The sequence below is a fragment of the Desulfovibrio sp. 6_1_46AFAA genome, assembly GCF_000224635.1.
GTDB classification, from domain to species: Bacteria; Desulfobacterota; Desulfovibrionia; order Desulfovibrionales; family Desulfovibrionaceae; genus Desulfovibrio; species Desulfovibrio fairfieldensis.
Genome location: NZ_JH114304.1, coordinates 466,066 through 506,472, shown reverse-complemented (window position 1 = coordinate 506,472; position 40,407 = coordinate 466,066). Strand labels below are relative to the sequence as shown.

34 protein-coding genes, 1 rRNA gene, 1 other RNA gene and 1 pseudogene are annotated in these 40,407 nt (G+C 62.8%); 15 read left to right on the top strand and 22 right to left on the bottom strand.

Annotation, left to right across the window (positions count from 1 at the left end; genetic code table 11):
* The 10 genes and pseudogenes from HMPREF1022_RS14845 to HMPREF1022_RS18985 form a co-directional block, all read right to left on the bottom strand.
* Nucleotides 1-164: ribosomal RNA gene (locus HMPREF1022_RS14845) — 16S ribosomal RNA — on the bottom strand; the annotation flags it as partial.
* Nucleotides 165-280: 116 nt separating this feature from the next.
* Nucleotides 281-418: a hypothetical protein gene (locus HMPREF1022_RS18325; protein ID WP_156803007.1), complete on the bottom strand. Its 138-nt coding sequence runs from the start codon at nt 416-418 to the stop codon at nt 281-283.
* A gap of 101 nt (nt 419-519) precedes the next feature.
* On the bottom strand, nt 520-1,152 hold the full coding sequence (locus HMPREF1022_RS14840) for a TRIC cation channel family protein (RefSeq protein WP_009303780.1): 633 nt from the start codon (nt 1,150-1,152) through the stop codon (nt 520-522).
* A 404-nt stretch (nt 1,153-1,556) separates the two neighbouring features.
* A complete protein-coding gene (gene rny, locus HMPREF1022_RS14835; RefSeq protein ID WP_008685525.1) occupies nt 1,557-3,116 on the bottom strand; it encodes a ribonuclease Y in 1,560 nt (519 codons plus the stop codon).
* A gap of 206 nt (nt 3,117-3,322) precedes the next feature.
* Nucleotides 3,323-3,505, bottom strand: a non-coding RNA gene (gene ssrS, locus HMPREF1022_RS17705) — 6S RNA.
* 12 nt (nt 3,506-3,517) lie between these two features.
* Nucleotides 3,518-3,790: a cell division protein ZapA gene (zapA, locus tag HMPREF1022_RS14830; RefSeq protein WP_008685524.1), complete on the bottom strand. Its 273-nt coding sequence runs from the start codon at nt 3,788-3,790 to the stop codon at nt 3,518-3,520.
* A 6-nt stretch (nt 3,791-3,796) separates the two neighbouring features.
* Nucleotides 3,797-4,042, bottom strand: coding sequence for a cell division protein ZapB (gene zapB / locus HMPREF1022_RS14825; protein ID WP_008685523.1), 246 nt, complete (start codon nt 4,040-4,042; stop codon nt 3,797-3,799).
* Between the two features lie 308 nt (nt 4,043-4,350).
* Entirely contained in the window at nt 4,351-5,703 is a 1,353-nt protein-coding gene (gene glmU / locus HMPREF1022_RS14820) for a bifunctional UDP-N-acetylglucosamine diphosphorylase/glucosamine-1-phosphate N-acetyltransferase GlmU (RefSeq protein ID WP_009303779.1), read from the bottom strand.
* Nucleotides 5,704-5,937: 234 nt separating this feature from the next.
* Complete coding sequence (locus tag HMPREF1022_RS18990) at nt 5,938-6,135, bottom strand: hypothetical protein (protein ID WP_232221622.1); 198 nt, start codon at nt 6,133-6,135, stop codon at nt 5,938-5,940.
* Between the two features lie 117 nt (nt 6,136-6,252).
* A pseudogene (locus tag HMPREF1022_RS18985) lies at nt 6,253-6,417 on the bottom strand (helix-turn-helix domain-containing protein); the annotation flags it as partial.
* An 838-nt stretch (nt 6,418-7,255) separates the two neighbouring features.
* Between HMPREF1022_RS18985 and HMPREF1022_RS14805 the strand changes: the two are divergent.
* Complete coding sequence (locus HMPREF1022_RS14805) at nt 7,256-10,117, top strand: response regulator (RefSeq protein WP_009303777.1); 2,862 nt, start codon at nt 7,256-7,258, stop codon at nt 10,115-10,117.
* Between the two features lie 123 nt (nt 10,118-10,240).
* On the opposite strand, the gene clpB is transcribed toward HMPREF1022_RS14805, so the two are convergent.
* The 7 genes from clpB to HMPREF1022_RS14770 form a co-directional block, all read right to left on the bottom strand.
* Entirely contained in the window at nt 10,241-12,844 is a 2,604-nt protein-coding gene (gene clpB, locus HMPREF1022_RS14800) for an ATP-dependent chaperone ClpB (protein WP_009303775.1), read from the bottom strand.
* 152 nt (nt 12,845-12,996) lie between these two features.
* Complete coding sequence (locus HMPREF1022_RS14795) at nt 12,997-13,311, bottom strand: chaperone modulator CbpM (RefSeq protein WP_008685517.1); 315 nt, start codon at nt 13,309-13,311, stop codon at nt 12,997-12,999.
* Between the two features lie 17 nt (nt 13,312-13,328).
* On the bottom strand, nt 13,329-14,267 hold the full coding sequence (locus tag HMPREF1022_RS14790) for a DnaJ C-terminal domain-containing protein (RefSeq protein WP_008685516.1): 939 nt from the start codon (nt 14,265-14,267) through the stop codon (nt 13,329-13,331).
* A 419-nt stretch (nt 14,268-14,686) separates the two neighbouring features.
* Nucleotides 14,687-15,787, bottom strand: coding sequence for a protein translocase subunit SecF (gene secF / locus HMPREF1022_RS14785; RefSeq protein WP_008685515.1), 1,101 nt, complete (start codon nt 15,785-15,787; stop codon nt 14,687-14,689).
* A 101-nt stretch (nt 15,788-15,888) separates the two neighbouring features.
* On the bottom strand, nt 15,889-17,469 hold the full coding sequence (gene secD, locus HMPREF1022_RS14780) for a protein translocase subunit SecD (RefSeq protein WP_008685514.1): 1,581 nt from the start codon (nt 17,467-17,469) through the stop codon (nt 15,889-15,891).
* Between the two features lie 184 nt (nt 17,470-17,653).
* Nucleotides 17,654-18,010 (bottom strand): preprotein translocase subunit YajC, encoded by a 357-nt coding sequence (gene yajC, locus HMPREF1022_RS14775; RefSeq protein ID WP_009303771.1) that lies wholly within the window; start codon nt 18,008-18,010, stop codon nt 17,654-17,656.
* Nucleotides 18,011-18,086: 76 nt separating this feature from the next.
* A complete protein-coding gene (locus HMPREF1022_RS14770) occupies nt 18,087-18,875 on the bottom strand; it encodes an alpha/beta hydrolase (RefSeq protein WP_009303769.1) in 789 nt (262 codons plus the stop codon).
* Between the two features lie 101 nt (nt 18,876-18,976).
* On the opposite strand from HMPREF1022_RS14770, the gene HMPREF1022_RS14765 reads away from it, so the two are divergent.
* The 12 genes from HMPREF1022_RS14765 (at nt 18,977) to dapA (ending at nt 33,156) form a co-directional block, all read left to right on the top strand.
* Nucleotides 18,977-20,302: an amidohydrolase family protein gene (locus HMPREF1022_RS14765; RefSeq protein WP_035062021.1), complete on the top strand. Its 1,326-nt coding sequence runs from the start codon at nt 18,977-18,979 to the stop codon at nt 20,300-20,302.
* 519 nt (nt 20,303-20,821) lie between these two features.
* The gene (locus HMPREF1022_RS14760; protein WP_008685503.1) at nt 20,822-21,085 is read left to right on the top strand and encodes a PxxKW family cysteine-rich protein; all 264 of its coding nucleotides are present in this window, start codon (nt 20,822-20,824) and stop codon (nt 21,083-21,085) included.
* 498 nt (nt 21,086-21,583) lie between these two features.
* Complete coding sequence (locus HMPREF1022_RS14755) at nt 21,584-22,828, top strand: M20 family metallo-hydrolase (RefSeq protein WP_009303767.1); 1,245 nt, start codon at nt 21,584-21,586, stop codon at nt 22,826-22,828.
* Nucleotides 22,815-24,761 (top strand): tRNA uridine-5-carboxymethylaminomethyl(34) synthesis enzyme MnmG, encoded by a 1,947-nt coding sequence (mnmG, locus tag HMPREF1022_RS14750; protein ID WP_442852269.1) that lies wholly within the window; start codon nt 22,815-22,817, stop codon nt 24,759-24,761. Before HMPREF1022_RS14755 ends, mnmG begins: the two co-directional genes overlap by 14 nt.
* A gap of 68 nt (nt 24,762-24,829) precedes the next feature.
* Nucleotides 24,830-25,765: a PilZ domain-containing protein gene (locus tag HMPREF1022_RS14745; RefSeq protein WP_009303765.1), complete on the top strand. Its 936-nt coding sequence runs from the start codon at nt 24,830-24,832 to the stop codon at nt 25,763-25,765.
* Between the two features lie 331 nt (nt 25,766-26,096).
* A complete protein-coding gene (locus tag HMPREF1022_RS14740; protein WP_009303764.1) occupies nt 26,097-26,963 on the top strand; it encodes a hemolysin family protein in 867 nt (288 codons plus the stop codon).
* On the top strand, nt 26,960-28,588 hold the full coding sequence (gene lnt / locus HMPREF1022_RS14735) for an apolipoprotein N-acyltransferase (RefSeq protein WP_009303763.1): 1,629 nt from the start codon (nt 26,960-26,962) through the stop codon (nt 28,586-28,588). The genes HMPREF1022_RS14740 and lnt overlap by 4 nt, the downstream gene beginning before the upstream one ends.
* 164 nt (nt 28,589-28,752) lie before the next feature.
* Nucleotides 28,753-29,866, top strand: a protein-coding gene (prfB, locus tag HMPREF1022_RS14730; protein ID WP_223299959.1) for a peptide chain release factor 2 whose coding sequence is annotated in 2 segments (ribosomal slippage) — nt 28,753-28,827 and nt 28,829-29,866 — 1,113 coding nt in all. Because the reading frame shifts where the segments join, the coding sequence is not laid out codon by codon here.
* The gene (locus HMPREF1022_RS14725; protein ID WP_008685495.1) at nt 29,850-30,692 is read left to right on the top strand and encodes a GGDEF domain-containing protein; all 843 of its coding nucleotides are present in this window, start codon (nt 29,850-29,852) and stop codon (nt 30,690-30,692) included. The genes prfB and HMPREF1022_RS14725 overlap by 17 nt, the downstream gene beginning before the upstream one ends.
* 3 nt (nt 30,693-30,695) lie before the next feature.
* Nucleotides 30,696-31,505, top strand: coding sequence for a MinD/ParA family protein (locus HMPREF1022_RS14720; protein ID WP_008685494.1), 810 nt, complete (start codon nt 30,696-30,698; stop codon nt 31,503-31,505).
* A 301-nt stretch (nt 31,506-31,806) separates the two neighbouring features.
* Nucleotides 31,807-32,082, top strand: coding sequence for an HU family DNA-binding protein (locus HMPREF1022_RS14715; protein WP_008685493.1), 276 nt, complete (start codon nt 31,807-31,809; stop codon nt 32,080-32,082).
* Nucleotides 32,083-32,277: 195 nt separating this feature from the next.
* The gene (dapA, locus tag HMPREF1022_RS14710) at nt 32,278-33,156 is read left to right on the top strand and encodes a 4-hydroxy-tetrahydrodipicolinate synthase (protein ID WP_008685491.1); all 879 of its coding nucleotides are present in this window, start codon (nt 32,278-32,280) and stop codon (nt 33,154-33,156) included.
* 234 nt (nt 33,157-33,390) lie between these two features.
* Here dapA and phoU read toward each other — a convergent pair whose 3' ends face one another.
* The 4 genes from phoU to HMPREF1022_RS14690 all read right to left on the bottom strand — a co-directional run bounded on the left by phoU (nt 33,391) and on the right by HMPREF1022_RS14690 (nt 37,622).
* Entirely contained in the window at nt 33,391-34,119 is a 729-nt protein-coding gene (phoU, locus tag HMPREF1022_RS14705; protein WP_009303761.1) for a phosphate signaling complex protein PhoU, read from the bottom strand.
* 122 nt (nt 34,120-34,241) lie between these two features.
* Complete coding sequence (gene pstB, locus HMPREF1022_RS14700) at nt 34,242-34,997, bottom strand: phosphate ABC transporter ATP-binding protein PstB (RefSeq protein ID WP_008685487.1); 756 nt, start codon at nt 34,995-34,997, stop codon at nt 34,242-34,244.
* Nucleotides 34,994-36,880, bottom strand: coding sequence for a sensor histidine kinase (locus HMPREF1022_RS14695; RefSeq protein ID WP_009303760.1), 1,887 nt, complete (start codon nt 36,878-36,880; stop codon nt 34,994-34,996). Before HMPREF1022_RS14695 ends, pstB begins: the two co-directional genes overlap by 4 nt.
* Nucleotides 36,881-36,941: 61 nt before the next feature.
* Entirely contained in the window at nt 36,942-37,622 is a 681-nt protein-coding gene (locus tag HMPREF1022_RS14690; RefSeq protein WP_008685484.1) for a response regulator, read from the bottom strand.
* 253 nt (nt 37,623-37,875) lie between these two features.
* On the opposite strand from HMPREF1022_RS14690, the gene HMPREF1022_RS14685 reads away from it, so the two are divergent.
* Together HMPREF1022_RS14685 and pstC are read left to right on the top strand one after the other, a co-directional pair.
* A complete protein-coding gene (locus tag HMPREF1022_RS14685) occupies nt 37,876-38,694 on the top strand; it encodes a phosphate ABC transporter substrate-binding protein (RefSeq protein ID WP_008685482.1) in 819 nt (272 codons plus the stop codon).
* Between the two features lie 186 nt (nt 38,695-38,880).
* Complete coding sequence (pstC, locus tag HMPREF1022_RS14680) at nt 38,881-39,771, top strand: phosphate ABC transporter permease subunit PstC (protein ID WP_009303759.1); 891 nt, start codon at nt 38,881-38,883, stop codon at nt 39,769-39,771.
* Between the two features lie 151 nt (nt 39,772-39,922).
* Here the strand turns inward: pstC and HMPREF1022_RS14675 are convergent.
* The coding region (locus HMPREF1022_RS14675; RefSeq protein ID WP_009303758.1) for an IS5 family transposase at nt 39,923-40,407 on the bottom strand (485 nt) is incomplete at its 5' end.

Below are 40,407 nucleotides of genomic sequence, written 5' to 3'. Positions count from 1 at the left end.
AGCAGCCGTTTCCAACTGTTATCCCGATTATGAGGGCAGATTATCCACGCGTTACTCACCCGTGCGCCACTCTACTCGAGACCGAAGCCTCTTTCGCGTTCGACTTGCATGTGTTAAGCACGCCGCCAGCGTTCAATCTGAGCCAGAATCAAACTCTCCAGTTCAAATCTGTATCAAGATTCCTGCTTGGCAGAAATCAGAATCTCAAAGACTCTTTCTTCCCACTCGCTATTCACTTGTCAATGAACCACCCGAGGGCCTCCGCCCCCTGCCGCTCTTCTCAGCGGCGCGGTGCAGATTTATGCACCATCCCCTTGGCTGTGTCAACAACTTTTTTCGTTCCGGCAAAGTTTTTTTCGCCGTGCCTCGAAAGGCCCAAAAACGTGTTGTTCAGTCGCGGGAAGTGGAAGATATCCATCCGCCCCTCATCTGTCAACGCTTTTTTGTAAAAAAAGTTGCCAGGCTGCCCGGAATATCACCGCAAAGCCCCGCACGGCAACGACTTGCGGAAAACTATACTTAGTCCGGATTACGCCGCCCGCGCCAGAAGCGTAAGGCCGTCGCCAGCAGAACGCCGCACGCAATGCAGGCATATTCCCATTGCGCGCCGGACAGCGCCCAGCCCGCGGGCCGCCAAGGCAACCGCGCAAGGCCGATGGTCAGCATGCCCCCCAGAGCGGCGGCCGTGGCGTACCAGGACTCTTCCACGGCGCGGGCGGTGTCGCCCAAGGCCATATCGCGCAGCAGGCCGGGAGCCAGACCGGCCAGCAGCCCCAGCACCAGCGCGCCGGCCGCGCCCAGTCCCAGCGTCAGGCCGCGCATGGCCCCCAGGCAAGCGGCAAGCGCCAGGCCCAGGCTGTCCAGCCAGAAAAACAGGCCCGCTCCCTGACGCCGCAACCCGGCCAGCACGGCCCCGGCCAGGGCACCCGCCACCACCGCGCCCACGAAAGCGCCCGAGGCGAGCAATTCCGCACCGGAGCCGCCGCCCAGGCACTCCCGCAACAGGGGACCGGCCAGGCCGCACAAGCAGCCAAGCACCGCCGCTCCACTTACGTGACCGCCGAAAAGGCGGCCGCGGCAGGAAGCGGCGGCAGCCAGCAGGAAAGAGGCCGCCAGATCAAAAGAACCGAACCAGAAGAAAAATCCGCTCATCTCAACGCACTTCACCGTTCATGTTACGCGCCGCTGCGTCCAGAGCATTTACACATTTTCAAAAAGTGAAATTAGTCTAACGGAAGCACTAAGTAATGAAGATTTTTCTTCTCTGCCAAGGGCGCAAGCCGTTGCCGCGACAGCGGCTTGCTTGAGCCGTTCACGGCGAAGCCGTGTTACGGATTAAGCTCCTGCGCCGCAGCGGCTAAAGCAAGGCGAACTGCGGGCGGAGGGAGTATATTCAAACCCGGCCTTCGCACGGAGTGAGCCTGACGCGGGCGGAGGGCAAAAAGACCATTACTCAGTGCTTCCCTAAAAAGGCCGCCGGTACGGCATACGCGCAAGCGACTGCGCATATGCCGCACCGGCGGGCGATTACGGACGAATACAAAGAGACACTTATCCTATTTGGCGAAGCCCACCGCCCGCCGCTCGCGGATGACCGTGACGCGGATCTGGCCGGGATAGGTCAGATTCTTTTCGATCTTTTCCGCAATATCCTTGCAGAGAATGTAGGTGGTGTCGTCGTCCACGTTTTCGGAATTGACCATGACCCGGATTTCGCGCCCGGCCTGGATGGCGTACGCCTTGGTCACGCCGTCGAAACTGGTGGCGATGCCTTCCAGATCTTCCAGGCGTTTGACGTAATTCTCCAGCAATTCCTTGCGTGCGCCGGGCCGCGCCCCGGAAATGGAGTCCGCGGCCTGCACCAGCACGGCGAGGGCCGTGGAGGGTCGCTGATCCTCGTGGTGGGCGGCGATGGCGTGGATGATTTCCTGGCTCTCGTTATACTTTTTGGCCAGATCCGCGCCGATCAGGGCGTGCGGCCCCTCCACCTCGTGGTCCACGGCCTTGCCGATGTCATGCAACAGGCCGGCGCGCTTGGCTTTTTTGACGTCCATGCCCAGCTCTGCGGCCATCATGCCGCAGAGCGCGGAGACTTCCAGCGAGTGCTGGAGCACGTTCTGGGTAAAGGAAGTGCGGTAACGCAATTGCCCGAGCAGGCGCACGATTTCAGGATGAATGCCGTGCACTCCGGCGTCGAAAGTGGCCTGCTCGCCCACTTCGCGCACTTGGGTGTCCAGCTCCTGCTCGCACTTCTGGACGATATCCTCAATGCGGGCCGGGTGAATGCGGCCGTCCTGGATCAGGCGCTCCAGAGCCATCTTGGCGACCTGGCGGCGCAGGGGACTATAGGCGGAAAGGATGACGGTCTCCGGCGTGTCGTCAATGATCAGGTCCACGCCGGTGGCGGCCTCCAGAGCACGGATATTGCGGCCCTCGCGGCCGATGATCCGGCCCTTCATGTCCTCGCTGGGCAGGGGCACGGCGGTGACCGTCTGCTCGTTCACATAGTCGCCGGCATACCGCTGGATGACGTTGCAGAGGATTTCCTTGGCCTTGCGGTCGGCGGTTTCGCGGGCTTCCATTTCGATCTGGCGGATCATCCGTGCCGATTCGTGGCGGGTTTTCGCCTCAATTTCCGAGAAAAGGCGCGTCTTGGCCTCCTCGGCGGTGAAGCCCGCGATCTGGGCCAGCCTCTGCTCCTGCTCCTCAATGCGGGCCTGCAAAAATTCCTCGGATTCGGCCAACTGGCGTTCCTTGCGGGCCAGATCCTTTTCCGTGCCCAGGAGCTCATGCTCCTTCTCGGTGGCCTTTTCCAATTTTTCCTCAAGGCGGCCGCCCAGCTCGTCCAGCTTGCGCTCCCGGATTTTGACGTCGCGTTCCCGCTCCTTGAATTCGTTTTCCAGCTCGCGTTTCTGATTGAACAAGTCATCCTGGCCCTGGAGCAAAATCTCCTTTTTCTGGGCCTGGGCCTCCTTACGGGCCTCTTCCACAATGCGCTTGGCCAACTCATCGGCGTCGCCGATGCGCTTGGTGGTCACCCGGCGGTGAACCAGCGCGCCGGCCGACACCCCCACCAGGACGGCCGCCGCAAGCGCGAAAATGAACAAAAGATCCATGAAACCAGCCTCTCTTTATGAATACGGGCATGGCGCCCGGCAGACACCGGCAGCCGCGAAAAACCGCGACCGCCGCAGCGGATTGCCCGGAGAGCTTGGACCCTGTGGCTGGCTACCGGAGAATACCGGCACGAAGGATGCGTTGCGCGAAGAGAGCGGCCCGAAATAAATCCGCCCGTTATGAACAATCCGTAGGAAAGACTGGCGTAATCCCCAGAGCGCCGTGTCATGTCTGCGGTGCAGAACCTGGTTTCCCAGGTCGGGCACCCGTATGCTTTTCTCAGGCTTCCCGCGTAACGCGGGCATGCACACAAAAAGCAGAGACGGCACCCATTTTTATGCTTGTCAGGTTAGCACCGAGGCATAAATCACGCACACCCCAGGGAAATCGTCAAAAGAGTCTACACGGACTCCTCTATTTTGGAAAGCAGGGAATTGATGCGATTCTGCACATCACCCAGCCTTTTCTTCGACTGCAACAGATCATCCGCCAGGCCAAGGGCCAGGAAGGTCAGCAAAATATCCTTGCTTTGCCCTCCGTGGGACCTCAGTTTCTGGTCTGCAAACCGTTCTTCCACCAACCGCACGGCACGTTGCACCCGCTCCATGTCGGCACCCGGCTTGAATGCGATATCAAGCCCGAGAACAGTAAGGTTGATGTTTTCCTGACTCACAAAAACCTACTCAACGCTGTCATGCTCTTGAATCCTGTGCAACAGGGCGTCAATGCGCTTGAGCGCTTCGACGCGCAGATTTTCTTCCTGCGCCAGAGAGTCATGCAGCTTGCGGTTTTCCTCTTCCAGAACGGCCTTTTCCGCCACAATGGCGGAGGCTTCGGCATGAAGACGCGTATTCTCCGCCCTGAGGCGGTCCAAGCGGGCCAAAAGCTCCGCAACCTGCGCTTCAAGCTGCTCCAGAAGTTCCATGACTTTTAGATAGCACCGCCCCCCGACCTTGGCAAGAAAGGATGGCCCGGGCGGATAAAAAAAGCCGCCGCCCGTGGCTTCGCGGGCAGCGGCGATATGTGCGGGAAAGGTTGCGGAATGGCGTCACGCGGCGATATGGGATATGGCGTCCTCACCTCATAGAGCAGATCAACTTTTCAAAGTTACTTTGCTCTATCCCCTGCGCGGTAAATTCTTCTGCCGCCCACGGGCTGCGGCAGCCGTTACGCCCAAGGGGCGTTACGGATGGCGACAGCCAGCCCCTTGCGCCACAGCACCGCGCCATCCCGCTATCCCCTGCGCGGTAAATTCTTCTGCCGCCCACGGGCTATGCCCATTTCGCCGTCGGGCACATCCTTGGTGATGACCGAACCCGCGCCCACCAAGGCGTTGTCGCCCACGCTGACCGGGGCCACCAGGGCGGTATTGCTGCCGATAAAGGCTTTTTCCCCGATGTTGGTCTGGTACTTGTGCTTGCCGTCGTAATTGCAGGTGATGGTGCCCGCGCCGATATTCGCGCCCGCGCCGACCCGGGCGTCGCCCAGATAGCTGAGGTGGTTGGCCTTGGCCCCCTTGCCCAGGCGGGTCTTTTTCAGCTCCACGAAGTTGCCCACGTGGGAGTCGGCTTCCAGTTCCGCGCCGGGGCGCAGCCGCGCGAAAGGCCCCACCAGCGCGCCCTCGCCCACACGGGCATCCTCCAGGTGCGAAAAAGCGCGGATTTCCGCGCCCTCGCGGATCAGAGAGTCGCGCACAACGCAGTGCGAGGCCACGGACGCGCCGCGCCGGATCTCGGTCCTGCCGCAGATTTCACAGGGGCCGCTCAGTTCCGCGCCGGGCTCCACCCGGGCCAGGGGACTCACCCGGACCAGGTCCGGCGCGTGCAGAATCACGCCCGAGGCCAGCAGCTGTTCCGCCGTGCGTGCACGCAGCATTTCTTCCATGCGGGAAAGCTCCAGCGGGGAGTTGACGCCCAGCAGGCTGTCGTCCCGGCCGCATTCCACGCCGCGCACCGTGTAATTTTCCGCCACGGCCAGACCAATGATGTCCGTGATGTAATATTCGCCGCTCTTATTGTCGTTGTTCAGGCGCGGCAGCAGCGTCTCCACGGCGGCCAGGCTGAGCCAGTACATGCCCGCGTTGACTTCGCCGCTTTCCGGGCCGTGGCGGGCCGGATCGTAATCCTTGGCCTCCACGATGCCGAGCACCCGGCCCTGCTTGCGCACCACCCGGCCGTACGCGCCGGGATTATCCGGCAGGATGGTGGCAAAGGCCAGGTCCGCGCCCCCGGCCTCGGCCAGGAAATCGCGCACCAGAGCTTCGGAGAGCAGCGGCGCGTCGCCGTTGACCACCAGCAGATGGGTGCAGCCCGCTTCGGCCAGCCCGGGCAGAGCCTGCATCAGAGCGTGGCCCGTGCCAAGCTGTTCGGTCTGGAAAACCAGGCGGGCGTCCGGAAAGGCCGCCTCCACCATCTGGGCCCGGTGTCCCACCACCATCCAGACATCTTCAGCAAAAACCGGCCGCAGGGCCGCGCGCACATAGGCCAGCATGGGCTCGCCCAGAATCGTCTGCAAAACCTTGGGCCGGTCCGAGTGCATGCGGGTGCCCTTGCCCGCCGCCAGAATGAGAGCCGCGTTTTTCGGCATACAGAAATCTCCTTGCGCCGCCGCGCGAGCGGCGAAACGGAATCGCGCAGGCAGAGCAATAGCGTCTTCGGCGCTAAACGGCAAGCCGCAGCAAGCACAGCCGGGAAACGCCATCCCTGATCCGGACGAACCTTACACCATGTAACCTTGAAATACTCGTTTACGGCGAGCAAAAGCCGCCTACCCGTATTTCATGGCAAGGATCTGCAGAGCAGATCCTTCCGGCTGACTGCTTCAACCGGCTCGTTCAGAAAGTTCCACAGGCCCTTTACCGATAAAACGCTCTTCCAGGCGGGCCAGTCGTTCACGCAGGTCCGCGTTCTGCCGCCAGAGCTGGCGGTTTTCATCCCAAGTCCGGCGGAGCTGTTCCACCGCGTCGTCTCGCTGGTGTTCCGTCCGGTTCAGCTTTTCCTCCAACTTCAGACAGCGCACGCAACCTGCCTCCACCGCTCCGGAAAGAGCTGCCGAAGACGGCAACGCGCCCGAAACGCCAGGGGCAGCCTCCGCGCCTGAGCGCATGGGTCCCACGCCTGTCAGCAGCCAGCGGGGTTCAATATTATAACGATCGCATACGGCTATAATAAAAGTCGAGCCCGGCATCTGAGCGTTGCGCTCATACGCGCCCACCGCTGCTTTGCTCACACCGAGCCGTTTGCTGAATTCGTCCTGGGAAACAGAACCTCGGACGAGCTTCAGCCTTTCACCAATGGTCATAGGCTTCCAGCAGTTTCGTCCGCGAACCGAAGCAGGGCCCAGTCCAGCGCACGGATCATGGGCTATGCCAACTTTATTAAAGCCGAATAGATATTTTTATATTGACTATGGCTATTATAAAAGTTAATGTCGTCTCACGGGCGGTTAAAGGTTCGGACTGCAATATACCGACTTTACCCGCCCCGCCGGGGGAAAGCAATCGTGTCCTCCCTTTAGGGCCTGTTGGCACTATAGAATTTTTGTTCGCTCGCAAGGAAGATAAGCCTGCTTTGAGGGAGTGTACTCTTTTGGTACTCGACCGAAAAAGCAGGTGAAATCTGGCTTCAGCCGTTGCGACGCAGGAGCCTTAGCCGTAGGCGAACTTGTGAGCCGTACGGATAAAAACAGCAACGCTAGCTACGGATGAAGACAGCATGCGTAACGGCACAGACTGTTCCATGCAATTACTTTCGCCATCCGTAAGTCCTTCGGACAACGGCTGCCGCACGTAGCGAGCGGGCAAAAAAGCATAGTGTCAACAGGCACCTAGCGGACGGACAGTTCTTTGCCCGTCCGCGTTGCTCAATGTATCCGGCCGCTTCCCGCTTTTTTACCACGCGCAAGGAGGAAGCCATACGCTTGGTCTTGAGCCGCGCGCTCATGGAGCACGGCTTCCGTTCCGACGGCAAAAGGCCGCCAGACGATGAGCCCGACGGAGCCGCACACAAGCCGGGCACCCGGTCCCAACGGAAATTATGCGCTGCGGCACTTGCCTTTTTGATAATTTCAGATGAAAACGCTTGGAAATGAGACACGAAAGCGGCCTCACATTCCACAGGCAGTGCCAGGAGCAGAGCGCATGGCAATTTCCATCGACACGCTGAAGCGCCTTTCCCGGGACCAGCGCAATTTCTTTCTGACTTTCGGCCTGCTGGGCCTGGGCATCCTGATCGGCATCAGTCTCGTCTACCTGGAAATATCCGACATCCTGCGCGAGCAGGCCGAGCAGCGCAGCTATCTGCTGGCACAGACCGCTTCGGACAAGGACATCATCATGCGCAAATGGGTCGCCGGTCTGGGCGGCATCTACGCGCCGGTGACCCCGGCAACGCCGCCCAATCCCTGGCTGCCCGAAGCAGGGCGCGATTTCACCCTGCCCGGCGGCATGCGGGTCACCAGGATGAATCCGGCCTATGTGACGCGCCTGGTACATGAACTCTGGCGCGAACACAGCGACATTCCCAGCAGGCTTGTCAGCGCCAAGCCCGTCAACCCGGCCAACCAGGCCATTCCCTGGGAGGCCGCCGCGCTTGAGGACATTGAACGGCGCGGCGGCAAGGAATACTTTATCCTGAGCGGAGATCCCCAAAAAGGCCAGGTGCTGCGCTATATGGCCGCGCTCAGGGTGGAGCAAAGCTGCCTGGCCTGCCACACGACGCAGGGCTACAAAGTGGGCGACATCATCGGGGGCATCAGCTCGGAAGTGGCCACCAGCCGTATGGCAACCGGCGACGCGGCCGTCAAACGAACGCTGTTGGCGGGTTTTTCCACGGCGGGCGTGGTCGTGCTGTTGCTTTTTCTCTGGGGGGGCCATGCGCTTCTCCAAAATATCGCCCGGCGCGACAGCGCCGAAAAGGAACTCCGCGCTTTTGCCGCCACCTTGGAGAGCAAGGTCGAACAACGCACCTCGGACCTGCGCGAGGCGGAAAAAAACGCCCTGGCGGCCAAAGAACAGGCCGAGGAAGCCTCCAGAGCCAAGAGCGACTTTCTGGCGCGCATGAGTCATGAAATCCGCACGCCCATGAACGCCATTCTGGGCATAACCTATCTCTGTCTGCAAACCACGCACGAAAACAAGCAGCTGTATTATCTGCGCAAAATCCTTTCAGCCGGGCGCGGGCTTCTGGGCATCATCAACGACATCCTGGATGTCTCCAAGATCGAAGCCGGGAAAATGACGCTCCAAAACGAAGCCTTCGCCTTACAGGAATTGGTGGAAAATCTCAGTGATCTGTGCGGAGCCCTGGTGGGCGGCAAAAATATCGAAGTGCTTTTTCACGTGGACCCCAATGTCTTTGTCACTGTGGAAGGCGACCTTTTGCGGCTGACGCAGGTGCTCACCAACCTTCTGGGCAATGCCGTCAAGTTCACGGAAAAAGGGCGGGTGGTGCTGCGCATCGAAGAACTGGGCCGGGGCGCGGACACGATCACCCTGGGCATATCCGTGAGCGATACGGGCATCGGCCTGACGGAGGAAGAGCTGGCGCGCCTGTTCAAGCCCTTTGAACAGGCCGACGGCTCCATCACCCGTAGATACGGGGGAACAGGGCTCGGCCTGGTCATCTGCCAGCGCTTTGTGCGGATGATGGGCGGCGAGCTTGAAGTGCGCAGTGAACCCGGCAAAGGCAGCGCGTTTTCTTTCAGTCTGACGCTTCCTTATCGGCCGGTCCGGCACGCATGGGACAATCCGGATCCGCCGGATCCGGCGGGCGCGGAACGCCTGCTGGTGGTGGATGACTGCGAGGCGGCGCGGACCATCCTTCAGGAGGTCCTGATCCACTTCGGATTCCGTGTGGATGCGGTCGCCTCCGGGCAGGAGGCCCTGGATCGCCTTGTGCGGGCGGCCCGAACAGATACGCCGTATTCCCTGGTTTTGCTGGATTGGAAGATGCCGGGCATGAACGGCATGGAAGTCGCCGACAATATCCATAAACTGCCGCTGGAGAGCATCCCGCAGCTGCTGATGATTTCCGCGCACGGACTGGAGGCTTACCGGGAAAAGGGCGAAAATCTGCATTTCGCGGGCTTTCTGGTCAAGCCCGTGAATCCCGTGACGCTCTGGAACACCATCCTGAAAGCTCTGGGGAAAAATCCCGCCTCGCCGCGCCTTGCGGATATGGACGGGACCGAGGACGGCGCACTCTCCCAGCGGCGCGGCACCCGTGTTCTCCTGGTGGAGGACAATGAAATCAACCAGGAAGTGGCAAGCAGCCTGATGGAACGCATGGGCATGAGCGTGACCCTGGCCGAGAACGGGCTCAATGCCGTCAATGCCTGCAAGGCGAAAACATTCGACATCATTTTCATGGACATCCAGATGCCGGTCATGGACGGCCTTGAGGCGGCGCGCCGTCTGCGCGCGCAGGAAGCCGACGACGGCGCGGAACCAACGCCGATCATCGCCATGACGGCCCATGCCATGCGAGAAGACAGGGAAAAAAGCCGGAACGCGGGCATGGACGATCATATCACCAAGCCCATAGATCCCGATATGCTGGCCCGGATCCTGATCAAATGGGTAAAACCGTATGAGCAGGCGGCGCACGCGGCGGACCACGCCCCGGCCTGTTCGGCCCCGGCGAATGCCGATGCCGGGAGGATTTTTGACTGGGAGAAAGGACTCTTTTATGTGGGCGGCAACGAACAACTGCTGGTAAAACAGCTGAAAAACTTTGCCCGGCAGTATGCCCACCTGCCGCAAACTCTGGCGGATTTGAGCGCCGCCGGGCAATGGCCGGAAGCCGCCCTGGCGGCCCACAGCCTGAAAGGCGTCGCGGCCACACTGGGCATGGACGCCCTCTCGGCGCACGCCGCTGCGCTTGAACAATCGTATGCCGCCAACACGGCGGACGGACAAAGCCTGGAAAAACTGCGGGGGCTGCTGCAGCACGCCCGCGCGGAAATCAAACAAAATCTGGAAGAAAAGGACTTCGAGGCCTGAACCCGGCGCGCCCCGCACGCAAAAGCGGCTTTTCCCCGGATGGATCTCCGGGGAAAAGCCGCTTTTTATCATGCGGTGCTCATGGGGAAAGCAGACCCACTCGCATTTCGTGCGTGAACTGCTCTATTCCGTTTTGAAGGCCAGCTTGCCGTCTTTCACTTCCACATGCACATGCTGGCCGTCGCGGATCTTGCCGCTGACCAGTTCGCGAGCCAACGGCGTTTCCACGGCCTGCTGCAGATAGCGCTTGAGCGGACGCGCGCCGTAGACCGGATCGTAGGCCGCTTCGGCCACAAAGTCGCGGGCTTCTTCACTCATGCTCAGCTTGATCTTGCGTTCCTCAAGCCGCTCGCGCAGGCGCTTGAGCTGGAGTTCCACAATGCGGCCGATCTGATCCCGCCTGAGCGGCAGGAAGACCACGGTTTCGTCCACGCGGTTGAGGAATTCCGGCCGGAAGTGGCCGCGCAATTCCTCCATGACCTGCTCCCGCGCTCCTTCCTTGAGGGTGCCGTCCGGCGCGATGCCGTCCAGCAGATGCATGGAGCCGATGTTGGAGGTCATGATCACGATGCAGTTGCGGAAGTCCACGGTGCGGCCCTGGCTGTCCGTGAGCCGCCCGTCGTCCAGCAGTTGCAGCAGGGTGTTGAAGACGTCCGGGTGGGCTTTTTCGATCTCGTCGAAAAGAATCACGGAATAGGGCTTGCGGCGCACGGCCTCGGTAAGCTGGCCGCCCTCGTCATAGCCCACGTATCCCGGAGGCGCGCCGATGAGCCGCGACACCGAATGCTTTTCCATGTACTCGCTCATGTCCAGGCGGACCATGTTGTCTTCCGTGTCAAAGAGCGCTTCGGCCAGGGCCTTGGAAAGCTCGGTCTTGCCCACGCCCGTGGGGCCCAGGAAGATGAAGGAACCCGTGGGACGCGAGGGGTCGGACAGACCGGCGCGGGCGCGCAGCACGGCGTCGGACACGGCGTTGACCGCCTCATCCTGCCCCACCACCCGCTCGTGCAGTTGCTCGGACAGGCGCAGCAGCTTTTCGCGTTCGGATTCCAGCAGCCGGGTTACCGGAATGCCGGTCCACTTGGCCACGATTTCGGCCACGTCGTCGGGGCGCACTTCCTCGCGCAGCAGGCGCGGGGCGTCGCCTTCCTGAGTGTCGCCCGAAGCGTCGGCCAATTTTTTCTCCAGCTCCAGCAGCTTGGAATACTTGAGTTCCGCGGCCCGGTTCAGATCATAGGCCCGCTCGGCCTGTTCAATAGCCAGCTTGGTCTGTTCGATCTGCTCCTTGATCTCGCGCACGTTGTCGATGGAGCCCTTCTCGCTCTCCCACTGTTTGCGCATGGCGGCCTGCTGGTTGCGCAGCTCGGACAATTCGTTTTCCAGGCGCTCCAGGCGTTCGCGCGAGGCCTCGTCCGTCTCGCGGCGCAGGGCTTCGCGCTCGATTTCCAACTGCATGACCTTGCGGTTGACCTCGTCCAGGTCGGCGGGCAGGGAGTCGATTTCCGTGCGGATCATGGCCGCCGCCTCGTCGATGAGATCAATGGCCTTGTCCGGCAGCTGGCGGTCCGTGATGTAGCGGTGCGACAGCACCACCGCCTCCACAATGGCCGAGTCGCTGATGCGCACGCCGTGATGCACCTCAAAGCGTTCCTTCAGGCCGCGCAGAATGGAGATGGCGTCCTCCACCGTGGGTTCTTCCACCAGCACGGGCTGGAAGCGCCGCTCCAGGGCGGGGTCCTTCTCAATATACTTGCGGTACTCGTCCACCGTGGTGGCGCCGATGCAGTGCAGTTCGCCGCGAGCCAGCATGGGCTTGAGCAGGTTGCCCGCGTCCATGGAGCCCTCGGTCTTGCCCGCGCCCACAATGGTGTGCAGTTCATCGATGAAGAGGATGATCCGGCCTTCGCTTTTCTCCACTTCATTGAGCACGGCCTTGAGCCGTTCCTCGAACTCGCCCCGGTATTTGGCCCCGGCGATAAGCGCGCCCATGTCCAGGGCGAAGAGCTTGCGGCCCTTGAGGCCCTCGGGCACGTCGCCCTTGACGATGCGGAAGGCCAGGCCCTCCACGATGGCTGTTTTGCCCACGCCCGCTTCGCCGATGAGCACAGGATTGTTCTTGGTGCGCCGTGAAAGAATGCGGATCACCCGGCGGATTTCCGCGTCGCGGCCGATGACCGGGTCCATCTTGCCCTGGCGCGCCGCGTCCACCAGGTCGCGCGCATATTTGCTCAGGGCCTCGAAGGTGTCCTCAGGGTTGGCGCTGGTCACGCGCGCGCCGCCGCGCAGCTCTTCCATGGCCTTGACGAAGCCCGCGCGGGTGATATTGTATTCCTTGAACACCTGGCCCAGGGGCGAGGAAGGCTCCACTTCGGTCAGCGCGGCAAAAAGATGGTCCACGCTGACGTATTCGTCCTTCATCCGCCGGGCCTCGTTCTGGGCTTCGCCCAGAATCTTGGCCAGACGCGGGGTGATCATGATCTTGGTGGGGTCCATGCCGCCGCCGGAAACCGAGGGCCGCTTGCGCAGCGAGGTTTCCAGGGCCACGGCCAGAGCCTTGGGCTGGATGCCCATATGTTCCAGAATACGGGGGACAATGCCCTTTTCCTGCTGCACCAGGGCCAGCGCCAGATGTTCGGCGTCCGTCTCCTGATGGCCCATGCCCGCCGCGATGGTCTGTGCCTCGCCGATGGCCTCCCGGGCTTTTTCCGTAAACTTGTTAATATCCATAATTCCTCCACACAGTGCCGGGGCTGTCGCGCCCTCGGCGTATATTTCCATCCGGCCGGGCCGGTTGCATAGCCGACCCTCGGCCGGACAAATCTCAATAGATATTGCGCGACGCGGCCGCAGGCCGCCGTCGCAACAAAAATACAAAGGCGTTAATCTTCAAAACCTCGCAAACCGCGCACCGTCCGTTCCAGGACGTCGATGCGCTCCAGCAGGTCCACGATAATGGTGCCGCCCACCACGGGCAGCTCAAAATCGCAGCAGATGCGCTCCAGCTTGCGGACCCGATAAATGTCGGCATCCCGGAACATCCGGATCCGGGTCGCGCTGGTCCGGGTTTCGATCCAGCCCAGCGCAAGCAGCTCCTGAAGACGATCCGGCGCGACGCCGGTGATTTCCACAAATTCCTCCCAGGCCATGACCGTGGACGGCGCGGGCAGGGAGGGCGATTTTTTGGTCATACTCATAATTCACCTCCACCGGATCAGGCGCGGGCCTTGAAAGACGACACGTCCGCCAGCTTCTGCCAGAGTTCGCGCTCTTCCGCGCTCAATTGGGCGGGCACCTTGATCATCACGCGGGCCAGCAGATCGCCGCGATTGACGCCGCTGCCCAGGCCTTTGCCGCGCAAACGGAACTTGCGGCCCGAACTGGAACCGGCCGGGATGTTCAGCTCCACCTGGCCTTCCAGGGTGGGCACAGCCACCTTGGCGCCCAGTACGGCTTCCCACGGGGCCAGGGCCACGTCGCAATGCAGGTTTTCGCCTTCCACCTTGAACTGGGGATGCGGCAGATAGCGCACCCGCAGGAACAAGTCGCCCGGCGTGCCGCCCGGCGCGGGGTCGCCCTGGCCGGCCAAACGCAGCTTGGCCCCTTCACGGATGCCGGCGGGCACGTTGACCTCCAGGGTCTTGGGCCCCTGCGGCATTTGCAGGGTCACGGTGCGGCGGCCGCCGCTCGAGGCTTCTTCCAGGCTCAGGGGCAGTTCGGCCTCCACGTCGCGGCCGCGCCGGGGCCGGGAAGAAAAACCGCCGAAGGGATCGGGGCCGAAATTCGCCCCGCGCCCGCCGCCCGCGGCCGCGCCGCCGAACAGGGTTTCAAAAAAGTCCGAAAATCCGGAACCGTCAAAACTCTTGCCGTTGAACGTGAAATGCACGTTTTCATAGCCCGGTTCGCCTTGGAACTGCTGGCCGTGCTGCCAGTTGGGCCCGAGCTGGTCATATAGTTTGCGCTTTTCCGGATCCTTGAGGACTTCATAGGCTTCGTTGATTTCCTTGAACTTTTCCTCAGCCTGTTTATCGCCCGGATTGAGATCCGGATGGTATTTGCGGGCCAGCTTTTTGTAGGCCTTGGAAATTTCCTCGGCCTTGGCCTCGCGTTCCACACCCAGAAGTTTATAATAATCTTTATAGGATACTGCCATATTTTGCTCTCCCCCGTACGGGTCTGGCTCTGGAGCCGTGCCGGCGACGACTGTGCCGCACCGGCGGGACGTTGCGCGCTCCCGCGCGTCCCACTCCAATAGAAAGACATAAGACCGCCTGCGCCGTCGTCAATGCTCTCAGTCCAAGAAAACGTCCGGATCCTAGAGGGTGTCGTCATGAGTGTCTTTTCGTGTTATCTCCGCGTCGAACATCGCCTTTTATTTCGGTCGAGTACCATAAGAGTACACTCCCTGCATAAAAGGCTCGTTCTCCTTGATATAACACGAAAAGACACTCATGACGACACCCTCTAGGCAACGCCAACTTTGCTCTGAAACCGGGGCAGCCCGCCGCGTCCGGACCTGACTCCGGGCGCGGCGGGCTGCCGACAAGACATAACAGGGCTTGGAGGCTGTGGCTACACCACGCCGTGCTCCCCGGGCCGCTCGTACTTTTCCTTTTCCTGGGCCCGGACGTAAAAATCCGTATCGCCCAGACCCAGCAGAATGGCCGAGGACACATAAATGGACGAGGCCGTGCCGATAAACACGCCGATCAGCATGGTCAGCGCGAAGTCGTGGATCACGCCGCCGCCCAGCAGGAAGAGGGACAAGGTCGCCACAAAGGTGGTGCCGCTGGTCAGAATGGTGCGCGAAAGAGTCTGGTTGATGCTCCTGTTAATCAGCGAGGCCAGATCCACCTTGGGCGCGGCGCGCAGATTTTCACGCAGACGGTCGTAGACGATGATGGTGTCGTTGAGCGAGTAGCCCACCAGGGTCAGCAGGGCCGCCATGACGTTGAGGTCGATCTCCACGTCCATAATGGAGAGCAGGCCCGCCGTGATAAAGACGTCGTGCAGCAGGCCCACCACCGCGCCCAGGGCGAAGTTGAGCTTGAGGAAGAAGCAGACCACCATGGTGATGGCCAGGGCGAACAGCACCAGCCAGCCCATGCCCAGACCGGTGAAACTCAGCACGTACATGCCGCCCCAGAGAGCCGCGGCCATGATGGCGCCGGCCATCCAGCGCTGCTCGAAACGGCCCGAGATATACACGGCGATGAGCAGCACGGCGTAGTACAGGGCGCTCAGGGCCTTGTTGGTCAGGTCGTCGCCCACCTTGGGGCCCACCACTTCCAGGCGCAGGATCTGGGCCGCGTTGTCCGGAAAGGCCGAAGCCAGAGCATTGACCACATTGGTGCGCAAAGCCGAGGCGTCGGCGTTTTCCGCGCTGGAAAAGCGCAGCAGATAGTCCCGCCCGCCCTCGCCGAAGCGCTGGGTGGTGATGCCCGGCAGAGCGGGAATGTCCAGGCTCTTTTTGAGGGCCTCGTCGTTGACGGGCTTGTCGAACTGCACCTGGACGATGACGCCGCCCGCGAAGTCGATGCCCATCTTGAGCCCGTTGCCCCAGAGCGCCGAAGCCAGACCGGCCAGCAGCAGCACGATGGAGATGCCGTAGGCCCAATGCCGCCAGCCGATGAAATCTATCTGTGTGTCATGCTTGATGAATGCAAAGCCCATGATGGTCTCTCCAACGCTCGTGCCGCTTCAGGCGACAGTAAAAACCGCGTTTTTGCCGGAATGCCCCTTTGAAACGTGCAGAGTTTCAAAGGTAATCCGCTCTAGATGCTGATGCCCTTGGGCCCGCAGTGACGCGCCCATTCCTCGAAAATGGCCCGCGACACAAAGATGGCCGTGAACATGGAGGCGATGATGCCCAGGGAAAGCGTCACCGCGAAACCCCGGATGGGGCCGGTGCCGAACTGATACAGAATCACCGTGGCGATGATGGTGGTCAGGTTGGAGTCCGTGATGGAAATGGCGGCGCGGTCAAAACCGGCCTTGACCGCCGCCAGCGGCGACAGCCCCAGGCGCAGCTCCTCGCGTATTCGTTCGTAAATCAGCACGTTGGCGTCCACGGCCATGCCGATGGTCAGCACAATGCCCGCGATGCCCGGCAGGGTCAGGGTGGCCCCGAAGGCGGCCATGCCCGCCATGACCATCAGCATGGTGAAACAGAGCATGCCGTCGGCAATGAGCCCGCTGAGGCCGTAATAGACAGCCATGAACAGCACTACGGCGGCCGCGCCCACCAGGGCCGCGCGCACGCCGCTGTCGATGGATTCCTGCCCCAGGGAGGGGCCCACACTGCGTTCTTCCAGCACGGAGACCGGCGCGGGCAGGGAACCGGCGCGCAGCACAATGGCCAGGTCCTGGGCCTCGGCGGTGGTGAAGTTGCCGGAAATGCTGGCCCGGCCGCCGCCGATGCGCTCGCGGATGACCGGCGCGGAATAGACCTTGCCGTCCAGCACGATGGCCATGCGGCGGCCCACGTTTTCAGTGGTGGCCCGCTCGAAGATGCGCGCGCCGCGCGCATTGAAATTCAGCGTCACATAGGCCTTGTTCATCTGGTCAAAGGCGGGCCGGGCGTCGGCCACATCCTCGCCGGTGAGCATGGCGTCCTTTTCCACGGCGATCTGGCTTTCCTTCTTCTGACCGCCCGGCGTGTTTTCCAGCAGGGGCAGGGAAACCACGCCCGTGGGCAGCACGGCCTTGCCGGGGTCCACGTCGTCGCGCACCAGGTGAAATTCCAGATGGGCCGTCTGGCCGATGATCTGCACGGCGCGGCGCGGGTCGGAAATGCCGGGCAACTGCACCTGAATGCGGTTCCCGGCCTGCTTGCGGATGTCCGGCTCGGCCACGCCGAACTGGTCAATACGGTTGCGGATGGTGCGCAGGGCCTGGTCCAGGGCCATGTTTTCCAGGCGCGTCACTTCCGCCGCCGTGAAATGGGCCACATAGCGCAACTGCCCGGATTCGCCCTTGTGCGGCGTGCCCACATCCAGCTGGGGGAAGTGGCGGCTGAGGATTTCCTTCAGCTTGTCCTCATTCTCGGCGCGCGGCAGCACAAATTCCAGAGCCGTGCCGCCCACCACGCGGGGCCGCAGCACCACAACCTTTTCATCCTGGGCCAGACGGCGCAGGTCCTGCCCTGCCAGGGCCAGGGAATTGCTTACGGCCTTGGCCACATCGACGCCCAGCGTCAGATGGATGCCGCCCTTCAGGTCAAGACCGAGATTGATCTTGCTGGACGGCAAAAAACGCTCCAACGCCGTCCCGATGCCGGGCAGGCTCGGCAGCGCGTAAACAAGGCATGCCAGAAACACCACTATCGCAATGGACAAGCGCCAGCGCAGACCCATCGTACACCTTCCACAACAGAGGACTTGCCCGCGCGCGGCGCGGACGGAACACCTGCCCCGTCAACCCGCGCGGCGGGCGCATTCTCCCGCCGGACGGACAAAGAGGCCGCGCCGCCACAGAATACGGCTTGCGCGGCCAACGGAACAGTGACTCGCACGGAGCGTAACAACGCCCGGCGCTGACTTATTTCTTTTCTTCAGGCTTGGCTTCCTTGCCGCCCCTGGCGGGCAGCAGGCCGCCGATGGCCGCGCGGGAAATGCGCAGCTTGGCATCCCCGGATTCCAGCAGCACCTGCTCGTCGTCGATCTCAAGGATGCGGCCGATGAGCCCGCTGGAGGTCAGCACGTGGTCGCCGCGCTTCAGTTCGGACAACATCAGCTTGTGGGCCTTGGCCCGCTTCTGCTGGGGACGGATCAGCAGGAACCAGAAAATGACGAACATCAGGATCAGCGGCAGGAACTGCATCAGCATGTCCGTGCCGCTGGCCGGGGCTCCTCCGGCCTGGGGCGTGCCCATGGCAAAAGCTACGGATTCAAACAAAGCGCACCTCCATTAAGGTGTGGATGAGGCCCCCGCGCGGACGCCGGGGCCGGGTTGGCGAAATAACAGCGCATCGTTATAGCCTCTGCGGCGCGAATGTGCAAGCCTTTGTGGCCCCGGCGACTTCCCGGGCGAAGGCCACGGCCAGCTCGGCTACCCGCTGACGGCTTTCCCGATGGGTCATGGGCAAATGCCCGCCGTGCGGGCCGCGCACGCGCAGAAGGTGCAGATGCGTGCTCAGTGAGCCACAATGCCGCGCCAGATAAAAAGCATTGTATGGGCGGCAACTCGTATCGTTGCGCAGCTGCACAATGCAAAGCGGCGCGCGGATCAGGGGCAGTCCGCGCCGGATGGCGGGCAGGGCCCGCTCCACCTCGGCGAAATGGCGCAGGCAGCAGATTTGCTCGTGCCCCTGCCAGGGGGCCACGGCGCGGGAGGCCGGGTCGCGTTCCGGGACGCGCAGCACGGGTTGCAACCGGGCCCAGAGGGGCAACGCGAAAAAGCGCCAGTCCACAGCGAAAAAAGGAAAATATTTATGGAAAAACAGCGGCGTGGCCAGCGCCAGAAGGCCCGCCGGGGGCGGCAGCTTGCCGCGCGCCGCCGCCTGGGCCACATCCAGAGCCAGAATGCCGCCCAAGGAATATCCCGCCAGCAGCACGGGCCCGCTCTCGCTCAGGCGGCCGTACTCCGTATGGGCAAAGTCGCGCCACAGGGCAAAGGAAGAGGCGAGATATGCCTCCTCCGTACCGCCGTGGCCCGGCAGGGCCGGGGCATGGGCCTCAAAGCCCGCTGCCGCCAAGGCCTCGGCCAGGGGCGCAGTTTCAAATGGGCTGCCGCCGATTCCGTGCAGCAACAGACAACGCACGGCCTCTCCTTTTTCAGGGGCTTGCCTCCCCGGCCAGCAGGCGTTACCTAGGGAGTTTAAACATGGCCATGGCCACGACGACCTCAGACTCGGGACTTCTCATGCAGCACTGCCACACGCTCCTCCACGCCGGAATCATCGTCACCCAGGACCCGCAACGCCGCATCCTTGAAAACGCTTCCCTGGCCATCGCCGACGGGCTGGTGGCCGCCGTGGGGCCGCGCGACACGCTGAGCGCCGCCTGGCAGGCCGAACGCGAGCTTGATCTGGGCAGGATGCTCGTTCTGCCCGGCCTCGTCAATGCCCACACCCACGCGGCCATGACCTTTCTGCGCGGCCTGGCCGACGACATGCCGCTCATGGACTGGCTGCAACAGCGCATCTTTCCGGTGGAGGCCAAGCTCACCCCGGAAATCGTGCGCCTGGGCAGCCTGCTGGGCTACGCGGAAATGCTGCGTACCGGCACCACGGCCTGCATGGACATGTATCTCTTTGAGGAAGCCGTGTTCGAGGCCGCGCGCACGGCCGGCCTGCGTTGCGTGGGCGGCGAGGCGGTTTTCGCTTTTCCCTCGGCGGCCTGCCCCGGTCCGGAAGCCGCCCTGGAGGCCACCCGCGCCCTGGCCCAATGCTGCGCGGGCGACGCGCGGCTGAGCGTGGCCGTCAATCCGCACAGCGTCTACACGACCACACCCGACATCCTTACGGCCTGCCGCGATCTGGCCGCCGAGCTGAGCCTGCCCCTGCACATCCATCTCTCCGAAACCCGCGAGGAAACGGAATTCTGCCTCAAGAACCACGGCAAACGGCCCGTGGCCCTCTGCCGCGACATGGGCCTGCTGGATTTGCCCTGCACCCTGGCCCATGTGGTGGATGCGACAGAAGAAGAACTGGACGTCCTGGCCGAGTACAAGGCCGTGGTGGCGCACAATCCATCCTCCAACATGAAGCTGGCCTCGGGCGTGGCCCCGGTACCGGCCATGCTCGAACGGGGCCTGGCTGTGGGCCTGGGCACCGACGGCCCGGCCAGCAACAATCAGCTGAACATGTTTACGGAAATGGGACGGGCCGCCCTGCTCCATAAGCTGGCCGGGCATGATCCCACCCTGCTGCCCGCGACGCGGGTGCTGGACATGGCCACTCTGGGCGGGGCCGCGGCCCTGCACGACGCCCGCCTGGGCTCGCTCGCGCCGGGCAAGGCCGCGGACTGCGTGGCTCTGGATCTGGCCTCGCCCAATCTCCAGCCCCTGTACAATGTGGTCTCGCAGACAGTCTACGCGGCCACGGGCCTGGAAACCCGCCTGACCATGGTGGGGGGCGAGATTCTTTATCAGGACGGGCGCTTCAGCCGTTTCGACTATGACGCCCTTTGCCGGGAAATGCGCGACCTGCGCGGCTTTGTGCTGCGCGCCGCCGGGCTTGGGGGATAAGGCCGCCCAGGGCAGACGCATCTAAAAAGCCTTTATTCCCCGATAGATTGGGGAACGAACAAAAAAGAGGCGAAGCCACCTTTGCTCCGCCGGAGCGAAGCGCAGGCGGATGGCTGGTGCCGGGAGAATCCTAAAAAATAGGATTGTTGCGTGCCGGCAAGGAAAACGGCGCTTTTTGCGCGGAAACCGACCGGAAGGCGGCCCAAAGGGCCGTGCCCGTTGGGCGAGCCGGGCGAGCCTTACGGGCATCGAGAGCAGAGCTGTACTCAAGTACATGAGCGGCAAAAAGCGCCAGATGACGCAGCCGGCACACAAAAGGCTGGTTTTGACGGATCATCACGGCAAATAAAAGGCCTGCAAAACCTGGAATTAGATGCGTCTGCCCTGGTAAGGCCGCCCCTCTCCTCTTGACAGCGGCCCGCTTTAGCCTATACTTCTCCATCCCGGACGGCAGCCCTTTGCATGCTGCCGGTAGGATATTATGAAATTTGGGGCGCTCCGGCGCATGGAGGTTTTGCTATGAGTCCTCTGGAAAATGCCACCAAGACCGCTGAAGGCGTGGTGGTCAAGGGTTTTGTTCTTTCCCCCGTGGTGGAGCAGTGCTCCGGCTGTGATCGCGTGCGCGAATTCGACGGCGAGCAGTTCTGCTCCAGCTATCCCAACCCGGCCAGCAAATGGGTCGGCGGTCGCTGTAATTTCGCCACCCACGTCAAGGCCCAGACGGCCGCGGCGGCGAAGGTGAACCCGTTGAAGGCGTCGAAGCGCGCCGCCAAGGGCCGCTAGGCGATATTTGGCTTTTTTTGCCGCTGGCGGCTCAACCTTCGCTTTGTCCTCCAGTCCTGTACCGAAAGAGTACACTCCTGTCGGACAAAGTTCGGTTTCCTTGCCAGCGACAAAAAAATCTCAAATATCGCCCTGTCGGGCTGAAATTTTTTGGAGAGGCTGCGCAAGCGGCCTCTTTTCTGGTTTTCAAGTTAGAGCATTTCAACGTTGAAATGCTCTAACGCCGAACACGGTAAGGCGCGCCGCGAAGACCGACCCGACGGGCGGCCCGTAGGGCGGCCCGTAGAGCCGTGCCTGTAGCCCAAAGAGCGTACAGGCATCGAGAGCAACGCGGCGTGGATTCCGGAAAAGCGACCGAAGGCAGCCCGAAAGGCTGTCCCCGTTGGCGACAAGGGAGTCATACGGGGATCGACAGCAGAGATAACCGCGTTTTTCCGGAATGCCCCCTTTGAAACGCAAAGCATTTCAAAGGTAATCTGTTCTAGGGCGGAAACAGAGATGAATCAAAATCTGGACAGACTGCTGGCCGGTCTGGCGGAACGGGGCGAGCGCGTTGTGGAGCTGCAGAGCGCGCTCACGGCCTGCAAGGCTTTGGGGCCGGACAACGGCGGCCGGGGCGAGCTGGACAAGGTGCGCCGGATCACGGACTGGCTTACGGCCTGCGGCGTGCGCGATCTGCGCCGAATGGACGCGCCGGACAATCGCGTGCCGGACGGCCTGCGCCCCAATCTGATAGCCCGCCTGTCCGGCACGACAAGCCGCACGCTCTGGCTTTTCGGCCATACCGATGTAGTGCCGCCGGGCGATTCCGCCGCCTGGGCCTCCGACCCCTGGCAGGTCCGGCGCGAAGGCGACTGGCTCTACGGGCGCGGCGTGGAGGACAATCAGCAGGCCATTGTCAGCATGCTGCTGCTGGCCGAAGAGTTGCGGCGGCAGAACCTGACGCCCGCCCTGGGCCTGGGTTTGGTCTTCATGGCCGACGAGGAGTCCGGCAGCGATTACGGTCTGGCCCACGTGCTGGAGCAGGCCCCGGAACTGTTCCGGCCCGACGATCTCTATATCGTGCCCGACGCGGGGTCGCCGCGCGGCGATCTCATTGAAGTGGCGGAAAAAAGTCAGCTCTGGCTCAAGGTGCGGACCACCGGCGCGCAGTGCCACGCCTCCACCCCGCACAAAGGCCGCAACGCCTTTCTGGCCGGGGCGGACATGGTTCTGGCCTGTCATCAGGGCCTGTACGAGACATTCCCCCAGGAAGATCCGCTGTTCAAGCCGTCCCGCTCGACCTTTGTGCCCAGTAAGCACGACGCCAACGTGCCCAGCGTGAACATCCTGCCCGGCAGCGACGTCTTTTACGTGGATTGTCGCCTTTTGCCCGAGGTTTCCCAGGAAGCCGTGCTGGCCAAGGCGCGCGAAATCGCGGCCCGTGTGGCCCAACGGTACGGGGTGGAGATCAGCGTGGATGTGGAGCACGCCCAGGCAGCCTCGGCCGCTCCGGCGGACAGTCCGGTGGTCCTGGCCCTGGAACAGGCCGTGGAACGGGTTTACGGCGTCCAGCCCCGGCCCGTGGGCATCGGCGGGGCCACTGTGGCCGCGCTGCTGCGCCGCAAGGGCCTGCCCGCCGCCGTCTGGGCCTGCATCCAGAACACCTGCCACCAGCCGGACGAGCGCGCCTCCGTCAGCGCGGCCTGCAAGGACGCCCAGGTATTCGCCCATATTCTCATGCAGCGGGATGCCCATGCCTGACGCCGGCTTTGACTGCATCATCGCCGGCGGCGGCCACGCCGGTTCCGAAGCCGCCGTGGCCCTGGCCCGGCTGGGTTTCAGCGTGTTGCTGATCAGCGGCAATCTGGACCGCCTGGGCTATCTTTCCTGCAATCCGGCCATCGGCGGCCTGGCCAAGGGCCATATGGTGCGCGAAATCGACGCCTTGGGCGGCATGATGGGCCTCTGGGCCGACGCGGCGGGCATCCAGTTCCGCACCCTGAACATGAGCAAGGGCCCGGCCGTGCGCGCCACGCGCGCCCAAATGGACCGCGACGCCTATCAGCGCGTCCTGAAAAAAACACTCTACGCCACGCCCGGCCTGCGCCTCTGGCAGGACACGGTCACGGACGTCGTCACGGACGCGGGCCGCGTCACGGGCGTGCGCACGGCTCAAGGCCTGGAATTCACGGCCCGGCACGTGCTGCTGACCACCGGCACATTTCTGGACGGATGCATCCACATCGGCCTGACCAACCTGCCGGGCGGCCGCCTGGGCGACGCCCCGGCCCTGGGCCTTTCCGACAGCCTGCGCGCTTTGGGCCTGGAACTGGGCCGCCTGAAAACCGGCACCACCCCGCGACTTTTGCGCTCTTCCATCGACTTTTCCCGCCTGGAGGAACAGCGCGGCGACACGCCGCCTCCGGCATTCAGTTTTCACGGCCCCGGCCCGGTCTTGCCCCAGGTTTCCTGCCATATCACCTGGACCAGCGGCCGCACCCACGAAATCATCCGCGGCGGCTTCGACCGCTCGCCTCTGTTCACCGGCGTGATCCAGGGCGTAGGCGCGCGTTACTGCCCCTCCATTGAGGACAAGGTGGCCCGCTTTCCCCAGCGGGAGCGGCATCAGATTTTTCTGGAGCCCGAGGGCCTGGACAGCGCGGAGGTCTATGCCAACGGCATTTCCACCAGCCTGCCCCTGGACGTGCAGATGGCCATGCTGCGCAGCATCCCCGGCCTGGAGGGCGCGGTCATGGTCCGGCCGGGCTACGCCATCGAATACGATTACGTGAACCCCGTGCAGTTGCGCCCCACGCTGGAAAGCAAAAACGTGCCGGGGCTCTGGCTGGCCGGGCAGATCAACGGCACCTCCGGTTATGAGGAAGCCGCGGCCCAGGGCCTCTGGGCCGCCCTGAACATCGCCCGCGCCGAAAAGGAACTGCCGCCCTTCGCGCCGGGCCGGGACGCGGCCTACATGGCCGTGCTGGTGGACGATCTGGTAACTCTGGGCACCCAGGAGCCCTACCGCATGTTCACTTCCCGCGCCGAGCACCGCCTGCTGCTGCGCGAGGACAACGCCGACGCCCGCCTGACCCCGCTGGGGCGCGACCTGGGTTTGGTAGGCGACGCCCATTGGCGCGCCTTCTGTGAAAAAAGGGAAAATGCGGAGCGGCTCAAAAAACACCTTGAGAATATGCGTATTCCCGCCGATAAGCAGGATGAGAACAACGACGCCGCCCTGCCGCCGGGCCGCAGCCTGGAAGACGTGCTGCGCCGCCCGGACATGGACCTGGAGCGGCTGGCAGCCGTGCTTGCGGCGTCTCCGGGCCCGCTGGCCGGGCTGGGCGCGGAGCTGGCCGCCGAGCTGGAACGCTGCGGGCGGACCGTATACGGCGGCGTGCAGACGGACATCAAATACGCCGGATACCTGGAACGCCAGCGCGCGCTGATCGCGCGTACTGCCCGATTGGAGGCCACGGCCTTGCCCTCGGATTTGGATTATGCCAGAGTGGCCGGACTGTCCCGTGAAGTGGAAGAAAAACTCAGCCGCGTGCGCCCCTTGAACCTGGGGCAGGCGGGCCGTATTTCCGGGGTGACCCCGGCGGCGGTGGCCTGCCTGGAAATACACCTGCACAAGCTGGGTCTCTTGCGTCCTGTCCGACGGCAAGAGCGCAGAGGCGACGTTTTTTCGTAATTCCGACCGCGAGCCGAGCGCAGGCTCACGCGCAACGTGTTCCTGGAATCCATTCCGGTGGCCTGATAATGAGCACAGAAGAATACATCCTGATTTTCGGCGTCCTCTTTGTGGCGCTCTGCATCCTTCTCGTCTGCCTGCGCACCAGATTGCAAAAGATCAGGCAGGAGGAACGCCGCAGAAACGTGGTTCGCCGGATGCTTGAGACAGCTCAGGAACAGAACGAAATTTTCGATCTGAAAATGCTGGACAGCGAAGCCGGAAAAAACGGCCTGTCCGGCACCCTGATCAAGCTGACCCCCGAAACCCTGCACATGGAAGTGCTGGCTTACGTCTCCAAAGGAATGGACGGACACCCGGTGGACGTCTATTTTCGCGTCAGCCTGCCGGAAGGCCCGGTCTTCTATAAATTCCGCGCCGCCATCCAAAGAGTGGAAGCCTCGCGCGAAAAATCCCGCGTTTTCCTCACCGCGCCCCGAGACCTGGAAGTGGGGCAAAAGCGCAATTTCATCCGCATCAAACCGCAGAAGGACGCGGTGCGGGTTATCGGCGTCTGGGCCATTGATCCGGCCAAACCCATTCCCCGCACCACGGCCGAAATCGGCCGCCCGGTCATTCACTACAAGCTGGGCATGAACAACGAGCCCGTGCAGGTGGAAAACATCTCCGCAACGGGCATGGCCCTGCGTTTTCAGATGGAAGACCCGGAAACCCGGCCTGTTGACCTGGACAAAGGTTCACAGCTACTCTGTCTCGTCATTTATGCCATGGACAAAAAAGGCGAGAAACTTATTACTTTCTGGTGCACCTGCGAGGTGATCAACACCCGCACGACCGAAGCTCCCTCGCCCGCTCTGATTCTGGGGGTGGAGTTCACCAACTGGGCCGTGCTGGAACAGGGCAAGTCCGAAATCCACTGGTTTCACAGCTCCACATCACGGGGCGTGGGGCCGATCACCCAGTGGGTCATGCGCATGGATATGGAACAGCGCAAACTGCTCTAGGACTGTTTTCCAAGACCATGTAACAGTTAGAGCATTTTGCGCCTGAAAGTATCGTTTAACGGCGAAGTAAATTCGCCTTGCGATAATCTCGCGGTGCGGATTTTCACGGAAAATCCGCACAGAGCGTTGAGGTATTTTCAATATCAACACGCTCTAAGACTTCATTTTAGCAGCTTTCAGCTTGTTCACGATGTCACGCCTCACCTGTGGGTTCGGCGTGAAGCTCGCATAGCAAAAAGCGCGGTTTTTGCTGTGGTTACGCCGCTTCGCGGCAGGAGGCACGGCCCCGGAACCGGACTCCGCAGATCCGCGCCCAAACATGGAGGTTATTTTGGACGGAGGCTCCGACGGTCATAGTACCATCTGGTCGCGCCTGGGCAGATTTTTCGGGCACGACGACGAAGAATCCCTGGAAAAAGCCATTCTTGAAGCCAGAGCCGACGGCGAGGTGGAACCGGACGAGGAGTCCATGCTGCTGGGCATCCTGCGCTTCAACGATCTTCAGGTGCAGGACACCATGATCCCCCGCACCGATATCGACTGCGTGCCCGACGACATGCCCCTGCCCGAAGTGGCCCGCGTCATCGTGGACTCCGGACATTCCCGCATTCCCGTGTACAAAGACACCCGCGACAACATGGTGGGCATTCTGCACGCCAAGGATCTCCTGCGCTGCCTCATCGAACCGGCCGGAAAGCATCCCCCGGTGGCCCAGGTCATGCGCGAGCCCTTTTTCGTGCCGGAAACCAAGCCCATCCGCGCGCTTCTGCAGGAATTCCGCGCCCGCAAGCAGCATATCGCCATCGCCCTGGACGAATACGGCGGCACCTCCGGCCTGATCACCATTGAGGACGTGCTGGAGGAAATCGTGGGCGACATTGAGGACGAGCACGACACCCCCCGCCAGGAGGACATCCGCCCCCTGGGCGACAATGTCTATGAGCTCACGGGTCGCGCCCTGCTGGAGGATCTGGAGGAACTGGGCGTTGACCTGGTTTCCGACGAGGTGGACACCATCGGCGGCTATCTGAGCATGGAGGCCGGCCATGTGCCCGGCCCCGGCGAGGTTTTCAACCTGCACGGCTGGGCCTTTACGGTGCTGGACGCCGACAAGAAGCTGATCCGTCGCCTGCGCATGGAACCCGCCGACAAGGCGGCGCAGGCTTTGGACGAAGCCAGGGACAATGCCGGAGCATGAACACGGCGCGCGCGGGCGGACAGCCGCCGTTCCGAAGCCTGCGTCCGGACCTGCTCCTGGGCCTGGCAGGCGCTCTGGCGCTCTGGCTGGGCTTTCCCAATGATTTTCTGAGCCTGCCGCCCTTGGTCCTGCTCTGGCCCATGGCCCTGGCCCTGTTGGGCCTGCGCGCGCCCGGCCGCATGGCCGCGTTGCGCCGGGGCTGGCTGGTCAGCCTGGCGGGCGGCACGGCGGCACTGTACTGGCTGGCCCTGCCCGTGCACAATGTGGGCGGCCTGCCCTGGCCTTTGGCCGTGCCCTGCGCCCTGTTCATCGCGGCCTGCCTTGCCAGCGCGGGCGGCCTGTTCTCCCTGGCCGCGCAAATTCTGCGCGCCCGGCCGCCGATGCTGCTGGCCCTGGCGCTGGCCCTGCTCTGGTATCTGCTGGAAGCTGTCTACGCCCTGGCGCTGGGCTTTCCCTGGCTGCCCCTGGCCGGAGCTCTGGCGGTCTGGCCCGTGCTGGTCCAGGCCGCTGATGTCGTAGGCGCGTACGGCCTGGGCGGACTCTGGCTATTGGCCGCCCTGCTCTGCCTGTTCAGCCTGCCCCTGATCCCGCAAGCAGCCGCGCCACGGGCTTTTTGTCCGCGCCGACCGGCAACGAGCTTGGCAACGGGACTGGCTCTGGCCGTGCTGCTGCTCGCTTACGGGGCCTGGAGGCTGGACGCTCATCCGTTCCGGGCCGAGCCCTCCGGTCCGGAAAGCATGGCCGTGCTTTTTGTGGAAGGCAATGTGGACCAGAACCGGAAATGGCTGCCCGCCTTCCAGCGGCAGACCGTGGACCTTTATCTGGCGCTGACCCGCGCGGGCCTGGCCGCGCGGCCCGCTGCGGACCGGGATGCAAAGCCGCTCATCATCTGGCCGGAAACCGCTTTGCCCTTCTTTTTTGAAACCAAGCCCGCCCTGGCCGCCCTGGTGCGCGATATGGCCCTGGAGGCCCGCGGCCCTCTGCTTTTCGGCGCGCCCGGCGTGGAGCGGCGGCCGGGCCGGGCGGAACCCGCCATTTTTAACCGGGCCTTCCTGCTGGGCCCGGACGGCGCGACCATCGGGCATTATGACAAGGAACATCTGGTGCCCTTCGGCGAGTATCTGCCGAGTTGGCTGAACTGGGGTTTTCTCGAAGCCCTGCTCCAAGGGGTGGGCGTCTATGAGACGGGCACGGCCGTGGCGCCCCTGCGCTACGAAAATCTTGCTCTGGGCATGCTCATCTGCTATGAAGGCATATTCCCTTGGCTTGCCCAGGCCCGCGTGGCGGACGGGGCCAATATTCTGGTGGACATCAGCAACGACGGCTGGTTCGAGGACACTCCGGCATCGCGGCAGCATCTCTATCTGACTGTGTTGCGTGCCCTGGAACAAAACCGTTGGATTCTGCGCGGCACCAATACCGGCATTTCCGTGGTGGTGGACCCGCGCGGACGCCTGACCGCGCGCGGCGGCCAGTTTCGGGCCGAGAGCCTTTGGGCCCGCGCCGGACTGAGCACAGCGCCCAGCCTCTACCACCGTCTCGCGCCCTGGCTGCTTCCCGTAGCGGCCCTGCTCTGTCTGGTCCTGCTGGTCCTCGGTCCACGCGGCGCCAGAACTTCAGACTGATGCCCCGCTTCACGGGGCACGCGCCGTCCCCACGGCTGGTCTTCAGCCCGCTCCCGCTGTCCGGAGCCGCTGACAACGCCGATAATCCCGGTGCCGTGAACGCGTAAGCGTCGCACGACACCGGATAAAACGGAATCTTCACCCTCAACCCCACAGAATCGACCATGCTGCATCTCAGTGATTTGCGCGCCGCCTGTCAGCCCCTGTCCCAGCGTTTTGACAACCTTTGGGGGCGTCTTTGACGTCGCGTCCAGCGAACAACGCCTGCGCGACATCGAAACGGAACTCTCCCGTCCCGGCGCTTGGGACAAGCCCGAGGCCCTCACACCGGTTTTACAGGAAAAAAGACGCCTGGAAGACGAGGTGGGCCGCCTGACCCGCCTCAAGACCTGCCGGGACGACATGGAGGAATGGCTGGTTCTGGCCTCGGAAAACGAGGATCAGGAAGCCTTGGAATCCCTGGAGCAGCAGCAGAAGGAACTGGCCGCCCTGCTGGACGAGACCGAGCTGGTCATGTTGCTCTCGGCCGAGGAAGACGGCCAGGACGCCATTCTGGAAATCCACCCCGGCGCGGGCGGCACGGAATCCCAGGACTGGGCCGAAATGCTGCTGCGTTTGTACACCCGCTGGGCCGCGCGCCGCAAATACGCGGTGGAGGAAATGGACTTTCTGCCCGGCGACGAGGCGGGCATCAAAAGCGTGACCCTGCGCATCTCCGGGCCGCACGCCTTCGGCTTTCTCAAGAGCGAACGCGGCATCCACCGTCTGATCCGCATCTCGCCCTTTGACGCCTCGGGCCGCCGCCACACCTCCTTCGCCTCGGTGGACGTGATCCCGGACGCGGGCAACGACATTCAGCTGGATATCAAGGAATCGGATCTGCGTTTCGACATCTTCCGTTCCAGCGGTCCGGGCGGCCAGAGCGTGAACACGACCAGCTCCGCAGTGCGCGTCACCCACCTGCCCACGGGCATTTCCGCCCAATGCCAGAACGAAAAATCGCAGCACCACAACAAGGAGACGGCCCTGCGCGTCCTGCGGGCCCGCCTCTACAACCTGGAATTGCAGAAACGCGAGGCCGAGCGCCAGGCGGAATACGCAGGCAAGGACGCCATTGCTTTCGGCAGCCAGATCCGCACTTACACCCTCCAGCCCTACCGCTTGGTCAAGGACCACCGCACGGGCTCGGAATCCGGCGACGTGGACGCGGTTCTTGACGGTCAGATCGACCAGTTCCAACACGATTACCTTTTGTACCGCCATGAGCAACAACGCTGAATTTGACGCCCTGGCCCGCGAACTGCGCGCCCTGCGGGAAGAAGGCTGCGGCGACGCCGTGCCCCGGACCCGCGAGGCCATGCTGGTGGTCCGGCTGGTGCGCGGCCTTTCCCGGCAGCGCTGGCAGGAATTCTGCCGCGCCTTTCCTTTGAGCCAGTGGTGTGCCCTGCCCGTGCCCGGCGCGTCTCCGGAAGGGCGGGTCGCGGATCTGCGCTCCGACGTCCAGCCGCCCATGCCGCCGGACATGCCGCCGGATGCCCTGATCGGCGCGCTGAGCGCCGAACTGTTCGCGGCCCAACTGAGCCGCGAACTGCTGCGTCTGGCGCGCAACGGCGGCGGTCTCAGCCTGATCCTCGCGGCCCTGTCCGAACGGCGGAGGCTGTGCGTGGCCTTGGGCGACGGCACGGTGAAACGCCTGGAGCGGCTGCTGGCCGAAACCCTGCGCGACAATCTGGACGCCTGCGACAGCCTGGGCGACATTGCTCCCGGGCGCTATGCCCTGCTTTTGCCGGGCATGGGCCAGCTCAAGGCCCGGCGCTTGGCCGAACGCCTGCAACACGCCTTTGAGGAGCAGGCCCGGCCGCTCTTCCCCACAGGCGGCATCTCGGCCGGAACCGGGGCCAGCTGCGCCCTGGGCATCGTCTGCGTCAGCCAGGGCGCGGAGGGCCGCGCCCTCGACCTGCTCAGCAAGGCCGACACGGCCCTGAACACGGCCATTCAGCAGGAAAACGGGCATATCCACCAGGAAGCGCCCACTCCTCTGGGCGAACGGACCACCCTGGTCCATTCCAGTGAAAAACGCTTTCTCTTTTTCGGCGGAGAATAATTTATGAACAGCACCTTGAGCGTTGCCGTGCTCAGCGGCAAAGGCGGGGTCGGCAAGACCAACCTGTCCCTCAATCTGGCCTGCGCGCTCTACCAGGCGGGCTTCAAGAACCTGCTCATGGACTGCGACATGGGCCTTGCCAATCTGGACGTGCTGCTGGGCATCACCCCGGAAGGCAACCTCCAGGACGCGCTGCTGGGCGACGCGCGGTTAAGCGATGTGCTCTATCCCCTGGAGCCCAAGGGCTTTGACGTGCTGCCCGCGGCCTCGGGCGTGCCCGAGCTCAACGACATGCGCCCTGATCTGCGCGACATGCTGCTGGAACGCCTGGAGCCGGTGCTCGGCAAGTACGATTACATCTTCATGGATCTGGGCGCGGGCATTTCCGAAACAGTGCAGACCTTCGCGGCCATGGCCGCCATGCGCATCGTCATCATCACGCCCGAACCCACATCTCTCACGGACAGCTATGCGCTGATCAAGGTGCTCAACAGCCGCTTCGGCATGCGCGACTTCATGGTGCTGGTCAATCAGGCTGAATCGCCCAAGGAAGCCCAGGGCGCCTTTGAAAAGCTGAACGGGGCCTGCCGCCACTTCCTGCATCTGGAACCCGTGCTGCTGGGCCACGTGCGTATGGACAAAAAGCTGCCCGAGGCCGTCTGCCGTCAGCAGGCCCTGCTGCGTTACGCGCCGGGCAGCCCGGCGGCCCAGGATATCCAGGCCCTGGCGGGCCGCCTGCAACGCGTGCGCCTGAACATGGCCGACTGGCTGGCCCCGCGCGACGTCTTGCAGGCCCCGCATACAGCATTTTGAGTCAAACTCCACGCCGCCCGCGTGCTGGGGAAGAATACGGTTTATCGCTGCTGTCGATGCCCGCAAGCCCTTTGTGGGCTAACAGGCACGGCTGCGCCGCCTCCGGTCGCTTCCTTGCATTTGGGGGCGGGTATCCGCTCACGCGGCCACCAGAGCAATTCACTCATTTCAAACGTGAATTGCTCTAAGTAAGCGGTTTACCTTACTGCATAAAAGGTATAGGTATAATGAAGCTGGCTGAGTTCCCGCGTTGTCGCCCTTCCCCCACGGGATAATAGTATAACGTGTCAACGGAGGCGTGATGAATAAAAGCGAACTGATCAAGGCTTTGGCCGAAGAGACCAATATTCCCTTTGATGATGCGTCACTGGTTGTGAACACATTCATCGACGCCATGAAAAAATCGCTGATCGCCGGGGAACGGATAGAAATCCGCGGGTTCGGCAGCTTCAAAATCAAGGAATACGGTGGCTACGCCGGGCGCAACCCCAAAACCGGGGAAAGCGTCTCGGTGATTCCTAAACGCCTGCCCTTCTTCCGCGCCGGCAAGGAACTTAAGGAATTCATCAATCAGTAGCAGCCGCGCCCGAGATTGTGTCGGCCGTATCCGAACCGCATTCGCGCGACGGCAAAGCCGTTGTTTCGCGGAACGGTGCGTGTTTCCAACGCCGCGTGACGTCGGAATGATCCGGGCCATGCCTTCCGCCGCCCGTTTACAGAGCCCCGGAGTATTCCGCCACGACGCCGCGGGCGCAGACATAAGGAGTCGGATATGCTTTTTTCCGGTGCGATGACAGCGCTTGTCACCCCGTTCAAGAATAATACCGTGGATGAAGAGACCTACCGGGCCTTTATCGAACGCCAGATCACCGAAGGCATCCACGGTCTGGTGCCTTGCGGCACCACCGGCGAATCCGCCACGCTGTCCCATGAGGAACACGAGCGGGTCATTGAAATCTGTATCGATCAGGCCAAAGGCCGGGTGCCGGTGCTGGCCGGGGCCGGTTCCAACAATACCAGCGAAGCCATCCGCCTGGCCCTCTTTGCCAAAAAGGCCGGGGCCGACGGCGCGTTGCTGATCACCCCCTATTACAACAAGCCCACCCAGGAAGGCCTGTACCTGCACTTCAAGGCCATTGCCGAGACAGTGGATCTGCCCTTGGTGCTCTATAATGTGCCGGGCCGCACGGGCTGCAATATGCTGCCGCCGGTGTTGAGCCGCCTTGCCCGCGACTTTTCCAACATCGTGGGCGTCAAGGAAGCCACCGGCGATATGGTGCAGGGCAGCGAAACGCTGGAAGCCTGCCCGGAGAGCTTCAGCGTGCTGTCCGGCGACGATCTCACCGCCCTGCCCCTGATGGCCCTGGGCGGCAGGGGTGTGATTTCCGTCACCTCCAACCTGGTGCCGGGCCGCGTGGCCGCCATGTGCAACGCCTTTGCCGAAGGCGATCCGGCCGGGGCTGCCCGCCTTCACCATGAGCTCTTCCCCCTGCATCAGGCCATGTTCATGGAAAGCAATCCCATTCCGGCCAAGACGGCCTTGGCCCTCATGGGCCGGATGGAAAGCGAAATGCGCCTGCCGCTCTGCCCCATGAGCGAATCCGGCAAGGCCAGGCTCATTGAGGTGCTGCATCGGCAGGGCCTGCTCTAAAAAACGTTTCCGGCGGATATAAAAAGGAGCGCGTCCATCGAAATGGACGCGCTCCTTTTTTATATCCGTTCAATGCCCTGGCGGCCCCGCCGCCAGGGCTGGCCAGCATTAGAGCAGTTTGCGCTTGAAATTATCGCTTAACGGCGAAGTAAATTCGCCTTGCGATAATTTCGCGGCGCGGCTTTTCACGGAAAATCCGCACAGAGCGTTAAGATATTTTCAATATCAAACGCTCTATTCTTCCCCGCCCCGATCCTCCCGAACCCGCTGCATATCCTCGGGCTCGTCCGCCAGTTCGCCGTGATGCTTGAGGGTCAGGCCCTGATTGATGAAATAGACGTGCTCGGCAATGTTGATGGAGCGCCGCCAGATCCGGGTCAACGAACGGGTGACCAGAATGATGTGCATGGCCAGGTGGGGCTCAAGATCCGTCCCGTGGCTGGAAAGGCGCTCCATAATGCCCTGGATGATCCGCACCTCGCACTGCACCGCCTCATCCTCGCCCCGGCTCATGTCCAGGGCGGCCTCGACGTCGTTCTCGCGGAAGATGACCACGGCCTGCTCAAAGGCCTGGCGGGCTTTGTCGAACATGACCCGCACATGGGGGATGACGCCGTAACCGGGCATGTCCTGCATCAGAATGGCCTGTTCGGCCATGCTCACGGCCTCGTCGCCGATGCGCTCCAGATCCACCACCATGCGCAGGGCGCTGACCACAAAACGCAGATCCCCGGCCACGGGTTGGGTGCGGGCCAGCAGGCGCAGGGCCATGTCGTCGATGTCGTTTTCCAGCTCGTCGATGGCCGCGTCGCTTTCAATGACCGCTGCCGCGCGGCCGGGATCGTTGGCGGCCAGAGCCTTGTCGGCCTCTTCCAGGGCAATGCCCACGCTGGCGCACATGACCAGAAGGCGCGTGCGCAAGGTCACGAGCATCTGCTGCAAATAATTTTCCTGCTGGTTCATCAGGCTTTCTCCTGAATAAAATTCTTTCCCATACACGAGTTAGTCGCCCTTATTCGTCGCCGCTCCAAGAGCTGTTCCTGAAAAGGGTGTTCGTTCTCTGCCAAAGGAACAGAGCGGCGGCTCTAGCCGAAGCGGCCGGTAATATAGTCCTCAGTCTGCTTCTTGCCGGGCCGGGTGAAAATAACGTCCGTGGCGTCGTGCTCAATAAGGCGGCCCATGTAAAAAAAGCCCGTCCAGTCCGACACGCGCGCGGCCTGCTGCATGTTGTGGGTGACGATGATGATGGTCAACGAAGCCTTGAGCTCGCGGATGCTCTCCTCAATCTTCTGGGTGGCTATGGGGTCCAGGGCACTGGCCGGTTCGTCCATGAGCAGCACTTCCGGCTCCACGGCCAGGGTGCGGGCGATGCACAGGCGCTGCTGCTGTCCGCCGGAAAGGCCCAGCGCCGATGACTGCAACCTGTCTTTGACCTCATCAAAAATAGCGGCCCGGCGCAAGGAAATTTCCACCTTCTCGGCGATCAGCGTTTCGTCGGACAGGCCGTTGACGCGCAGCCCATAGGCCACGTTTTCAAAAATACTCTTGGGAAAGGGGTTGGGCTTCTGAAAGACCATGCCCACCCGGCGGCGCAGCGAAACCACGTCCGTTCCGGGCCGGTTCACATCCTCGCCGTCCAGTAGGATCTCGCCTTCCACGCGCGCGCCGGGCACCAGATCGTTCATCCGGTTCAGGCAGCGCAAAAAGGTGGATTTGCCGCAGCCGGACGGCCCGATCAGGGCCGTAACCCTGCCCGGAGCGAAGTCCAGGCTCACGTCGTGCAGAGCCTTGTTTGAGCCGTAATAGACATTGATATTCCGGGCCAGCAGATTTTCCTTCATGCCTTTGCCGCTCCGTCAGGATTTTCGCCAGAGCGATGTTCGCTCTCAACAGAACCAAGGGTGAACACAAGGGCCGTGCTGCCGTCCGGAGCCGGGCTTTCCGCCCGGATACGGCCGCCGTGCCGCTCCACGATATGCTTGCAGATTGCCAGGCCCAGCCCGGTGGAGGCCTGGCCCCGGTGCCGTTCCACCTGGTAGAAACGCTCGAAAATGCGATCCAGGTCCGCCGCCGGGATGCCGGGCCCGTCGTCCACCACCCGGAAAACCACCTCATTGCCGACCGGATGCGCTGTAACGCGGATGTTGCCGCCTTCCGGCGCGTAGCGGCAGGCGTTTTCCAGCAGGTTGCGAAAGACCTGGGCCAGATGCGGCAGGCTTGCCATGACCCGGCACTGTTCCGGCATATCCACATTCAGATGCAGGTTGCGGCGCTCCAGAACCTCGCGGCACATGCCTTTGGCCTGGGCCAGGGCCTCACGCGGGTCCGTGGGGGCCAGCTCCAGGCTGCCCGTCTTGCCTTCCAGGCGGGCCAGAGCCAGCAGGTCGCCGACCATGCGCGTGAGATAGGCGCCGTTCTTGAGAATGATCTCGCCGAAACGGCGGCACTCCAGCGAGGTGTCCAGGCTGATGAGGGTTTCCGCATAGCCCTGGATGGCCGTGAGCGGGGTGCGCAATTCGTGCGAGACGTTGGCCACAAAGTCGCGGCGCACGCGCTCCAGGCGCACCAGCTCCGTAATGTCGTGGAACACGGCCACGGCCCCCAGGTGGCTGTCCGGCCCGGCAGGCCGCGACAGGCAGACCGACATGACCTGGCCGGACGGCAGGGTGAGGTGCAGGTGGCGCTGCACCCGGCCGTTTTCGTCGCCCGGCTCGCTGCCGGAACCCGAGCGGGACGCGTCATGGGATGCGCTTTGAGATGCGGATGACGGCGCGGGCGCGGCCAGCACCTCGTCCACGGCTTTCTGCAATTCCGGCGAGGGGATAATCTCCACCACCTGCGCGCCCTGAGCCGTGGCCGCTGCCGGAAACTCCCCGGCAAGAGCGCGGTTGCAGCGGCGGATATGCCCGTGCGGCCCCAATACCAGCACGCCGTCGCTCATGGTGTCCAGAATGCTTTCCAACTGGGCGGTCTGGTCCGCGGCGGCACGCACATGTTCCTCGATATTTTCGGCCATGCGGTTGACCGCGTCGGCCAGGGGCGCGAATTCACTGCCCGGAATGCGCCGCAGGCGGCGCTGGAAATTGCCCAGGGAAATGGCCTCCACCACGCCGACCATCTGGCTGAGGGAACGGCGCAACGCGCCGGACAGCAGCATGGCCAGCAGCAGGGAAAGGGCCACGGTGATCAGGCCGATCTGGCTGAATACCGTGAGGCGGCTTTCAATCTGGCGCTTCAGATTTTCCAGGGGCACGGCCAGCCGCAACAGGCGGCCGTCGTCCAGGCGGGTCACGGCATAGGCCAAGGGCAGATCCAGAGTGCCGCTGGGCCGGATGGCGAAACCCTGGCCGCCGCCCTCTCCATCCGCGCCGTCCCCTCCGGAAAGGGCCTCGCGCACTTCCGGCCTGTCCGCGTGATTGTCCAGCCGGTCCACGGGCTGGGCTCCCACGGCTGTGTCGGCCAGCACGTTGCCCTTGCCGTCCAGCAGGGAAAGGCGCTCGTCCGGCAGGTTCAGAATGCGGGCCAGTTCCGGCAGAACGTCAGGATCGGGCCCCAGCTTGTCCAGAATCACACCCGCCAGGCGGGTTTCGTGCAACAGGCGTTCGCGGGCGGCCTGCAACTGGCTGTGTTCCAGCCAGCTTTTGCCGTAAAACACGGCAATGCCGATGGAGAGCAGCGCCACTGCCAGCACGCTGCAAAAAATCCGGGTACGAAAGGAAAACATGAACTTACCCCGCCAATGGTTGTCTTTGGCACTCTTCCTGAACCAACGCTGAGCAGAGGCGCTATTCCCTGATCCGGTAGCCCACGCCGCGCACGGTCTCCAGCGCGGCCGCCGCCTCGCCCAGCTTGGAGCGCAGGCGGCGCACATGGGTGTCCACTGTGCGGGCGTAACCTTCAAAGGAATAGCCCCAGACATTGTTCAGCAATTGCTCGCGCGTGCGTACCGTGCCCGCGTGACGCAGCAGATCTTCCAGCAGGCGGAACTCCGTGGCCGTGAGGACCAGCTCCCGCTCTCCGGCGCTCGCCGTGTGCGCGTCGGGCCGCAGCCGGATGCCGTGGCGCTCCAGCAGGGCGCTTTCCGCCACACGGCCGCCCCGGCGCAAAATGGCCTTGATGCGCAACATGAGCTCGCGCACGCTGAAAGGCTTGACCACGTAATCGTCCGCTCCCAGGCTCAGGCCCACCACGCGATCCATTTCCTCGCCGCGCGCCGTGAGCATCAGCACCGGAATGGCCGAGGTCTCGGCCTGGCCGCCCAACCGGCGGCTGACCTCAAAGCCGTCCAGGGCGGGCAGCATCACATCCAGAATAATCAGGCACGGCAGATGCCGCCGGGCCAGCTCCAGCCCCTTCTGGCCGTCCTCGGCCTCCAGCACGCTGAAGCCCTCGCGCTCCAGATTGAAGCGCAGCAGTTCGCGGATGTCGCTTTCATCTTCCACTACCAGGATATGTTGTGCGCTCATATATCTTTTCCTCTGTGCTGCGGAGCCAGTTAACAATGCCATTGCGCCAAACAGGTGGTGACATTGTTACAATCGCGTGACAAGCGCCTCAACGCCCGATTTCCGCGCCGGACAAGGCTTCGACAGGCGTCCGGCCCGGATTCACGCAGTCTTCGCCTTCCTGTCATCATTCTGTAACAGAGGCCGGTCAAAAGGAAAACGCGCGGGGAGCTTCCCCGCGCGGCACCTTCGCAAACCCTAAGGAGAGTACGGAATGACTATCGGCAAAATGCTGGTCACGGCCCTGACGGTTCTGAGCCTCAGCACCCCGGCCCTGGCGGCCCGGGAAATCGTCATCAACGGTTCCACCACGGTGCTGCCCGTGATGCAGAAGGCCGGCGAGGCCTTCATGGCCTCCCACCCAGGCGTGCAGTTGAGCATCTCCGGCGGCGGTTCGGGCAACGGCATCAAGGCGCTCATCGACAGGCAGTGCGATGTGGCCATGAGCTCGCGCGACATCAAGGGCAAGGAAAAAGCCGCCGCCGACAAGAACGGCGTCACGCCCGTGCGCACGGCCATCGCTGTGGACGCCATCGTGCCCGTGGTCCATCCGTCCAACACGGTCAGCGGCCTGACCACCCAGCAGCTCAGGGACATCTACACCGGCAAGGTCACCAACTGGAAGGAATTGGGCGGCGCTGACGCCAGGATCGTGATCATTTCCCGCGACACCTCCTCCGGCACTTTTGAATGCTGGGAAGAACTGGTCATGAACAAGGAACGCGTGACCCCGGCGGCCCTGATGCAGGCCTCCAACGGCGCTGTGGTGCAGGCCGTATCCAACAACAAGAACGCCGTCGGCTACATCGGCCTGGGCTATCTGGACAAGTCCACCAAGGGGCTCAAGGTCAACAATGTGCAGGCCAGCGCCCAGACCGCGCTTTCCAAGCAATGGCCCGTGGCGCGTGAACTGTATATCTTCACTGACGGCCAGCCCACCGGCGAGGTCAAGGCCCTGGTGGACTACCTGCTGGATCCGGGCAAGGGGCAGAAGAGTGTGCGGGAAGTGGGGTATGTGCCCCTGGCCCATTAAACACGCCGCGCTTTTGCCCACCGGCGGCGTTAGGCGGCATGGCCCGGCGCGCGGAGCGTAGCCGCCTACGTGACCAAGCCGGGCCACTTGCCTGCCTTGCCGGTAAACAAAATCCCCGCCGTGTTTAAACCACCAGTCCAATGGCGGGTTCTTTCCTTAAAGAACCCGCCATTGGGGGAGAAAGCCATGCGCAGAGCCGATCTCAAGGAAAAAATCGTCCAATACAGTCTTACCGGCGTGGCCGGAAGTTCCCTGCTGGCGCTGGCGGGCATTGTGCTTTTTCTGTTTATGGAAGGCCTGCCGCTGTTCGCCCATTATTCGGTTTTCGACTTCCTTTTCGGGCGGCTCTGGTATCCCACGGAAGATCCCGGGCTGTTCGGCATCTTTCCTCTGCTCATGGCCTCGCTGGCGGTGACCCTGTTTTCCTCCCTGCTTGCCGTGCCCCTGGGCGTGCTGACCGCCGTGTACCTGACGGAGATCGCCCATCCGGGCGTGCGCCGGATCATCAAGCCCTTTGTGGAGCTGCTGGCCGCCCTGCCCTCGGTGGTACTGGGCTTTCTGGGCATGGTGGTACTGGCCCCCGTCATCCAGGACTGGCTCGGCGCGGCCACGGGCCTGAACCTGCTCAACGCTTCCCTGGTCCTGGCCCTGATGAGCGTGCCCACCATCTGTTCGGTCTCCGAGGACGCCCTGTACAGCGTGCCCCGCGATCTGCGCGAAGCCTCTCTGGCCCTGGGGGCCACGCGCTGGCAGACCACCGTGCGGGTGGTCATTCCGGCCGCGCTTTCCGGCATCGGCACGGCGGTGATGCTGGGCATGTCACGGGCCATCGGCGAAACCATGGTGGTGCTGATGGTGGCCGGGGGCGCGGGCCTGATCCCCACCTCCCTGCTGGACCCGGTGCGGCCCATGCCCGCCTCCATCGCGGCCGAAATGGCCGAAGCGCCCTTCCGCAGCGATCACTACCACGCCCTATTCGCCATCGGCATCGTGCTCTTTTTCCTGACCCTGGCCTTTAATCTGGCGGCCGGGCACATTGCCGAAAAACACCGTCAGGCCGGTTCGTCCGGTCTCTAGAACAGATTAACTTTGAAATTTTACAAATTTCAAAGTTGGCATTCTGGCGAAAAACGTGGTTTTCGCCAGAATCCACGCCACTTCGTGGCGGCTGCCGCCTTCGCGTCAGCAGAGCAATTTCAAAGTGAAATTGCTCTAGGGCCTGTTAACACTATTTCAGAGCTATAACAATTAACGCAAAGACGACAAAGGCCAGGAACATGACATCGAGCTTATCGAACCGAGTAAAAACACGGCGGAAGCCTTTGAGCCTCCTGAAAAGCCGTTCTACCTCATTACGTCTTTTGTATAGCTCTTTGTCATACTCCCACGGTTTCAGTCGGTTGGGATTGGGCGGCACCACCGGAGTGAAGCCCAACTCACGTCCCAAGCGAGTCGTTTCATTACCCTCATATGCGCCATCCATAAGCAAGCTGCACGGCGCTGGCATCGGCCCCAACTGGACAAGCAGCCTGCGCCCCTCGGGGGCATCGCCGGCGTTGCCGGGAGTGAGGCTGAAATTCAACGCGCATTCAGCATTCGCGGCAACCATATCAAGCTTGGTCGTCCAGCCGCCTCTGGACTTTCCGATGGACTGCGGACCTGTTTTTTTAAGGCCCCTGTTCCGATCGGGATGAACCTTAACAATAGTACTGT

Excerpts from the sequence above, each read along its gene's own strand:
- HMPREF1022_RS18325 (WP_156803007.1), bottom strand. The coding sequence starts at position 418 with ATGGATATCTTCCACTTCCCGCGACTGAACAACACGTTTTTGGGCCTT.
- HMPREF1022_RS14840 (WP_009303780.1), bottom strand. The coding sequence starts at position 1,152 with ATGAGCGGATTTTTCTTCTGGTTCGGTTCTTTTGATCTGGCGGCCTCT.
- rny (WP_008685525.1), bottom strand. The coding sequence starts at position 3,116 with ATGGATCTTTTGTTCATTTTCGCGCTTGCGGCGGCCGTCCTGGTGGGG.
- zapB (WP_008685523.1), bottom strand. The coding sequence starts at position 4,042 with ATGGAACTTCTGGAGCAGCTTGAAGCGCAGGTTGCGGAGCTTTTGGCC.
- glmU (WP_009303779.1), bottom strand. The coding sequence starts at position 5,703 with ATGCCGAAAAACGCGGCTCTCATTCTGGCGGCGGGCAAGGGCACCCGC.
- HMPREF1022_RS14805 (WP_009303777.1), top strand. The coding sequence starts at position 7,256 with ATGGCAATTTCCATCGACACGCTGAAGCGCCTTTCCCGGGACCAGCGC.
- clpB (WP_009303775.1), bottom strand. The coding sequence starts at position 12,844 with ATGGATATTAACAAGTTTACGGAAAAAGCCCGGGAGGCCATCGGCGAG.
- HMPREF1022_RS14795 (WP_008685517.1), bottom strand. The coding sequence starts at position 13,311 with ATGAGTATGACCAAAAAATCGCCCTCCCTGCCCGCGCCGTCCACGGTC.
- HMPREF1022_RS14790 (WP_008685516.1), bottom strand. The coding sequence starts at position 14,267 with ATGGCAGTATCCTATAAAGATTATTATAAACTTCTGGGTGTGGAACGC.
- secF (WP_008685515.1), bottom strand. The coding sequence starts at position 15,787 with ATGGGCTTTGCATTCATCAAGCATGACACACAGATAGATTTCATCGGC.
- secD (WP_008685514.1), bottom strand. The coding sequence starts at position 17,469 with ATGGGTCTGCGCTGGCGCTTGTCCATTGCGATAGTGGTGTTTCTGGCA.
- HMPREF1022_RS14765 (WP_035062021.1), top strand. The coding sequence starts at position 18,977 with ATGCAGCACTGCCACACGCTCCTCCACGCCGGAATCATCGTCACCCAG.
- HMPREF1022_RS14760 (WP_008685503.1), top strand. The coding sequence starts at position 20,822 with ATGAGTCCTCTGGAAAATGCCACCAAGACCGCTGAAGGCGTGGTGGTC.
- HMPREF1022_RS14755 (WP_009303767.1), top strand. The coding sequence starts at position 21,584 with ATGAATCAAAATCTGGACAGACTGCTGGCCGGTCTGGCGGAACGGGGC.
- mnmG (WP_442852269.1), top strand. The coding sequence starts at position 22,815 with ATGCCCATGCCTGACGCCGGCTTTGACTGCATCATCGCCGGCGGCGGC.
- HMPREF1022_RS14745 (WP_009303765.1), top strand. The coding sequence starts at position 24,830 with ATGAGCACAGAAGAATACATCCTGATTTTCGGCGTCCTCTTTGTGGCG.
- lnt (WP_009303763.1), top strand. The coding sequence starts at position 26,960 with ATGAACACGGCGCGCGCGGGCGGACAGCCGCCGTTCCGAAGCCTGCGT.
- HMPREF1022_RS14725 (WP_008685495.1), top strand. The coding sequence starts at position 29,850 with ATGAGCAACAACGCTGAATTTGACGCCCTGGCCCGCGAACTGCGCGCC.
- HMPREF1022_RS14720 (WP_008685494.1), top strand. The coding sequence starts at position 30,696 with ATGAACAGCACCTTGAGCGTTGCCGTGCTCAGCGGCAAAGGCGGGGTC.
- HMPREF1022_RS14715 (WP_008685493.1), top strand. The coding sequence starts at position 31,807 with ATGAATAAAAGCGAACTGATCAAGGCTTTGGCCGAAGAGACCAATATT.
- dapA (WP_008685491.1), top strand. The coding sequence starts at position 32,278 with ATGCTTTTTTCCGGTGCGATGACAGCGCTTGTCACCCCGTTCAAGAAT.
- phoU (WP_009303761.1), bottom strand. The coding sequence starts at position 34,119 with ATGAACCAGCAGGAAAATTATTTGCAGCAGATGCTCGTGACCTTGCGC.
- pstB (WP_008685487.1), bottom strand. The coding sequence starts at position 34,997 with ATGAAGGAAAATCTGCTGGCCCGGAATATCAATGTCTATTACGGCTCA.
- HMPREF1022_RS14695 (WP_009303760.1), bottom strand. The coding sequence starts at position 36,880 with ATGTTTTCCTTTCGTACCCGGATTTTTTGCAGCGTGCTGGCAGTGGCG.
- HMPREF1022_RS14690 (WP_008685484.1), bottom strand. The coding sequence starts at position 37,622 with ATGAGCGCACAACATATCCTGGTAGTGGAAGATGAAAGCGACATCCGC.
- HMPREF1022_RS14685 (WP_008685482.1), top strand. The coding sequence starts at position 37,876 with ATGACTATCGGCAAAATGCTGGTCACGGCCCTGACGGTTCTGAGCCTC.
- pstC (WP_009303759.1), top strand. The coding sequence starts at position 38,881 with ATGCGCAGAGCCGATCTCAAGGAAAAAATCGTCCAATACAGTCTTACC.